56 protein-coding genes (2 of these 56 running past the window's edge) are annotated in these 57671 nt (G+C 39.4%); 22 read left to right on the forward strand and 34 right to left on the reverse strand.

Features of this window, described 5'->3' with window-relative positions:
- Positions 1–268, reverse strand: partial view of a glutathione peroxidase gene (locus AC2117_RS10775; RefSeq protein WP_003651303.1) — the 5' portion only. Its footprint begins 218 nt before the window's first position; only the first 268 of its 486 coding nucleotides appear in the window; its start codon is at positions 266–268; its stop codon lies off the left edge, out of view.
- On the reverse strand, positions 265–684 hold the full coding sequence (gene msrB, locus AC2117_RS10780; RefSeq protein WP_005041267.1) for a peptide-methionine (R)-S-oxide reductase MsrB: 420 nt from the start codon (positions 682–684) through the stop codon (positions 265–267). The genes AC2117_RS10775 and msrB overlap by 4 nt, the downstream gene beginning before the upstream one ends.
- 239 nt (positions 685–923) lie before the next feature.
- Here msrB and AC2117_RS10785 point away from each other — a divergent pair, with 239 nt between their 5' ends.
- The 8 genes from AC2117_RS10785 (at position 924) to AC2117_RS10820 (ending at position 14474) form a co-directional block, all read left to right on the forward strand.
- Complete coding sequence (locus tag AC2117_RS10785; protein ID WP_133973988.1) at positions 924–2354, forward strand: pyridoxal phosphate-dependent aminotransferase; 1431 nt, start codon at positions 924–926, stop codon at positions 2352–2354.
- Positions 2355–2828: 474 nt separating this feature from the next.
- On the forward strand, positions 2829–4136 hold the full coding sequence (locus tag AC2117_RS10790) for a dicarboxylate/amino acid:cation symporter (protein WP_133973990.1): 1308 nt from the start codon (positions 2829–2831) through the stop codon (positions 4134–4136).
- 676 nt (positions 4137–4812) lie between these two features.
- On the forward strand, positions 4813–5880 hold the full coding sequence (locus tag AC2117_RS10795; RefSeq protein WP_133973992.1) for an asparaginase: 1068 nt from the start codon (positions 4813–4815) through the stop codon (positions 5878–5880).
- A gap of 199 nt (positions 5881–6079) precedes the next feature.
- Positions 6080–9643 (forward strand): DNA polymerase III subunit alpha, encoded by a 3564-nt coding sequence (gene dnaE / locus AC2117_RS10800; protein WP_133973994.1) that lies wholly within the window; start codon positions 6080–6082, stop codon positions 9641–9643.
- 14 nt (positions 9644–9657) lie between these two features.
- Positions 9658–10497: an RNA methyltransferase gene (locus AC2117_RS10805; protein ID WP_197730906.1), complete on the forward strand. Its 840-nt coding sequence runs from the start codon at positions 9658–9660 to the stop codon at positions 10495–10497.
- Positions 10490–11305, forward strand: coding sequence for a serine O-acetyltransferase (cysE, locus tag AC2117_RS10810; RefSeq protein WP_133973996.1), 816 nt, complete (start codon positions 10490–10492; stop codon positions 11303–11305). Before AC2117_RS10805 ends, cysE begins: the two co-directional genes overlap by 8 nt.
- A gap of 105 nt (positions 11306–11410) precedes the next feature.
- Positions 11411–12352, forward strand: coding sequence for an ABUW_2363 family tetratricopeptide repeat lipoprotein (locus tag AC2117_RS10815; protein WP_197730907.1), 942 nt, complete (start codon positions 11411–11413; stop codon positions 12350–12352).
- 115 nt (positions 12353–12467) lie between these two features.
- On the forward strand, positions 12468–14474 hold the full coding sequence (locus AC2117_RS10820; protein WP_133973998.1) for an esterase/lipase family protein: 2007 nt from the start codon (positions 12468–12470) through the stop codon (positions 14472–14474).
- A 53-nt stretch (positions 14475–14527) separates the two neighbouring features.
- On the opposite strand, the gene ahpF is transcribed toward AC2117_RS10820, so the two are convergent.
- The 3 genes from ahpF to AC2117_RS10835 all read right to left on the reverse strand — a co-directional run bounded on the left by ahpF (position 14528) and on the right by AC2117_RS10835 (position 17354).
- On the reverse strand, positions 14528–16093 hold the full coding sequence (gene ahpF / locus AC2117_RS10825) for an alkyl hydroperoxide reductase subunit F (RefSeq protein WP_133974000.1): 1566 nt from the start codon (positions 16091–16093) through the stop codon (positions 14528–14530).
- Positions 16094–16272: 179 nt separating this feature from the next.
- Positions 16273–16794: a chromate transporter gene (locus AC2117_RS10830; RefSeq protein ID WP_133974002.1), complete on the reverse strand. Its 522-nt coding sequence runs from the start codon at positions 16792–16794 to the stop codon at positions 16273–16275.
- The gene (locus AC2117_RS10835) at positions 16794–17354 is read right to left on the reverse strand and encodes a chromate transporter (RefSeq protein ID WP_133974004.1); all 561 of its coding nucleotides are present in this window, start codon (positions 17352–17354) and stop codon (positions 16794–16796) included. Before AC2117_RS10835 ends, AC2117_RS10830 begins: the two co-directional genes overlap by 1 nt.
- Before the next feature lie 101 nt (positions 17355–17455).
- Here AC2117_RS10835 and AC2117_RS10840 point away from each other — a divergent pair, with 101 nt between their 5' ends.
- Entirely contained in the window at positions 17456–18358 is a 903-nt protein-coding gene (locus AC2117_RS10840) for a LysR family transcriptional regulator (RefSeq protein WP_133974006.1), read from the forward strand.
- Positions 18359–18416: 58 nt separating this feature from the next.
- Here AC2117_RS10840 and arsH read toward each other — a convergent pair whose 3' ends face one another.
- Genes arsH through AC2117_RS10860 form a run of 4 tightly spaced genes read right to left on the reverse strand, consistent with a single transcriptional unit; the run spans position 18417 to position 20981 of the window.
- On the reverse strand, positions 18417–19130 hold the full coding sequence (gene arsH, locus AC2117_RS10845; RefSeq protein WP_133974009.1) for an arsenical resistance protein ArsH: 714 nt from the start codon (positions 19128–19130) through the stop codon (positions 18417–18419).
- Positions 19117–20163 carry an ACR3 family arsenite efflux transporter gene (arsB, locus tag AC2117_RS10850; protein WP_133974011.1) on the reverse strand — a complete coding sequence of 349 codons (1047 nt, stop codon included), beginning with the start codon at positions 20161–20163 and terminating at the stop codon, positions 19117–19119. The genes arsH and arsB overlap by 14 nt, the downstream gene beginning before the upstream one ends.
- A 10-nt stretch (positions 20164–20173) precedes the next feature.
- On the reverse strand, positions 20174–20647 hold the full coding sequence (locus tag AC2117_RS10855; protein WP_133974013.1) for an arsenate reductase ArsC: 474 nt from the start codon (positions 20645–20647) through the stop codon (positions 20174–20176).
- 4 nt (positions 20648–20651) lie between these two features.
- On the reverse strand, positions 20652–20981 hold the full coding sequence (locus AC2117_RS10860) for a metalloregulator ArsR/SmtB family transcription factor (RefSeq protein ID WP_133974015.1): 330 nt from the start codon (positions 20979–20981) through the stop codon (positions 20652–20654).
- An 84-nt stretch (positions 20982–21065) separates the two neighbouring features.
- On the opposite strand from AC2117_RS10860, the gene arsC reads away from it, so the two are divergent.
- The gene (gene arsC / locus AC2117_RS10865; RefSeq protein WP_133974017.1) at positions 21066–21494 is read left to right on the forward strand and encodes an arsenate reductase (glutaredoxin); all 429 of its coding nucleotides are present in this window, start codon (positions 21066–21068) and stop codon (positions 21492–21494) included.
- A gap of 69 nt (positions 21495–21563) precedes the next feature.
- Here arsC and AC2117_RS10870 read toward each other — a convergent pair whose 3' ends face one another.
- From AC2117_RS10870 to AC2117_RS10880, 3 genes are all read right to left on the reverse strand, one after another.
- Positions 21564–21725 (reverse strand): DUF1427 family protein, encoded by a 162-nt coding sequence (locus AC2117_RS10870; RefSeq protein ID WP_075431371.1) that lies wholly within the window; start codon positions 21723–21725, stop codon positions 21564–21566.
- A 57-nt stretch (positions 21726–21782) separates the two neighbouring features.
- Complete coding sequence (locus AC2117_RS10875) at positions 21783–23657, reverse strand: amidohydrolase (RefSeq protein ID WP_133974019.1); 1875 nt, start codon at positions 23655–23657, stop codon at positions 21783–21785.
- 311 nt (positions 23658–23968) lie between these two features.
- Entirely contained in the window at positions 23969–24655 is a 687-nt protein-coding gene (locus tag AC2117_RS10880) for a hydrolase (protein ID WP_133974021.1), read from the reverse strand.
- Between the two features lie 197 nt (positions 24656–24852).
- Here AC2117_RS10880 and AC2117_RS10885 point away from each other — a divergent pair, with 197 nt between their 5' ends.
- Complete coding sequence (locus tag AC2117_RS10885; RefSeq protein ID WP_133974023.1) at positions 24853–25743, forward strand: LysR family transcriptional regulator; 891 nt, start codon at positions 24853–24855, stop codon at positions 25741–25743.
- Positions 25744–25836: 93 nt separating this feature from the next.
- Here AC2117_RS10885 and tauD read toward each other — a convergent pair whose 3' ends face one another.
- The 4 genes from tauD to tauA are packed head-to-tail and all read right to left on the reverse strand — an operon-like array spanning position 25837 to position 29434.
- Entirely contained in the window at positions 25837–26718 is an 882-nt protein-coding gene (gene tauD, locus AC2117_RS10890; protein ID WP_133974025.1) for a taurine dioxygenase, read from the reverse strand.
- 8 nt (positions 26719–26726) lie between these two features.
- Complete coding sequence (gene tauC, locus AC2117_RS10895) at positions 26727–27596, reverse strand: taurine ABC transporter permease TauC (RefSeq protein WP_133974027.1); 870 nt, start codon at positions 27594–27596, stop codon at positions 26727–26729.
- Positions 27593–28384 carry a taurine ABC transporter ATP-binding protein gene (locus AC2117_RS10900; protein WP_133974029.1) on the reverse strand — a complete coding sequence of 264 codons (792 nt, stop codon included), beginning with the start codon at positions 28382–28384 and terminating at the stop codon, positions 27593–27595. The genes tauC and AC2117_RS10900 overlap by 4 nt, the downstream gene beginning before the upstream one ends.
- Before the next feature lie 9 nt (positions 28385–28393).
- Entirely contained in the window at positions 28394–29434 is a 1041-nt protein-coding gene (gene tauA / locus AC2117_RS10905; RefSeq protein ID WP_133974031.1) for a taurine ABC transporter substrate-binding protein, read from the reverse strand.
- 440 nt (positions 29435–29874) lie between these two features.
- On the opposite strand from tauA, the gene AC2117_RS10910 reads away from it, so the two are divergent.
- Entirely contained in the window at positions 29875–31059 is a 1185-nt protein-coding gene (locus tag AC2117_RS10910) for a hypothetical protein (protein ID WP_075431369.1), read from the forward strand.
- A gap of 59 nt (positions 31060–31118) precedes the next feature.
- Here AC2117_RS10910 and AC2117_RS10915 read toward each other — a convergent pair whose 3' ends face one another.
- The 4 genes from AC2117_RS10915 to AC2117_RS10930 form a co-directional block, all read right to left on the reverse strand.
- Complete coding sequence (locus AC2117_RS10915) at positions 31119–32585, reverse strand: MFS transporter (protein WP_133974033.1); 1467 nt, start codon at positions 32583–32585, stop codon at positions 31119–31121.
- 195 nt (positions 32586–32780) lie between these two features.
- Positions 32781–34172, reverse strand: a complete 1392-nt coding sequence (locus tag AC2117_RS10920) for an LLM class flavin-dependent oxidoreductase (protein WP_133974035.1) — start codon at positions 34170–34172, stop codon at positions 32781–32783.
- A gap of 174 nt (positions 34173–34346) precedes the next feature.
- A complete protein-coding gene (locus tag AC2117_RS10925) occupies positions 34347–35642 on the reverse strand; it encodes an acyl-CoA dehydrogenase family protein (protein ID WP_133974037.1) in 1296 nt (431 codons plus the stop codon).
- A 102-nt stretch (positions 35643–35744) separates the two neighbouring features.
- Positions 35745–36563, reverse strand: coding sequence for a hypothetical protein (locus tag AC2117_RS10930; protein WP_133974039.1), 819 nt, complete (start codon positions 36561–36563; stop codon positions 35745–35747).
- A gap of 649 nt (positions 36564–37212) precedes the next feature.
- Here AC2117_RS10930 and AC2117_RS10940 point away from each other — a divergent pair.
- The 5 genes from AC2117_RS10940 to AC2117_RS10960 all read left to right on the forward strand — a co-directional run bounded on the left by AC2117_RS10940 (position 37213) and on the right by AC2117_RS10960 (position 42353).
- On the forward strand, positions 37213–38658 hold the full coding sequence (locus AC2117_RS10940) for a cytochrome ubiquinol oxidase subunit I (RefSeq protein ID WP_042896633.1): 1446 nt from the start codon (positions 37213–37215) through the stop codon (positions 38656–38658).
- Positions 38651–39658 (forward strand): cytochrome d ubiquinol oxidase subunit II, encoded by a 1008-nt coding sequence (cydB, locus tag AC2117_RS10945; protein WP_133974042.1) that lies wholly within the window; start codon positions 38651–38653, stop codon positions 39656–39658. The genes AC2117_RS10940 and cydB overlap by 8 nt, the downstream gene beginning before the upstream one ends.
- 15 nt (positions 39659–39673) lie before the next feature.
- Positions 39674–39808 (forward strand): hypothetical protein, encoded by a 135-nt coding sequence (locus tag AC2117_RS10950; protein WP_075431368.1) that lies wholly within the window; start codon positions 39674–39676, stop codon positions 39806–39808.
- A gap of 98 nt (positions 39809–39906) precedes the next feature.
- On the forward strand, positions 39907–41325 hold the full coding sequence (locus AC2117_RS10955; RefSeq protein ID WP_042896636.1) for a PLP-dependent aminotransferase family protein: 1419 nt from the start codon (positions 39907–39909) through the stop codon (positions 41323–41325).
- A 101-nt stretch (positions 41326–41426) separates the two neighbouring features.
- The gene (locus AC2117_RS10960) at positions 41427–42353 is read left to right on the forward strand and encodes a LysR family transcriptional regulator (RefSeq protein WP_133974044.1); all 927 of its coding nucleotides are present in this window, start codon (positions 41427–41429) and stop codon (positions 42351–42353) included.
- A 46-nt stretch (positions 42354–42399) separates the two neighbouring features.
- Here the strand turns inward: AC2117_RS10960 and madM are convergent, their stop codons facing one another.
- The 11 genes from madM to AC2117_RS11015 form a co-directional block, all read right to left on the reverse strand.
- Positions 42400–43161, reverse strand: a complete 762-nt coding sequence (gene madM, locus AC2117_RS10965; RefSeq protein WP_133976330.1) for a malonate transporter subunit MadM — start codon at positions 43159–43161, stop codon at positions 42400–42402.
- 45 nt (positions 43162–43206) lie between these two features.
- Positions 43207–43608: a malonate transporter subunit MadL gene (madL, locus tag AC2117_RS10970; RefSeq protein WP_133974046.1), complete on the reverse strand. Its 402-nt coding sequence runs from the start codon at positions 43606–43608 to the stop codon at positions 43207–43209.
- Between the two features lie 50 nt (positions 43609–43658).
- Positions 43659–44585: a malonate decarboxylase subunit epsilon gene (gene mdcH, locus AC2117_RS10975; protein WP_133974048.1), complete on the reverse strand. Its 927-nt coding sequence runs from the start codon at positions 44583–44585 to the stop codon at positions 43659–43661.
- A gap of 12 nt (positions 44586–44597) precedes the next feature.
- A complete protein-coding gene (locus AC2117_RS10980; RefSeq protein ID WP_133974049.1) occupies positions 44598–45206 on the reverse strand; it encodes a malonate decarboxylase holo-ACP synthase in 609 nt (202 codons plus the stop codon).
- Entirely contained in the window at positions 45197–46024 is an 828-nt protein-coding gene (gene mdcE, locus AC2117_RS10985) for a biotin-independent malonate decarboxylase subunit gamma (protein ID WP_133974051.1), read from the reverse strand. Before mdcE ends, AC2117_RS10980 begins: the two co-directional genes overlap by 10 nt.
- Positions 46021–46872: a biotin-independent malonate decarboxylase subunit beta gene (locus tag AC2117_RS10990; protein WP_133974053.1), complete on the reverse strand. Its 852-nt coding sequence runs from the start codon at positions 46870–46872 to the stop codon at positions 46021–46023. Before AC2117_RS10990 ends, mdcE begins: the two co-directional genes overlap by 4 nt.
- On the reverse strand, positions 46865–47164 hold the full coding sequence (locus tag AC2117_RS10995) for a malonate decarboxylase subunit delta (protein WP_133974055.1): 300 nt from the start codon (positions 47162–47164) through the stop codon (positions 46865–46867). Before AC2117_RS10995 ends, AC2117_RS10990 begins: the two co-directional genes overlap by 8 nt.
- A gap of 2 nt (positions 47165–47166) precedes the next feature.
- Positions 47167–48051, reverse strand: a complete 885-nt coding sequence (locus tag AC2117_RS11000) for a triphosphoribosyl-dephospho-CoA synthase (protein ID WP_133974057.1) — start codon at positions 48049–48051, stop codon at positions 47167–47169.
- Positions 48051–49730 carry a malonate decarboxylase subunit alpha gene (mdcA, locus tag AC2117_RS11005; protein WP_133974059.1) on the reverse strand — a complete coding sequence of 560 codons (1680 nt, stop codon included), beginning with the start codon at positions 49728–49730 and terminating at the stop codon, positions 48051–48053. Before mdcA ends, AC2117_RS11000 begins: the two co-directional genes overlap by 1 nt.
- A 163-nt stretch (positions 49731–49893) precedes the next feature.
- Entirely contained in the window at positions 49894–50487 is a 594-nt protein-coding gene (locus AC2117_RS11010) for a GNAT family N-acetyltransferase (protein ID WP_133974061.1), read from the reverse strand.
- 37 nt (positions 50488–50524) lie between these two features.
- Complete coding sequence (locus AC2117_RS11015) at positions 50525–51160, reverse strand: FMN-binding negative transcriptional regulator (RefSeq protein ID WP_133974063.1); 636 nt, start codon at positions 51158–51160, stop codon at positions 50525–50527.
- Between the two features lie 112 nt (positions 51161–51272).
- Between AC2117_RS11015 and AC2117_RS11020 the strand changes: the two genes are divergently transcribed.
- Positions 51273–52742: a PLP-dependent aminotransferase family protein gene (locus tag AC2117_RS11020; RefSeq protein ID WP_133974065.1), complete on the forward strand. Its 1470-nt coding sequence runs from the start codon at positions 51273–51275 to the stop codon at positions 52740–52742.
- 38 nt (positions 52743–52780) lie between these two features.
- Here the strand turns inward: AC2117_RS11020 and AC2117_RS11025 are convergent, their stop codons facing one another.
- Complete coding sequence (locus tag AC2117_RS11025; RefSeq protein WP_133974067.1) at positions 52781–53470, reverse strand: LrgB family protein; 690 nt, start codon at positions 53468–53470, stop codon at positions 52781–52783.
- A 12-nt stretch (positions 53471–53482) separates the two neighbouring features.
- Positions 53483–53914 (reverse strand): CidA/LrgA family protein, encoded by a 432-nt coding sequence (locus AC2117_RS11030; RefSeq protein ID WP_133974069.1) that lies wholly within the window; start codon positions 53912–53914, stop codon positions 53483–53485.
- Positions 53915–54024: 110 nt separating this feature from the next.
- Here AC2117_RS11030 and AC2117_RS11035 point away from each other — a divergent pair, with 110 nt between their 5' ends.
- From AC2117_RS11035 to yghU, 3 genes are all read left to right on the forward strand, one after another.
- On the forward strand, positions 54025–54930 hold the full coding sequence (locus AC2117_RS11035; RefSeq protein WP_133974071.1) for a LysR family transcriptional regulator: 906 nt from the start codon (positions 54025–54027) through the stop codon (positions 54928–54930).
- Positions 54931–55049: 119 nt separating this feature from the next.
- Complete coding sequence (gene yfcF, locus AC2117_RS11040; protein ID WP_133974073.1) at positions 55050–55676, forward strand: glutathione transferase; 627 nt, start codon at positions 55050–55052, stop codon at positions 55674–55676.
- A 34-nt stretch (positions 55677–55710) separates the two neighbouring features.
- The gene (gene yghU / locus AC2117_RS11045; protein ID WP_133974075.1) at positions 55711–56559 is read left to right on the forward strand and encodes a glutathione-dependent disulfide-bond oxidoreductase; all 849 of its coding nucleotides are present in this window, start codon (positions 55711–55713) and stop codon (positions 56557–56559) included.
- Positions 56560–56636: 77 nt separating this feature from the next.
- Here the strand turns inward: yghU and AC2117_RS11050 are convergent, their stop codons facing one another.
- Positions 56637–57044 (reverse strand): DUF2000 domain-containing protein, encoded by a 408-nt coding sequence (locus AC2117_RS11050; protein ID WP_133974077.1) that lies wholly within the window; start codon positions 57042–57044, stop codon positions 56637–56639.
- Positions 57045–57199: 155 nt separating this feature from the next.
- Between AC2117_RS11050 and AC2117_RS11055 the strand changes: the two genes are divergently transcribed.
- Positions 57200–57671: the 5' portion of a LysE family translocator gene (locus tag AC2117_RS11055; protein WP_133974079.1), read on the forward strand. The gene runs 131 nt beyond the window's last position; 472 of the gene's 603 nt are visible here — the first part of the coding sequence; the start codon lies at positions 57200–57202; its stop codon lies off the right edge, out of view.

A 57671-nucleotide genomic window follows, 5' to 3' on the forward strand; every position in this document is an offset into this window, starting at 1 on the left:
ATTTCACCCCATAGTTGCGCTGACAAAAAGTACCGATTTCTTTATTGTTGCCTGGATCTTGCCCCCCAAACTGGTTGCAGGGAAAACCTAAAACTTCCAATCCTTGATCTTTATATTTCTCATAAAGTTTTTCAAGGCCCGCAAATTGTGGTGTAAAGCCACATTTACTTGCGGTATTTACAATTAGTAAAACTTTACCTTTGTAATCAGCTAATTGCTTAACTTCGCCCTCTAACAGTTCAGCTTCAAACTGATAAATATTACTCATGGATAGGTTTCCTCATCATTTTTTTCTTGTGATTTCAGTTGTAATGATGCCGAGTTTACACAATAGCGCAAACCAGTCGGCTGTGGTCCATCTTCAAAAACATGCCCTAAATGGGCTTCGCAATCATGACAAACAATTTCTGTTCTGACCATACCATGCGATAAATCGTCATGTTCTTCAATTGCAGTTGCCTCAATCGGTTTAAAGAAGCTAGGCCAACCACAACCACTGTCATATTTAGTATCTGATGAGAACAATTCTGCGCCGCAGCAACGGCAGACATAGGTACCATGTTGCTTAGTATTCCAGTATTGCCCCGTAAATGCAGGTTCAGTGCCCTTTTGTCGTGTGATCCGATACTCTTCTGGTGATAACTCTCTTTGCCATTCCCGGTCTGTTTTATTGACTTTTCCCATGACATGCACCTTTTATTCTGATGTAAACATTTCTGATGATTGAGTTTTATATTTACGCCATTCATCACAAAAACACTAGTCTCTGAACGTAAAATTTGTTGGAATTTAAACATATAAAGAACAAAAAGCAAAAAGTAAGCAAACTATAAAATAAAAAGCAAGCAAATTTATTACTATTCTTCTTTAAAGCAAGCAAACATAGTGCTATTCTTATTGCGCACAGTTGTATAGGACAAAACATGTCTCAGAAAAAAAGTGTGGTTTTCCAACAATTACTACCAATTATCAAACAATATCAACAATCGGGTTACACCCATGAAAAAATTGTTGAATTGCTAAAAGATCAACACGATCTAAATTTGGTAACAGTTAAAACATTTAAAAGTTATTTATACCGATATGCAAAAGTGAATCCAGTTATGTCTAAAAATACTGCTACCCTCCATTCCATGCCCTCCACTCGAGAAATTAAAAAATCATCAAAACTTGAGCATGTTTGTTATGACATTCGTGGGCCTGTATTGCGAGCCGCCAATGAAATGGAAGAGCAAGGACATAAAATTATCAAATTAAATATTGGCAACCCTGCTCCATTTGGTTTTGAAGCACCACAAGAAATTATTAATGACGTTGCTTTAAACCTGCCAAATGCAATTGGTTATGTTGATTCAAAAGGTATCTTCCCTGCTCGTAAAGCAATTTGTCAGTATTACCAGCAGAAAGGGATTCTAAATATGCATGTCAATGACGTGTATGTTGGTAACGGCGTATCCGAACTGATTGTCATGGCTATGCAAGGTTTGTTAGATGATGGTGACGAAATGCTGATTCCAATGCCAGATTATCCACTTTGGACAGCAGCCGTTAATCTTTCAGGTGGTACAGCAATCCACTATAAATGTGATGAAGAAAATAGCTGGTATCCAGATATTGCTGATATTGAAAGTAAAATTACGCCGAACACACGTGGCATTGTCATTATTAACCCGAACAACCCGACTGGTTCAGTATATCCACGTCATGTGCTTGAACAAATTGTCGCAGTTGCAAAGAAACATGACTTAATTTTATTTGCTGACGAAATTTACGACAAAATTATTTATGACGGCATTGAACATGTTTCAGTGGCTTCATTAGCGGGTGACCAGCTTTGTGTATCTTTTAATGGCTTGTCAAAAGCTTATCGTATTGCAGGTTTCCGTTCAGGCTGGATGGCAATTACTGGGGATAAAAGCCGTGCTGCTGACTATATCGAAGGTTTAGATATGTTGGCATCTATGCGCCTATGTGCAAACGTTCAAGCTCAATATGCGATTCAAACTGCTCTCGGAGGATATCAATCAATTAATGACTTGATTCGTCCGGGTGGCCGTTTATACGAACAGCGTAATATTGCTTGGGAAATGCTAAATGAGATTCCTGGGGTAAGCTGCGTGAAACCAGATGGAGCAATGTACTGTTTCCCTCGCCTAGATCCGAACATCTATCCAATTGAAGATGACGAAAAGTTAATGCTTGATTTGTTACGTGCAGAAAAAGTGTTATTGGTGCAAGGTACAGGCTTTAATTGGCCAACTCCAGATCATTTCCGCGTGGTTTTCTTACCTGCTGAAAATGAATTACGAGAAGCAATTACTCGCTTAGGTCGTTTCTTAGCCAACCGTCGTTAAAAAAAATGCATATCGAAAAAGGCATCTTAAATTGGATGCCTTTTTTGATAATTCTATTTTATTATTTAAAAAAATAATTATCCCAAACGCTACTACCTTCCTATCTATTCAAAAATAACACTTTGAATTTAAATGTTTTTTATTGTAAATTTATTTCTTTTAATCTTTAAATTCACCTTAATAATTCATTTATATATTTTTTACCATTCGTTTAAATTTGTGTTTAATTTCGCATTTTCACCCATCTTCATTATGCAAAAAATGCATGGATCAATATTTTTTTGCATTTCACACTGCATCAAAATCGAGCAACAATCCCCTTCCATAACAACATCACCATATTCGATTCGGTTTAAACAGATACAGATCTAGGAAGATAAAATCGTTAAAACGACCGGACTGAACTAACAAGGAAAGCTTTCAATCATTCAAATCCCATCAAAGGATGATTGAATCAAATGGATAGAGGTTCATATGAAGCAAAAGAAATTGCTCAAGTATATTGTTATTGCTATTTTACTCGGCGTACTGACAGGTTGGATTTGTCACCACTTTTTCAATGAAGGTGAACAACTCAAACAGATCGCTTCTTATTTCAGCATTATTTCAGACATCTTTTTACGCTTAATCAAAATGATTATTGCGCCATTGGTATTTGCCACAATTGTTGCAGGCATTGTATCAATGGGGAAATCAACATCAATTGGAAGTATTACACTTAAGTCAATGACTTGGTTTATTACTGCTTCGTTTGTATCGCTTGCAATCGGTATGGGATTAGCTAACTTCTTCCAACCTGGTGCAGCTTTAGATTTAGCATTACCAACAGCACAGCAAATTAGTAGCTCTTCTCTCCCAACTACTACTGGTTTCACCCTACAATCATTCTTAAGCCATGTTTTCCCACGCAGCATTGCAGAAGCAATGGCCAACAATGACATCCTACAAGTACTCGTTTTTTCAATTTTCTTTGGTTCAGCTCTTGCTTTTGTTAATCAAGGCAACGAAAAAGACTCAGTTATTGTTCGTTTGACTGAAGAACTCAGTAAAATCATGTTCCGCATTACCGATTACGTCATGATGTTCGCCCCTTTTGCAGTATTTGCAGCAATGGCTTCTGCAATTACCGTACAAGGTTTAGGCTTAATCGTTGACTACGGTATTTTAATCGCAGAGTTCTATTTCGGTCTTCTATTACTTTGGATCATTTTATTCTCTGTCGGTGCGATAGTACTGAAAAAAGATATTTTCCGCTTAGGAAAATTAATTCGTGAACCTGTAACGCTTGCTTTTGCTACAGCTTCAAGTGAATCTGCGTACCCAAAAGTAATGGATGCATTAAATAAATTTGGTGTACCTAAAAAAGTGACTAGCTTCGTACTACCTTTAGGTTATTCATTTAACTTAGATGGTTCAATGATGTACACCACTTTTGCAGTACTGTTTATTGCTCAAGCTTACAACATCGATCTGAGCTTCACTCAACAAATCTTAATTCTGTTAACTCTTATGGTGACAAGTAAAGGTATTGCGGGTGTATCACGAGCTTCTATCGTCGTTATTTCAGCAACACTCACCATGTTCAATTTACCTGAAGCAGGTATTCTCTTATTGCTTGGTATCGATCAGTTCCTTGACATGGGTCGTACTGCAACAAACGTAGTAGGTAATAGTATTGCTACAGCAGTTGTTGCCAAGCTTGAAGGTGAGAAAGTAGCTGATACTGAAGAACTACCAGAGCCTGTATTAATTAAATCAACTCAAGAACAAACGACCGCTTAAGTTTCTCTTCTCTCCCACTCTCCCAACTTAAGAGCAATTTTATATGACCTTATAAAATTGCTCTTCTTTTTATTCTAAAATTAAACAATAAAAATTTATCTATATTTTTATATTAAATAATGAGATTTAACTCCTATTAAATTTTCTCAAAACAAACCTTAAAAAGAGAACAAAAACCACCCAAACAGAATTTATATTCTCAAAAATAAACATCAACTGATTAAATTTTAATTCATTTATTAAAACTTAATTATATTAAGCTATTTAAATTATTATTTAGTTTCTCCATCTAAAAATTCATACAATTCCATTTTTTAAAAAATACATCTTATAATCAATATATTATAAATACCAAATAGTAAATAAAGCCCTCATTACACCTATTATTTTTTGATTTTATAATGATAAAAAAATCATTTGTTTTCTTTATATAAAAAAGTAAAAAAATCGAGATAAATTAGAAAAACTTAATAGATTTTTTTATTTATTCATGATATTTATTAACGCTGAATAAAAGCAATGACTAAGTAATTGTTGGTAAAACAAAATGCTATTCAAGGAAGCTTCTTATTCAGCAAGTTACGAATATGTTTTACATGGTCTGTATTTTGCTTAGGAAAAGCAGACATATTCGACAAACTTTTTTTACTTTCGTCACTTCATAAGGATATTTTCGATGTTGACTAAAACTGTTAAATCTTTAGGTTTAGCGATGGGCTTATTGGCCTGCTCTCTCCCACTTTACGCAAAAAACAATGTCGTTGTTGTTGCCACTGGCGGTACTATCGCAGGTGCTGGTGCAAGTTCAGCAAACAGTGCGACTTACACTGCTGCAAAAGTTCCAGTTGATGCTTTAATTAATGCAGTTCCACAAATCAAAGATTTGGCGAATGTAACTGGTATTCAGGCATTACAGGTCGCTTCTGAAAGTATTACTGACAAGGAATTATTACAAATTGCTCGTCAAGTAAATGAGCTGGTAAAAAAACCATCTGTTAATGGTGTTGTGATTACTCACGGTACAGATACTTTAGAAGAAACAGCGTTTTTCTTAAATCTGGTTGTTCACACTGATAAGCCGATTGTTATTGTTGGTTCAATGCGCCCCTCAACTGCTCTTTCAGCAGACGGACCACTTAACCTTTATAGTGCAGTTGCTTTAGCCGCTTCTGATGATGCAAAAAATAAAGGCGTTATGGTTCTTATGAACGACTCTATTTTTGCTGCACGTGATGTAACTAAAGGCATTAACATTCATACAAATGCTTTTGTTAGCCAATGGGGCGCTTTAGGTACATTAGTTGAAGGCAAGCCATACTGGTTCAGACAGTCTGTAAAACGTTTTACAAATGCTTCTGAATTTAATATCGAGAATATTAAAGGCGATGCGCTTCCAACAGTACAGATCGTTTATGGCTCAGGCTCTATGCTTCCAGATGCTTATGAAGCATATGCAAAAGCAGGTGCTAAAGCGATTATCAATGCAGGCACTGGTAACGGTTCGGTACCAAAATATATCGTCCCAACTTTACAAAATCTTCATGACAAGAACGGTATTCAAATTATCCGTTCATCACGTGTTGCACAAGGTTTTGTAGTGCGTGATGCAGAACAACCTGACTCTAAATATGGTTGGGTAGCGGCACATGATTTAAACCCGCAGAAAGCGCGTCTTCTTACTGCATTAGCGCTTACTAAAACGACAGATGCTAAAGAAATTCAACGTATGTTCTGGCAGTACTAAATTTTTCAACCAGCTCAAACCTAGATGTTTGGGCTGGTCACATTTTATAAAAATAATGTCTTTTATATTAAATCTGTACAATAGATGTTCAACTCGTTCTTCTTAAATAATAAAATCCTTAACAGTTTGCCAAAATATTAACCATTTCCTTTTAACTTTGCGTGTTAAACTATGCTGTAGTCGCATTAAGGATTGGTTTATGCAGTTTGTTCATCTAGGTATTTATACAGAATTTTCGATTACAGAGTCGATAGTTCGCATACCTGACTTGGTCAATGCTGCGGTTAAGGACCAAATGCCTGCGTTGGCATTAACGGACCTCTCTAACCTCCATGCGGCAGTAAAATTTTATAATTCTTGTTTAAAAAAAGGAATTAAGCCGCTTTTAGGTAGCACAATTCGCCTTGATGATGCTCAACATCGCGCAACTTTACTTGCAATGAGTGAGGTTGGGTGGAAAAGTCTCACCGAAATCGTTTCACGCGGTTTTATTGAAGGACAACAGCTCAGTATTCCATGTGTACAAAAAGAATGGGTACTTGAACAGCATCAGGATATTATCGTTTTACTTGGCCAGCATAGTGATGTTGGCCAGATGCTTTGCTCATCTAACCCTCAAAAAGCTGCACCTCTTTTAGAAGCATGGCTCGAAAAGTTTGGTAACCGTGTTTATCTTGCTTTAACACGTACTGACCGTCCCGGTGAAGAAGACTTTATTCAAGAAGCTGCAAAACTTGCTGCAAAATATAATGTGGGCGTAGTTGCACATAATGATGTGCACTTTGTAGAAAAAGAAGATTTCGAGGCACACGAAGCACGTGTTTGTATCGCTGATGGTTATGTACTAGCAGATAATCGCCGTCCACGGACGTATAGCCCTGAGCAGCACTTTAAAACCTCAGATGAAATGATCGAGTTGTTTTCTGATATTCCTAGTGCTATCGAGAACACCTATCATATTGCCAAACGCTGCAACGTTAAACTACAACTCGGCACTTACTTTTTACCTGACTATCCAATTCCAGATGGTTTTACCATCGATACTTATTTTGAACATTTATCTAAAGTAGGTTTGGAAGAACGCTTAAATTATCTTTATCCCGTTGAAAAACGTGGCGAAGATTGGGCAGAGATTCGTAAGCCTTACGATGAACGAATTGATTATGAAGTCGGTATTATCCTAAAAATGGGTTTCCCTGGATACTTCCTCATCGTCATGGACTTTATTCAATGGGCAAAAAACAATGGTGTTCCTGTGGGGCCAGGCCGTGGTTCAGGTGCAGGTTCATTAGTCGCATATAGCTTAAAAATTACAGACCTTGATCCACTTCGTTACGATCTACTCTTCGAACGTTTCTTGAACCCAGAACGTGTGTCGATGCCTGACTTTGACGTCGATTTCTGTATTGCTGGACGTGACCGCGTCATTGATTACGTATCGCGTACTTATGGTCGCGAAGCCGTTTCACAAATTGCAACTTTCGGAACCATGGCAGCAAAAGGTGCAATCCGTGACGTTGCGCGTGTATTAGGTAAATCTTACGGTTTAGCTGACCGTATTTCAAAAATGGTGCCTACCAAACCGCTTGGTGTGGACTTAGCCACCGCTATTGATATGGAACCCCAGCTTAAAGATATTGTGACTAACCCATCTAACCCAGATAACGACGATGCAAGCGAAATCTGGGAAATGGCATTAAAATTAGAAGGTGTAACCCGAAATACGGGTAAACATGCCGGAGGTGTAGTCATTGCACCTGGTAAAATTACCGATTTCTCGGCTGTACTTTGTGATGCAGATGGAACGAACCGTGTTGCTCAATATGATAAAGACGATGTAGAAGCAGCAGGTCTAGTCAAATTCGACTTCTTGGGCTTACGTAACTTAACTGTTATTGAAGACGCGATCCAAAATATTAATAAAAACCGCGACAGTAATGATCAGCTCAATATCTTGCATGTTCCTCTAGACGACGCTAAAGCATATTCTGTCTTTGCCGATGCAAATACGACAGCGGTATTCCAGTTTGAATCCGTCGGCATGAAACGGATGCTTAAAGAAGCGCGTCCAAGTAAATTCGAAGAAATTATTGCGTTCGTATCATTGTATCGTCCAGGTCCAATGGACCTTATTCCTGACTTTATTCACCGTATGCATGGTGGAGATTTTGAATATCTTCATCCCCTTCTTGAAGGTGTATTAGAGCCGACATACGGGATTATGGTTTATCAGGAACAGGTTATGCAGGCTGCACAGATCTGTGCAGGTTACACGTTAGGCGGCGCAGACTTATTACGCCGTGCAATGGGTAAAAAGAAACCTGAGGAAATGGTTAAGCAACGCCAAATTTTCCTAGAAGGTGCTGCTGAAAAAGGTATTGATGCAAGCACAGCCAACCATATCTTTGACTATATGGAAAAGTTTGCAGGCTATGGTTTTAACAAATCCCACGCCGCTGCTTATGCGCTGGTTGCTTACCATACAGCATGGTTGAAAGCGCATTACCCTGCTGAATTTATGGCAGCGGTAATGACATCGGAAATGCAAAACACAGATAGTGTTGTGTTCTTGATTGATGACTGTCGAAATAATAATCTTGAGGTCTTACCACCATCGGTCAATATGTCGACTTATCACTTCCATGCAAGTAATGATAAAACGATTGTTTACGGTTTAGGTGCAATTAAAGGCGTCGGCGAACAAGCAATGCAGTCAGTTATTGACTCTCGTCGACAACTTGGTCCTTATACAGATCTATTCGATTTTTGCCATCGTATTGATTTGAAAAAAATCAATAAACGTACTCTTGAAGCTTTAATTCGCGCGGGTGCACTCGACTGCTTAGGAATTGAACGTGCAAGCTTAATGGCACAATTGCCTGAAGCTGTTCAAGCTGCCGAACAAGCTCGAAGTAACCGTGAAAGCGGTATTATGGATTTATTTGGTGAAGTTGAAGAAGTTCAGCGTAAACCAGCTAAGCCTGTAAAACCGTGGAGCGATGAAGTTCGTCTAAAAGGCGAAAAAGATACCCTTGGTTTATATCTAACCGGCCATCCAATTGATGTTTACCGACAAGAACTCAAAGCTTTTGTTCCTGTAAAACTAAATGAAATTACAGCTACACGTCGTGGCGTTACTACAGTTTATGCAGGTTTGGTTATTGATGTCGCAAACTTCCCTAACCGAGTTGTTATTGTACTTGATGATGGTACAGGACGTATTGAAGTCAGCTGTAATCATGAGCGCTTCCAACGTTTTAAAGATATCGTTCAAGTGGAACGTGTTGTAGTTTTCGAAGGCGAAATCTATGAACGAGAAGGCTTTGAACGTCCAATGGGACGTTTGACCAAAGCTTTCACCTTAAATGAAATAAGACAAAAACGAGCTAACAGTATTCAAATCAAATTAACAGAAGAGTTCATGCAGCCCACATTGGCAAAAGATCTACAAAACATGATCTTGCCATTTTGCAATGTAGATATGCATCAACATATCGCTCTACAGTTACAGATTGATCAACCCTATGCTCAAGCTGAACTTCAGTTTGGTCCGCAATGGAAAGTCGCTCCTCTAGATGAATTACTTGCTAAACTCAGAGATTATTTTGGTAAAGATAATATTTATATTGAATATCAAGTAAAGTCGAAAGCAGCTAAAGCAGTAGACCCTGTTCGTCCACATGCTGTTGCCTCTCCTCCTGCGGGTATGTCTATGGACGATGCATTGGATTTATACCAAAGCGAAGTTTCTCAATATTCGTAATTTCTGGAAATCTTATGAATTCGTTTGACCACACCACCGTGTCAAAACAATTAGCACAAGTGCGTATTGTCATGGTAAATACGACTTTGCCTGCTAATATTGGCAGTGCTTTACGTGCCATGAAAACAATGGGACTCATTAAATTAGTTCTTGTAGCACCCAAAACATATCCTCATCCAGATATACAAGCGCTTGCTGCTGGTGCCCAAGATTTATTTGAGCACCTTGAGATTGTAGACACCTTAGAAGATGCGATTAAAGATTGCCATTTGGTTTTTGGAACAAGTGCGCGTAGTCGCACCATTCCTTGGCCTTTACTTGATGTGCGACCTGCGGCTAAAGAAGCTATTAAAGCAACCGCTCAAGGACAACAAATTGCGATTGTTTTTGGTCGTGAAGATCGTGGTTTAACTAACGAAGAATTAGCACTGGCAAATTACCATTTAACCATCCCTGTAAATCCAGACTATGGTGTATTAAATGTTGCTCAAGCGATTCAAGTCGTATGTTATGAGCTTCGCATGTCTGCTCTGGAACAAGACCAAGTCGACCAGAATGTAGATGAAATGCCATTGGTGCAAGGCCAAAGCATGCAATGGGATGAACCTTTGGTTACTCAGCAACAAATGGAAGAGTTTTATCCTCATCTAGAAAAAATGCTGACTGAAATTGAATTTTTAGATCCAGAAAATCCACGTTTATTGCCTTTACGCTTGCGTCGTCTGTTTGGTCGTATACAATTAGATCGTATGGAATATCATTTACTTCGCGGTATTTTTAGTCGTGTGCAAGCTTTAACAAGTGGTAAATGGAAAAAAGCATTATCTGACAAGGAGGATCAACCCAATGCTTAAGCAGCTTAAAGAAGATATAAAGGCTGTATTTGCGCGTGATCCTGCTGCCCGCAATACACTTGAAGTTCTTACGACTTACCCAGGTATTCATGCAATTATGATGCATCGTGTTGCACATGAATTATGGCAAAAAGATTGTAAAGGTGCAGCTCGCCTACTTTCTTCATTTAGCCGTTTTGCCACAGGAATCGAAATTCATCCGGGTGCTAAAATCGGTAAGCGTTTTTTTATTGATCATGGCATGGGAGTTGTGATTGGTGAAACTGCTGAAATTGGTGATGATGTTACGCTTTATCATGGTGTTACCTTAGGTGGAACAACATGGAAGACAGGCAAACGCCATCCAACTTTAGAAGATGGTGTTGTCGTTGGTGCTGGTGCAAAAATTTTAGGGCCATTTACAGTTGGTAAGGGAGCTAAAGTCGGTTCAAATGCCGTGGTGACTAAAGCTGTTCCTGCTGGTGTAACTGCTGTAGGAAATCCTGCTCGCTATATTTATAAAGATGCCGAAAAAAATAACGATAAAGATGAAGCACGTCGTCGTGATTATGCACAAAGTATTGGTTTTGCCCCATATGCGACAACTGCTGATCAGTCAGACCCTATTTTAGAAGGTATGCGCGTTTTGCTTGATCGTATTCAGAACAATGAAACGCGTATGAATAATTTATGCCAGCGTTTATCAGAGCTAGACCCTAGCTTCAAAAAAGAAAATCAAGATGAACAACCTTTTAGTGATGAAGAGCTAAAAATTCTTGAAGAAGTGCGTCGTGAATGTGGCGCACAAAACAAGATATCAAAAACGTAATATTCTTGATTCATAATGTAACACGCTTACTCTTGCATGTCGGTTTAGCTTTTCCTAGACTTACCACTACCAAATCTGACTTTACTAAAATGAACGGAAGATCCTATGAATTTTAAGCCTTTGGCATATATCATCCTTGCGACCTCAAGTTTAACAGCTTGTACAATGGCACCTGTAAAACAACAAAAAATTGAGCCTTTTGTTTTCAAGGAACCAGAGCTTACTCCTCCTTTTTATGCATTAAATCCTTTTAACTATGATCAGCCTCCGGCATTTGAAGTTGCATTAAAAGACGCTGCTGCACAGCCAGTAACGAAAATGGTAGTTAATCGTCAAGATGACCCAACTAAACAACTTACTCTCGACACCAATAAACTGATTGTTCCGACTGTAAATAACACACAGCGCTCAATGAAATACGCAGTTTTAGCTGGCGAGAATGAAATTGACGTGACTACTATTGATGACTTCTTACAGTTAGTAGAAGGCAAAGCTCGTCACTATCCACCACGCTTTACTGACCGCCAAGAACGTAAAGGCTTTGAAAGTAAACTTAAAGAAGTAACACAGCAACTCGATACACTTGCTGCAAACGAAAATGCATCATTTGATATTTTGCTTCGCGCTTTTAAAGCAAGTGTTCTTGCACGTAACCTTGATTTAGGAACTGTTCACACTACTAAATCTTTAGAATATGCTCAAAGACTTTTAAAAATTAGCCCAGATGATGCGGAAACAAACTTCTGGTTCGGTTTTGGCTTATCTGAAGGTGGTGGCCAACGTGAAGCAATTCCATATTTAGATAAAGCAATTAAAGGTAATGTTCAAGAAGCATATCTAGCTGCTGCAAATAACTATATTGCGATGGAGCAAAAGAAAAATGCGATCCAGACGCTTAAAAATTATAAAGTTAAATATCCAGATGAATCGGAAATTGCTGATCGTTTAATTCAAGAGATTGAAAAGCAAGGTCGTTGGAATGTATGGCAAGTTTTAACTAACCCTGCAATGTCTCCCGCTACTTCTACTGCAACATCAAAAAAATAAGCTTAATTAGATAAAAAGGGCTGTTTTGACAGCCCTTTTTTTTATTTGATCATTTGAAAAATACTTTAAAATTTGTATGATCTACCTACCATTGAGCCACTATATTTTGACCATAATGTTTCCAATAAAAAGAAGCAAAACACTATTGACGGTCATACTACTCGGTTCAATTCTGAGTGGTTGTCAGGTCGTTAATGTTAAACAGCAAGCTTTGAATGTAACTATTGCAAATGAACGTAATAGTATTCTTACGCAAGATAAACTCAGCGAAGCAAGTCTGAATGTTTTATCGATGTCTGGTCAGGAAGCTAAAGTTTGTACAGACACCCCTGACAACTGTGTAAATCAACTCAAAAAATTACCTCAAATTTTAGATGAACAGTTCTTATCAGCTGCAAGTGAAATGTATCTGGCAAAAGCAATGACTTTGTCAGATTCTTCGGATTGCAAAATGAGTAGATTTGCTAAACATAAGTCTGAAGAAGAAAAAACAAATATTCAAAATAAATATGATGATTGCTTAGACCAGCAATTAAATTTACTAGATAAAAGTATTCGTTATAGCTATGCCTATCTATTTGCAACGAAGCGTCAGCCCACTGACCGTATTTTTGATAATAGACAAGTTCAGATTCGAGACTTCTATAATCAGGCAATTGCCAAAATGGTCGGTGTTTATGATTTGAGACACCCTCAAAAAAATGGTGTCGAGCCCCAAATTCATATTGGTAAAAGTGTTTATTCAATTGACTTTGAATTTCATAGACAGTTAACGGGACAAAAATTAGAAAAATTAATTTCAAGTTATAACTTAAATTTTTCAGGGTTAAGAACGATTAACCGTCGTGATGGTTTTGGGTCTGAATTTGTCGCTGTTTTTCCGAGTTCAGGAAGCGAAGATATTAATGAATATATTTTAGACCCACTTAAATACAATTATAAAAATGGTGTTAATCCAAATATTCATCATGCACGTTATTTGGCTGCGACTATTGTAGCTGAACCAAAACATGCAACCACTGTTGAAGAAATTATTAATAATCCTGAATTCGTAATTCGGGTTTATGATCCATATCGGACCGATAATATTAGTGTAGCAGGTAAACAATATCCTCTAGCGGCCAACTTTTCCGCGCCTTACGGCCTATGGTTAGCCGAAAATAATTTAGGTGTAGCGGCTTATTTAAGTCTGATTGATCGTGATCAGCATTTGACCATGCCACATCTATACATGCTTGAACCTTATAATCCAAATAAGAAAATTATTGTGTTAGTCCATGGGCTCGCAAGTAGTCCTGAGGCATGGATTGCTTTGACCAATGATGTTATGGGTGATACGATTTTAAGAGATAATTATCAAGTTTGGCAAGTTTTCTATTCGACCAATATGCCGATTCTAGAAAGCCGTTTCCAAACTTATGCCCTACTTAAGCAAGCTTTTGGTTCTTTGAACCCTAATGATCCTGCTACACATGATGCCGTACTTGTTGGACATAGCATGGGAGGTATTATCAGCCGATTATTAGTAAGTGATGGCGATATTACCAAGCCTGCTTTAGAGTTAATGACGATTCGTCAGCAAAACCGTTTTAAGAAACATCCAATGGTTACTGAACGATTGCAAATGCATTCAATTAATAATTTTGATCGTGCAATTTTCTTGGCTTCTCCTCATCGAGGTACAGATTATGCAGATCGCTGGTTTACATTAGCTGCGCGTAAAGTTATTCGTCTACCGGGCGCATTTTTGTCAGCCGTAGCGACTTCGCTCACCACTGAAAATTTAGATGTTAAAGATTTCTTAAGTAATATTGATAATGGTTTGATTCAAAATGGTCCAAGTGATTTGAGTCATCAGTCCAAATTTATGGAACTCACGGAAAATATTAATCCACATCAAGGTTTGGTTTTTCACTCAATTATGGGAAATATTACCAAGAGCGATGATCCAAATGTAATTACGGATGGAATTGTTCCTTATAAGAGTGCTCACTTAGAGGGAGCCAAATCTGAGAAGGTTCTTCCAGGTGGTCACTCAATACAACTTACACCGCAAGCCGTTTTAGAACTGCGTCGTATTTTACGAGAGCATTTAGTCGAACATGGTTTATATAAACCATAAAAATAAAAAAAGCCAAAGGTGATCCTTTGGCTTTTTGCATTTGGGATGGATTTTTATTGTCCAGAACGGATGATGTAATCAAAGGCAGAGAGTGATGCTTTCGCGCCTTCACCTGTGGCAATAATGATTTGCTTGTACGGAACTGTCGTACAGTCACCCGCAGCAAACACACCTTTCACATTGGTTTCGTTGCGGTCATTCACCATGATCTCGCCACGATTGGTTAACTCAAGCTCACTGTCTTTCAAGAAGTCAGTATTTGGTAACAAACCAATCTGTACAAAGATACCTGCAAGCTCTACCACATGCTCTTGATCAGTCGCACGATCTTTATATTTAAGACCTGTCACTTGTGATCCGTCACCCAACACTTCTGTGCTTAATGCATTCATAATCACAGTTGTATTTGGCAAGCTATGCAGTTTGTTTTGCAACACTTGGTCAGCACGAAGTTTGGTGTCAAATTCAACCAAAGTGACATGCTCAACAATCCCTGCAAGGTCAATTGCAGCTTCTACACCTGAGTTACCACCACCAATCACCGCAACACGTTTGCCTTTGAACAAAGGGCCATCACAGTGTGGGCAATACGCTACACCACGGGTACGGTATTCTTGTTCACCCGGTACGTTCATTTCTCTCCAACGCGCACCTGTTGAAAGGATCACTGTTTTCGATTCAAGTTTTGCACCATTTTCAAGTTCAACTTCAACCAGACCATTTGTAGTCTGGTCTGCACCTGTAATTTTACTCACACGTTGCAGGTTCATGATATCGACATCGTATTCACGAACATGGGCTTCCATTTCGGCAGCAAACTTAGGACCTTGAGTCTTTTGCACAGACGTGAAGTTTTCAATGTCCATGGTATCCATGACCTGACCACCGAAGCGTTCAGCCACAATACCTGTGTTGATGCCTTTACGTGCCGCATAGATTGCAGCCGTTGCCCCTGCAGGTCCACCACCAATCACCAATACATCAAAGGCATCTTTGGCATTAAGCGCTGCTGCATTTTTTTCAGCAGAGTTGGTGTCGAGTTTCGCCACGATTTCTTCAAGGGTCATACGGCCTTGACCAATGTGTTCGTTGTCTTGGAACACCATTGGAACCGCCATGATTTTGCGTTGTTCCACTTCGTCTTGGAAGAATGAACCATCAATCATGGTTGCGGTTGTGTTCGGGTTATAAATGGCAATCAGGTTAAGCGCCTGCACCACATCCGGACAGTTATGACAGCTTAGCGATACAAATACATCAAAGTCAGCTTTCAGGTTTAAACCTTTAATCTGGTTCAGCACTTCATCAGAAACTTTAGGCGCATAGCCAGACACCTGTAACAGTGCCAAGATCAAAGACGTAAACTCATGACCCATTGGTAAGCCGGCAAAGAACACACGAGGTTGTTCGCCTGCTTTAGCCACACCAAAGCTTGGACGACGTGTATTGTTGCCATCAAAACGTGCAGTGACCTTGTCAGAAAGTTCAGCAATTTCGGTAACCAGCTCTTTAATTTGAGCAGCTTTATCTGATTCATCCAAAGCAGCAACTAATTCGATTGGACTTTCTAAACGTTCTAAGTAAGCTTTTAATTGAGTTTTAATGTTTTGATCTAACATCTGTTTTTACTCCAATGCATCCAAATTCTTTCAATAGATGCATAGTACGTCAAAACATAAAATAGGTAAAACAGTATGTTTTTATAGATTTGATCGGTTTTTTAGATTTAATTATTATTCACTTCAATCAAAAAAAGCCAACCTGAACTCATCCAGCGCAGGTCGGCAAACTGGTTAAACTAGAGTAACACCACGCCAAATACAGCCCCAGCAATCAGGACATGTAAGGGATGAACCTTTTTAATTAAAGATAATAAAGTTGCAACGACGACCATAATGACAAGTAAAGTATTTATTGCAGCCGCCTCAGAAATAATCCACGCACTGGCAAGCACAGTTCCCACAGTGACAGGTTGTAAAGCAAGCTGTAAAACACGACGCCATTTCTTATCTTTAAATTTTGACCAACCTCTCATTACAAATACAGTAATAATTGATGAAGGTAAAAATTTAGCGGTTGATGTCACAAGTAACCCCGATAACCCTGCTACATGCCATCCCACAAGTGGCACAATCATCATATTAGGTCCTGGAGCTGCCTGAGCCATAGCAAACAGTGCACTGAACTCTTGAGCTGTCATCCAGTGATGGATATCAACAACTTGTCGCTGCATTTCCGGCAAAATCGTATTTCCACCGCCAAAAGCAATAAGTGATAACTGAGTAAAAATGATAGCTAATGTAAGTAAAACTGCACCCATTACACACGTCTCCAAATAATGGTCGAGTAAATCGCCAGTAAAACCAGCATGGTGATGAGCAAAGAGATTTTCAAAAATGCAATACTGATGATAGCCGCTACGACAACGCACATCGCTAAAGGATTACGCAATAATGGCTTTAACATTTTTAGGCCTGTAGCAACTAAAAGCCCCGCCGCCGCCGCCGCCAACCCTTCGAAAAGGTGCTTTACCATTAAATTGTCTTGGAATTGTTCATACACATAATGCAAAAGAACAACGATAATAGTCGGAGCCAGAATAAGACCAATTAAGGCACTAACTGCCCCACGGATACCTCGAAACTCCATACCCATCGCAACCGACAAATTAATGATATTCCCGCCCGGAAGGAACTGACACAGACCAAGTAACTCGGTGAATTTCTCAGGACTTAGCCATTGCCGCTGTTCCACAATAACTTTACGAGCCAGAGGTAATACCCCGCCAAATCCAATTAAACCTAGTGTCAAAAAACCCAAAAAAAGTTCGGTGCAACTAGGTACGCTCTCCTTCTGCACTGCAATTTCCACATGGTTCATTTTCGTTACTTTTCACTTTATTTGACTCAGATAGAATGCTACTTTTATGATATATCTACAAATGCTTTTATTTCTCCGAACCATACTCAAAAGGTATTCCTATGCTCGATTTGCACAAACTACATGCTTTTGTTGTTGTGGTTGAAGAAAGGAATATAACTCATGCAGCAAATCGATTATTTATTCAACAACCTCCTCTTACCCGATTATTAAAAAAATTAGAACAAGAACTAGGAGTACAACTTTTAATTCGTCAGCCACGTGGCATTGAGCCTACCGAAGCCGGAACTGTATTATTTAAAGAAGCGAAATTACTATTAGAACACGCCAAACATATTCCACAAATTGTACAAAATGTTAGTCAAGGTAAAACAGGACAACTCAATATTGGCCTTACCAGTTCCGCAGGTTTACATCCACTCATTTCACTTTTATTACGTTCTTATCGAGAAATGTATCCTGCTGTACAAACTAAACTTGAAGAAGCAGGTAGTCAAAAGCAATTAGATTGGTTGTTATCTGAGAAACTTGATGTGGCTTTTTTGCGTACACCAGTAAGCCGAGATGTTGGTTTAAAAAACATACATATACTTGATGAGCCTATGATTATGGCTTTACCCTTAGGCCATCCACTTGCTCAGAAAGATAAAATTCTTTTAAGTGATTTGTCTGATGAAAATTTTGTTTTATACCGACGCTCATCTGGGCAAGGTTTATATGACAATATTTTATATACCTGTTATCAAGCTGGTTTTAGTCCGCATATTATTCAAGAGGCTCCTCGCCCTACTGCGACCTTAAACCTTGTTGCCGCCGGAATTGGAATCAGTATTGTACCTGCGTCTATGCATAACTTTTGGAATAACGAAATTGTTTATCGTGAATTTGATGATATTGTTAAACCTAAAGCGCCAATTTATTTAATTACCAGAGAAAATGAAAACTCTGCAAAAGTTTCAAACTTTATTGAACTACTACAAAAACTATTACCCACAATGACTTGAGTTTAAAAGCTAGGCAATAAAAAGTGCTCCAAGTGGCGCACTTCTTTCATAAAACAGTTTATTTTTGATTGACTCGTTTTGACAGCTCTTCTGCCGATTCCTTGCGTTCAGAATAACGATCTGTCAGGTATTGTTTTTGTCCACGTGTTAATAAAGTGAACTTATAGAGTTCCTCCATTACATCGACAATTCGATCGTAATACGAAGAAGGCTTCATACTTCCATCTTCTTCAAACTCTAAAAAAGCTTTAGCAACTGAAGACTGATTTGGGATGGTAATCATACGCATCCAACGCCCTAAAATGCGCATTTGATTCACAGCATTGAAAGATTGAGAACCTCCACTGACTTGCATAACGGCTAAGGTTTTACCTTGTGTTGCACGAATTGCTCCACCAGCTAAGGGAATCCAATCAATCTGAGCTTTTAAAATCGAACTCATTGCACCATGACGTTCTGGTGAACACCACACCATACCTTCTGCCCAAGTCAAAAGCTCATGCAACTCTTGCACTTTGGGATGATCTGTTTCTGCATCTTCTGGTAAAGGTAAACCTTTAGGATGAAAGATTTTGACCTCGGCGCCTAAATATTCAAGAATTCGGCCTGCTGTCAACACAGCAAAACGACTGTAAGAACGCTCACGATTAGAACCGTACATTAATAAAATTCGTGGTGGATGTTCAAGTTGCTGTGCTTGCACTTGTTCAAAAGTAGGCTTATCTAAAAGATTTAACGCTACATTTGATAAATCATTGTTAAGACTGTTCATGTGAGAAATACTTTTTCTTGAGCCAAAGAGAAACAGAAACGAGTGAAATTAAAACCGGAACCTCAACTAATGGTCCTATCACTGTGGTGAATGCTACAGGTGATGCTAAACCGAAAGTAGCAATCGCAACCGCTAAAGCTAGCTCAAAGTTGTTGCCAGCCGCGGTAAATGAAATGGCAGTAGTACGTGGATAGTTATTCCCCATACGTTTACTCATAAAGAAGCTAATGAAGAACATCACCACAAAGTAAATCGTCAACGGAATGGCGATCAGTAGCACATCTAAAGGTAAGCTCACCACATCACCACCTTTAAGACTAAACATAGCCACAATGGTAAATAGTAATGCAAGCAAACTAATCGGACTGATTTTTGGTAAGAATTTAGTTTGATACCAATCTAACCCTTTTGCTTTCACTAAAATGAATCGCGTGAGGAAACCCATTAAAAATGGAATGCCTAAATAAACCAATACAGCATGGGTAATGGTCCAGAAATTCACATCAATGACTTGACCCGCCACACCAAAATACGGCGGCAAGAAAGTTAAGAAAAGCCATGCATAAGTACTAAAGAATAAAATTTGGAAAATACTGTTAAAAGCAACTAAAGCAGCAACATATTGGTTATCCCCACATGCCAAACCGTTCCATACCAATACCATTGCAATGCAGCGTGCCAAGCCTATCAAGATTAGACCTGTCATATATTCCGGATAGTTATGTAGAAAAATAATCGCTAAAGCAAACATCAAAATTGGCGCAATTAACCAGTTTTGTACTAAAGACAAAGCCAACGTTTTTTTATCTTTAAATACTTCCGGTAAAGCTGCGTAATCTACCTTTGCCAAAGGTGGATACATCATTAAAATTAAACCAATTGCAATCGGAATATTAACGTTATCTACACTGAGTTGATTCAAAGAAACCGAGGCTTGAGGAAAGAAAACACCTATTGCCACCCCTAAACCCATGGCAATAAAAATCCATAGCGTTAGGTTCCGGTCTAAAAAAGAAAGCTTTTGCTTAGTCATCTCGGCTCTCTTACTCAATATGAGAGATTTTATTAATCTCAGCAATCAAATGTGAACGGTTTAAGTTCGCAACATCTAATGCAAACAATGCATCTAAACGACGGTTGATATGATCTACAGTTTCTTGGAATGCTTTTAATTTTTCTTCTTTTGGCAAGTCTAAATGAGATGGATCACTTAAGCCCCAGTGTGCTTTGATTGCACCACCTAAATAAAGTGGGCATGCTTCTTGTGCAGCAGAGTCGCAGACTGTAATCACAACATTTGGCTGAAATTGCTCGCAGTCATCAATGGTTTTGCTCCATAAACCTTCTGTTGAAAGACCTAAATTTTCAAGCGTTTCAAGAGTTAAAGGATGCACCTGACCTGATGGTTTACTGCCTGCGCTATACGCTTTCCAACCTTCTGGTGCACGGCTATTAAATAACACTTCTGACAAAATACTACGGCAACTGTTTCCAGTACATAAAAATAAGAATTTCATGGTGTTACTCACAATAGGTGGAAATAGAAGAAAACTGTGAAGATTGGTGTTTCATCGAATCTTCATCTTGGTTTCCTATAATTTTCAAAACTTCAACGGCCCAACTTGGTAAATTTGGGTTAACGCTGTAATACACCCATTGCCCTTGTCTTGAGTCAAGTAAAATGCCATGAGTACGTAATAGCGCTAAATGTCGGGAAATTTTTGGTTGGCTTAAATCAAGTTGCTCGGTCAGTTCACAAACACATATGTTTTGTTTGCTTAAAACCAATTTAAGAATGCTTAACCGAGTAGGGTCCGAAAGACATTTAAAAAAATCGACTTGAGTGATCATGTCAGCAACATTTCATATTCGTTATTGCAAATATACGGATATCCATATATAAATGCAATATCTTAATTCGGCGATAAATTTGTCATGACTGAGCTAGTGAAGATTTACCATAACCCTGCTTGCGGCACCTCACGTAATACGCTGGCACTTATTCGTCATGCTGGGATTGAACCCATTGTTATTGAATATTTACAGACACCTCCTAGTAAAGATGAGCTTACTCAACTCATTTCACAAGCTGGATTAACCGTTCGTGATGCAATTCGTAAAAATGTTGATCCATATAAAGATTTAGATTTGGAACAAGACCGCTGGACAGATGAACAGCTAATTGATTTTATGGTCCAGTACCCAATTTTAATTAATCGTCCGTTTGTGGTGACTTCAAAAGGTACACGTCTGTGCCGCCCTTCTGAAATTGTCCTTGATATTTTAGATTCAGAAAACTTAGACTATTTTGCGAAAGAAGATGGTGAAGTGATTATTAATGAACAAGGGCAACGAGTAAAATAATCTAAGATTCTCATAAATAAAAAGCTAAATGGCGCAATACCATTTAGCTTTTTTGTTGAATGAAAGCGGTTAAAAATAGGACTTAATAAGAGGAAGGAGTTGTTCTCCTATGACCATACCTAATAAACCGACTAATGCTACAAGAGGTGGAGCTGGTGACTTAACATTTAAAACGTAATATAAGACACCAACGAGCAGCCCTACAGCCAAAGATAATAAGTACATTTTCATGCTACATACCTTAGGGAATCAAGCCATTTAAAGAGGCAAATTCCCACACTGTTTTATTTAAAATGCGAAACAAGAACACCCTAGTGCGCCCCAGAAAGATTTTTTATCTTTATCATTTACGGGAACATCAAGCATCCATGAATGGCTATGTCCATGCATGCCACAACTGCTAGCACATGCACATAGCGCACTTTCTGACTGTAGAGTCTGATTTGAAGGTGCATTACGGTTTTCAGATAATCGCCATTGACCACCAAAACGTTTTACAGGCGACCATGTTGGCAAGGCTGGCGGTAAAGGCGGATCATCTTGCTTAAACTCAGCACCTGCATAAACGACTTTTCCACCAAGTACAGTCAGTACAGATTCAATCCATTGGATATCGTCTGCTTCAACTTTGAAATAGTCATCAGAGAGTACAACCAGATCAGCAAGTTCGCCTGCTGTTAATGAACCTTTGACTTCTTTTTCACCTGAAAACCATGCAGAACCTTTAGTCCAGAGTTTCAGTGCTGTCTGGCGGTCTAATAAATCTTTTTCATCATATAGCGGCAAACCACCAACAGTTTTACCTGTACTTAGCCAATATAAACAGACCCAAGGATTATAAGATGCAACACGTGTCGCATCTGTTCCTGCACCGACTGGCACACCGAGTTCCAACATTTTTTTAACTGGTGGCGTATTTTTGGCTGCATCGGCACCATAGCGCTTTACAAAAATTTCGCCCTGATAAGCCATTCGGTGTTGAATTGCAATTCCCCCGCCCAATGCACCAATACGCTCAATATTACGTTCTGATACCGTTTCGGCATGGTCAATAATAAATCGGGTCGCAAATGGCTGTTTAGCATTTACTCGCTCAAAAACATTGAGTAACCGGTTAATGCTTTCATCATAGGTTGCATGAATACGAAAAGGCCATTTCTTTTCAGCCAAATGCTCAACAATGGCTTCGAGTTCACCTTCCATCTTTTCTGGTAAATCTGGACGTGGCTCATAGAAATCTTCGAAGTCACCCGCCGACCAAGTCAGGTTCTCACCCGCTCCATTCATTCTAAATAGTTCATCACCATCGCCCGGAAATGTCATTTCTGTCCAACGGCGATAATCATCAAGCTCTTCACCTGCTTTTTGAGCAAATAAGTTATATGCAATTCGCACCGTCATTTGGTTTTGATCGTGTAATTGCTTAATAACATCATAATCTTCGGGATAGTTTTGCCCACCACCTCCCGCATCAATTGCAGAGGTAATGCCCAAACGATTGAGTTCACGCATAAAATGACGAGTTGAATTGACTTGTTCTTCAACTGGTAATTTCGGAGCCTTACCTAAGGTTGAATACAAAATCATGGCCGATGGTGTTGCAAGTAGCAAACCCGTGGGTTCGCCTTTTGCATCACGCTCGATTCTGCCACCCGGTGGATCTGGTGTGTCTTTATTAAAACCTAGTACATTCAGAGCAGCGCGGTTCAACATGGCACTGGCGTATAGATGTAAAACAAAAACTGGCGTATCTGGTGCAGCTTTGTTGATTTCTTCTAAAGTCGGTAAACGCTTTTCGGCAAACTGGAATTCAGTCCAACCACCCACTACCCGCACCCATTGCGGCGCTGGAGTATTATCTGCTTGTTCTTTGAGTAAGCGTAGTGCATCCGCTACAGATGGCACACCTTCCCAACGCAGCTCCATATTGTAGTTCAAACCACCACGAATAATATGCAGATGGCTGTCATTTAAACCTGGGATGACCCGACGTCCATTTAAGTCTACAACTTTGGTGGTCGCTGTTGCCAGCTTCATGATTTCATCATTTGTACCTGTCCGTACTACTTTACCTTCTGCGATAGCAATTGCTTGTACTTCTGGGTTCTGAGGGTCTAGTGTTGTGATTTTACCGTTTTTGAATATGAGGTTTATTTCGGTCATTCTGAACTCCATTCTTGTGAATTATCGTTCTAAAAAATAAAGGTATAACAACATATCTATTTCATTATTCTTTTCAATTTTACACGACGGAGTCTGACCGTTTTACATCCAATAAAAGTAGCTAATTCTGTTACTTTTCTTTCGGAAAAAGTAACCAAAACCATTGCCATCTGCAAAACTCGTTCAATTACAATCTTTTTCAGATTTTGTCCTGCCTCGAACAGTTGCAGATGGCTTTTCCACTTATCAAATATAGTCAAAAATCGAATAAATCAACTTAAATATCAAAATACCCTTAACTCAACTATTGCTTATTTTGCAGGAACGGGTGCAAGTACTTCATGTTTTGATGTTGTACGTTCAGGTGCCTTATGAACCATTGTATAGGCATAATCAACGCCCATACCATAAGCACCAGAATGCTCACGTACAATTGCCATGACTGCATCATAAGTATCACGGTGTGCCCAATCACGCTGCCACTCAAGCAACACTTGCTGCCAAGTTACAGGAACAACGCCTGCTTGAATCATGCGCTGCATAGAATAATCGTGCGCTTCTTTCGAGGTGCCACCTGAGGCATCAGCTACCATATAAATTTCATAATCGCCTTCGAGCATGGCACCAAAAGCAAAGGTGTTATTACACACTTCAGTCCATAAACCTGAAACAATCACTTTCTTACGATTATTTTTTGCAAGTGAATCACGTACTTTTTGGTCATCCCATGAATTCATTGAAGTACGTTCTAAAAGTGGCGCATCTGGAAATACGTCTAAAAGCTCTGGATAGGTATGACCAGAGAAGCTTTCTGTTTCAACAGTGGTAATGGTGAAAGGAATATTGAATGTTTTAGCTGCCTTTGCGAGACCTACCGTATTATTTTTTAATACTTGACGATCTATCGACTGTACCCCGAAAGCCATTTGTGGTTGGTGATCAATAAAAATAATCTGACAATTCGTTGGTGAAAGTTGTTCTAAAAGTGATTTATTCATGGGTAAACTCCATTATTCCTTATGTGTAATGCATTTAAATTGCTTACTGGTCATTATAAAAACAGATAAAAATGTAAAGGCATAGACACTAAATCAGCACGAATCTGTATCCTGTGCGAATACAATTAAAACAATGATTGCTTTTTAATTTTTATAGTTTAATCATTGATATATATTTTTTTAACTTTCGCTTATCCATGGATCGATTAGACTGTATTTCCACTTTTGTAAGTGTCGTAGAACATGGTAATTTTAGTAGTGCAGCCAGAGCTCTCGATATCTCTCGCGACTTGGTTGCCAAACGTGTTTGCTATCTTGAAAATGACCTAAAAACCACACTTTTAAACCGAACAACAAGACAGATGAACTTAACATCTTGTGGAGAAAAGTTCTATCAACACAGCAAAGTCATTTTAAGTGAGTTTGAATGGGCTGCCTATGAAATTAGCTACAATCAGCAGTACCCTGAAGGTGAACTCAAGCTCAATACGCCCATGTCTTTTAGCAATATTTTTCTTCAAAATATCATTTCAGACTTTATTGAGAAATATCCCAGTATTAAAATCGATTTATTCATGACAGATCAGCTACTAGACATGAATAATAATAAATTTGATTTAACAATTCGTGTAGATGGCTCTCCTCCAAATTTGGCAAATAGTAAAATATTAAATACCTATCAACGTTACTTATACGCAACACCTGAGTATTTTAATCAGCATGGATTACCCGCCTCTTTAGAGGAACTCAAAGATCATAAATTTTTAATTTATTATCAAGATAGCCGTCATAAAAAATTGGTTTTTGAAAAAGACCAAAAAGAAGTGTCTTTTAATTGTTTCCCTGTGATGACCTGTAATAATGGTGAATTATTATTAGATATGTGTCTAAAAGATCACGGCATCGTCTTTCTTCCCGAGTTTATTGCAGACCATTACTACAAAGAAGGTAAATTACAGAAATGTTTGGAGGACTACACCAGTCAGCCACTTCATTTATATGTGACATGGCCCAACCGTAAAATTTTGTCGAAGAAAGTAAAACTATTTATCGATTTTTTAACACATCAAATCGTTCCTATAAAATAAGTGGTCTGGGCCTTTTCCATAAGAATTGGCCCACTTTTTTTAGTTGGTTTGAGTAATTTCAATCTTCTTATTTTTAAATAAATTTTGCTCTGCTTAAACTCCAGCAAGCTCTGACTGTTGTTCCTTTTTATAAAATGGCACATCACCGTTAATGGTGGCACGGTGCATAATGCGGTGTGCATCACCATAATCAAATAATGCCTTATGTTGGGTGCAGCGGTTATCCCAGATTGCGACATCACCCTCTTGCCATTTCCAACGCAAATGGAACTTTTCTTGTGTGGCATGTTCAAACAAGAAGTTAAGCAACTGCTCGCTTTCCTGTTCAGGTAATTCATTAATCTGAGTGGTAAAACCTTCACTCACAAATAGCAGCGGTTGGCCTGTGACTGGATGAGTACGCACAACTGGATGGACCACTGGTGGATTACGCTTAAAGGCTTGTAGCAGTTTTTCACGCTCTTCGTCATTATTTGCAAAACGTTCGAGTGGAAAAGATTTACGAATATCATGTGTCGCAGTCAAACCTTGTAATTTTTCTTGTAGCTCTAACGTAAGCCCTTTAAAAGCTGCCGTGTTACTTGACCAGAAAGTATCGCCACCTACAGGTGGAATTTTAATGGCTTGCAATACACAACCTAATGGTGGTGTATTGCTAAAAGTGACGTCTGTATGCCAAAGCTCATTATCACGCAGGTCCTGCTTCCAACTATCCAGAACCATCACTTCAGGCACATCTTCAATAGAAGGATAAATCGGGTGCACATGTAAGGTGCCAAAACTTCGTGCCAAATCTGCTTGAGCCTGAGGTGCTAATTTTTGCTTTCGAAAAAAGATGACTTGATGATCAAGCAAAGCCTGTTGGATTTGCTGTGTTGTATTTTCATCCAAGACATTCAAATCAATATCATGAATAATTGCGCCAATGGTAGGCTTGATCACTTCAATATTTAAGTTCGCTATTACTGTATTCATCTTCTTTACTACAACTGCTGACCATACCAAGGAGAAAACTGCTTTTGTAACCAACGTAAAAACAGCTCAAAACTAACTGCGACAATCGCAATCACAATAATGCCCAGAATCACCGTATCAGTAATTAAGAACTGTGCTGCCGATTGCACCATAAAACCAATACCACGGTCTGCTGCAACCAACTCTGCTGCAACTAATGTGGACCAGCCCACCCCAAGACCAATACGAATACCGGTAATAATATGAGGTAAAGCCGTTGGTAAAATGACATGCCAAAATACTTGTGTCTGACTCGCTCCTAGCGACAGTGCAGCACGTTCACGATTAAGCTGATGACTTAACACGCCATGCGCACTACTAATAATGACAGGCGCCAAAATCGAGAAGAAAATCAAAAGTACTTTAGTGGTTTCACCAATACCAAACCAAATCACGAGTAATGGCAAATAAGCTAACGGTGGGATTGGACGCAATAACTCAACCAAAGGATCTAAAACTGCACGTACCCATTTGTTCAGCCCCATCCACAAACCTAAGGGAACACCAATCACCACAGCAGCAATCAAAGCTAAAAATACACGAGAGATGCTGGCTGCTAAGTGTTGCCACAAGGTTGCCTTCATAAAGCCTTCTTGGCTTACCGATATAAATTTTTGCCATACTGCCTGTGGACTCGGTAAAAACAGTTCAGGTACTACATGCAAAGCAGTAATCAGAAACCAAAAAGCGACAACACTTGCGACACTAATAATGCTCACAGCCAAAGTGCGATGTTTTTCTAAAAATGTCGATAGAAATGAAGCATTTTCTGTTTGCACATCTGGCTTAAGTTTTAGCCCTGCTTTGTCATATTCATAGACGTTATCTTTAGTACTCATGTGGTTAACGCCTCCTCGGTTTGTTTTTGTGCTCTTAAGCTTTCAAATAACTGTTCTCTAAGCTGAATGAATTGAAGATCCGACTTGATTGAACGAATAGACTCACCCTGACGATATCGCTTCGCAAAATCGAGATGTAGAGTTTCTACAATTTTTCCTGGATGCGCTGTCATCAGAACTAACTGATTACTCAGCAATAATGCTTCTTCAATGTCATGAGTAATTAAAAAGAAACTTTTATTTTGCTGAATCCACAAATCAAGCACTAACTGCTGCATGTTTTCACGAGTAAAAGCATCTAATGCGGCAAAAGGTTCATCGAGTAAAATAAACGGCGCGTGACTGATCAAAGCTCTAGCAATACCCACACGTTGTTTCATACCACCGGAAAGCTCCCAAATATTGGCTTTTTCAACGTGACTTAAACCCACAATTTTCAAAATTGCGTTCACTTGCGCTTCGATATCTGCACGCTTTAAACCTTTTAACTGCAAAGCGAAGCCAACATTATCTGCAACATTCAGCCAAGGAAGTAATGCATGATCCTGAAACACGACTGCGCGGGTTACATCTGGTCCATTTACCACTTCATGATTTACAAGCACATCACCTGAACTCGGCTTTTGAAAACCTGCCAAAATATTGAGTAGCGTTGTTTTGCCGCAACCCGACTCACCTAAAATGACGGTTAAAGAACCTTCTTCAATTTTGAGGTTAATGTCTTGTAAAACTGGCTTTTGCTGTTTAGGAAAAGTCAGATGAATATGTTTGGCTTCTAGTACACTCATGACAACTCCTTAAGGCTGCAAAAATGAAGAATTCACATTGCCTTTATAATCGGCTTTAAGTTGATCGACCTTGCCCTGACCTTTTAAGAACTTCGCTGTATCAAAAATATTTTGCGCGAATTCACCATCTAACGTTTGTTTTTGCTGAGCGTGGTCAAGGTAAATATTTCCACTTAATAAAAGCGGGATATCTTTTGGATCAGAACCTGTTAACTGAGCAATTTTTTCAACGTTATCGGCATTTTTAACGTATGCAGTTGGGTCTTGATTATATTTTTCGAGTTGCTCAAGTGTGGTTTTAACAAACGACTTTAAGAAATCAGGATTTTTCTCTGCAAAGTCTTTACGCACAACCCATAAATCATAGGTTGGAGCGCCCCATTCACCCACTTGTTTAGAATCGATTAATACCGTGCCTGACGCTTTCGCTTTACTTAAAGCAGGTTCCCACACATAAGCTGCATCAATATCTCCACGCTCCCACGCTGCTGCAATTTCAGGTGGACGCAAGTTAATAATCTTTACTTTATCTTCTGGAATGTTCCAATGTTTAAGCGCAGATAAAAGGCTGTAATGCGTAGTTGAAACAAAAGGTACAGCAATAGTTTTGCCAATTAAATCTTGAGGGCTTTTAATGCCTGATTTATTACTTACTACCAATGCTTCAGAGGCACCAAGTTTTGAAGTAATTAAGAATACTTCAATCGGTAAATCACGGCTTGCTGCCGCTGCAAGTGGACTAGAACCAATATTACCAAGCACGACATCACCAGAAGCCAATGCGTTAACAACATCTGAGCCCGCATCAAATTTTTTCCATTGAATGGTACGTTGACTATGCTTTTCATATTCCCCATTTGCTTGTGCGACCTTACTTGGGTCAACTCCAGTTTGATAAGCAATGATGACTGGTTTGCTGTCACCAACTGAGGCACTTGTATTATTGTCTTTTTTATTTTGCCATACGATAAATGCAACAATTGCGACTACCACAATTGCCGTAATAATTAACGGTTTGGTCTTTGTGCTCATAATTTTATGATCTTTCAATAATATAAGCTCATGGTATGCAGCAGGCTTTATAATGAAAAATAAAAAAATCTGAGTTGCTTATCTATTTTTGATAAATAACTTTTCCTTATAAGTTTTTATCTTTTGGTAAAAAGAAAACTTCAAGCAATCTTGTAGGTTAGAGGTAAAATTAAAGTACTTATATATCAATAATTAAAAACGATATTCAAAAAAACATGATTAGAAAAACCTGACATAGACCTTCTAATTATTTTATCCTACTCATTTCATCATTTTTATTTTTGCTTCTCGTATCTAGAGTTTTGCATCTAATTAATTTTCATTATTTTATACAATGATATGATTTTATTATCTTTTTATCATAGAACCTCAGCAAATATTGAGATTTGATCAATATTTTTTCTAGTTTATATATGACACAAATTTAATTTTTTATTGATAAAAGGAGAAACAGGCTTTTGCTTAAACATCATAAAATTATCCAGAAAACTTTTATTGCCAGTGCACTTATAGGTTGCAGTCTTTCAAGCCAAGCGGCACTTACTTTTGGCAATGCTGAAGAAGGTCAACTCAAAGTGAGTGGCACAATTCGGGCAAAATACATTTATGATTTTGATTCAGATCCCACGACTAGCAAATTTTCTTTTAATGACGCGGTGCTCTGGCTAGACTATAACTCTCCCAAATGGATTGGCCGTCTAGATTATCGGCTTTATGAATATTATGGCCGTTTAGGCGATGCCAATTGGCTCACAGACGCATGGGTGGGTTATAAAATTAATGACAACAGTAAAATTATTGCTGGCTTAAACCCCGTCCCTTTTGGCTTGGGTCGCTTTTGGGGAAATACTTATTATTTAGGCATTGCTAATAGTGCAGGTTGGGAAGATGTGCACAACCTTGGGGTGAAATATGATTTCAATGATGGAACCAATGAAGCACAACTTGCCTTTTATCCTACCGATGGCGGCAACTATAGAGGCAAAAGCAAAGACTCGAGTCGATTTAGTATCAACCCTGTCAACGCTGATGATTCTGTACCGCAAGGCACAAATACCCAAGAAAAGAACTCAATTGTTGTTCGCGGTGCGCATACATTTAAAAATATAGCTGGGCAAGAAGACTTCTCCAGCCAACTTGGTGCCTCTGCTTGGTATTCAACCATTGAAAATAAACGCTCAGGCCAAGATGGCGATCGCCAAGTCTATTCAATTTTTAACAACACCACTTATAAACAATGGAACTTACAGCTTTTGGCAGGTTATCAAGACATTGATAATGCTGACTCTCAATACAAAGATCATCTTACTTTAGGTGGTTTTGATTACTCATTTAACTCAGCAACCAAAGGCCAGATATATTCAGCCGAAGTGAGCTATCTATTTCCTCAACAATTTGGCCCCATTACATCGGTGCGCCCTTATCTAAATTATAGTGCTTATAAAAAAGAGCAAGACGGCTTTAAAGACTCAACCCGTTTTATCCCCGGCATTGCGTTTAACTATCAAAAACTGACGGTACAAGCCGAGTTGCTAATTGGCAAACATGACCCTTATTTAGGGGATAGTGAGGGCCTAGCGGCTGGCGGAACTAACGATAAATGGAATAAAAAAGCGTTTGTGATCTTTGCTTATTATTTCTAATTCAAAACAAAGGCCAATACATGTTGGCCTTTGTTTTTATCTAAAAAATTTAGGTTTAACTAATCAATTACTGGTGAATTATTGAGTGGAAGGTCTGGGTTATTTTCGTCAATGACATCTACATCTTGTGCAGTTGGCTCAAACTTAATAAGTAGTCCAATCACAATTAAAGGAATAAAAGCAAACACAGAAATAATCAGATATACATCTGTTTTGTAGCCTGCCATCCAGATCGGCAAAACAAACAAAGCAATTGCCTGAGCCACTCCAGTTACAGCACGGTTAAACCCAACGCCAACACCACGAATCGAAGCAGGATAAGCCATTGTTGGATAGACCATCATTTGTGCCCCTGGTCCGAAACCTTCAGCAAAAAGCCATAAACCGAGCATGCCAATGGCAGTGTAGAGTAAAAAGCTATTGCCCGGCTCACCAATTAATGCCAATGCAATAAGGGCAATAAATTGGAGTAAAAAGCCTGTGAGCAACACATGACGAGATTTAAATCTACTGGCAACAAATACCCCCAACAACCCGCCTGTAAATGCAAACAGTAAATTTAGCCCGAGTGTTGTGGTAATGGTCGTCAAAACATCAGTATGGAAAAAACGAGTCAAAATGGACGGTAAAAAGAAAGCAATGGTGGTGTACTGAAATGCCACCGAAATATGAATCACAATTGCCACAATCGTTCTTGGCAAATAGGTTTTATTAAATAAAACAGCAAAGCCTTCGCGTTGTTTTGTTTCAGCCTTTCTTTCTACTTTTTCAACTGTTGCTACAGCGTTAATTGCATAGGATTCTTGCAGAACTTTAGCTGCCCCTTTTAAATCACCCTGATTAGCCAGCCAAATTGGTGATTCAGTTAAATATTTACCACGAATAAAAATAATGAGTAACGCGGGCACCGCTCCAAAAATTAAAGAAGCTCGCCATAACCAGTTGCTATGCTCTGGTGGTAAAAGAAAGTAAAGCGCCAAAACTAATCCAAAGCAGACAGAAGATGCGGCGTACCACATTGGGCACCAAGCGGCTAAACGGGCTGCCTTGTTGCTACTTCCGTTAAACTTAGAAAACTCAGATAAATAAGACATCGCTACAGGTAAATCGACCCCAACACTAATACCCATAATAAATCTGGCTAAAATGAGTACCCACACATTTGGTGCAAAGCCTGCCACAATGGCCGCAATAACAAACAGCACCATGTCAGCCATAAACACTCGATAACGACCGATTTTATCGGTTAGCCAACCGCCAATTAAATTACCGACAATGGTTCCACAGACAATTGCCGAAGCAACTACACCTGTCATGACAGGACTTAAAGAAAACTCTGATATGACCTGCTCAATACCGAAAGAGAGCGTCGTCAAATCATAAGCATCGATAAATACACCAATCAGTGCCAACCAAATGACTTTATTAGATTTACCCTTCCCCGCAAATTTGGAGATTAATTGTGATACATCATCGGGAGATTTAATTTCATGGCGATGCGCATGATTTAGTTCTTGTACGCTCACTTAATAATTCCTGAATTTTAATAACAGAAACAAAATAATGATTATTCACATAATAGAAAAACAAATTAATCTGATGTTTTAATCTGAATTATAGAATTATCTTTTCATCATTAACTCAGCAATAAAACCGATATAAAAACAAATAAAATAAAAGCCAGTATTTAACCAGCTTTCACTTAAATAAAATTTAAGATATTAACTTGCCTCAGCAAGCTTTAATTCTTTTAGATTTCGACATTTTGCACCGCGGTGATTTTCTGGTAAATATGGTCCTGCACCAAATAATTTTTCTCTTAACGTTCCCTCTACATATGAAGTTTGATATACCCCGCGTTTTTGCAACTCTGGGACAATAAACTCTACAACATCTGCAAAGGTCTGATGAGCCAAAATATAGGCAAGATTAAAGCCATCGACATCAGTATCTTCAACCCACTGCTGTAAAGCATCGGAAACTGTTTCTGCTGAACCCACCAATACTGGTCCGTTCCCACCTAGACTATTCCAGTTTGCGATTTCCTCAATAGTCCAGACTCGCTCAGGGTCCGCATTCACATAAGAGTCTAGTAAAGATTGAATCGCGTTGGTTTGAATATATTCCACTTTATCTGTCGGTTGGTATTGTGAAAAATCAACTCCTGACCAACCCGAGAGCAAAGTTAAAGCGCCATCATAGCTTCCATAGCTTTGATATTCTTTAAACTTAGCTTGAGCTTTTGCATCGGTTTCATCTGTCACAATCGACAAGAGCGCGTAAATTTTAACTGAGTAAGGATCGCGTCCTTCTTGAGCCAGTTTTTGGCGAATGCCTTGTACAATCTTTTTAGTCGCAATTTTAGAAGGTGCTGCAATAAACACACATTCGGCATTTTGGCTAGCAAACTTCTGGCCACGAGATGATGCACCTGCTTGATATAATACAGGTGTACGCTGTGGTGAAGGTTCACAAATATGGATGCCTGGTACAGTAAAATACTTACCTTCGTGCTGAATTGGATGCACTTTTTTATGGTCAGCAAAGATACCTCTTTCACGGTCACGCAGTACCGAACCCTCTTCCCAAGAACCTTCCCAAAGTTTATAGAGCACTTCTAAATATTCATCGGCAATGTCATAACGGTTGTCATGATTGACCTGAGTTTTTAAGCCTAAGTTTTTTGAACCACTTTCTAAATAAGACGTCACGATATTCCAGCCAACTCGTCCTTTGGTCAAATGATCTAGGGTACTAATACGTCTAGCAAAAGGATAAGGATGTTCAAAGGAAATTGATGTGGTCACACCAAAGCCCAAGTGCTTCGTTACAGCCGCCATAGCAGGAACTATCTGTAATGGATCATTGACTGGAACTTGCACTGCACCTGTTAAGGCATGCTCAGCACTTTGATGGTAAACGTCATAAATGCCAAGCACATCTGCAATAAAAATACCGTCAAAAAAACCACGTTCCAAAATTTGTGCTAAATCTGTCCAATATTCTAAATCTTTATATTCAACAGATCGATCTTGAGGATGTCGCCATAATCCGGGAGATTGATGTGCAATACAATTCATTTCAAAAGCATTAAAACTAATCTTCTTAGTCATAAAATATCAGCCAGCATTTTAATTACTTTTATACTAAAGCAATTTTTATCTATTCTTTATAATATAAACCCCAAACAAAATATGATTTTATTCTAATACATTTTTATAATTTATTTTAATACTACAAATAATATTAAGCTGCCCTAAAGACAGCTTAATATATAAACTTAAAACTTACTCTTTAATAACTTCACCAATTCTCCATTGATAAGGTGGTAATGTTCCATTCACGCTAAAGTCACCCACAATCCGATTTTTAAATACTCTTGGGTTATGGGAGGCTAAAGTGCGTACATTTCGCCAATATCGGTCTAAGCTCAAATCTTTATCTGTCGCTGAGGCACCTAATGCATCAAATAGAATTGTCGATGCGTTTAAAATTAAATCGGTAATGACGGTTTGAGACTGTGCACTTTCAAGCTCAGCAAGCGCATTTTGTTCTTCTTCAAGCTGCTCATTATTTTGAAATGCTGCCAAGTAAGCACGTTGTAAACTTTGCGCAACTTTTTCAACAATCGCCCCTGCGCTATATGCTGCTCCACGAATTTGCCCAACTACTTGTAAAATTTGCGGGTCCTGTTTTACAAATTGAGCATTCGCATGAGTATAGTTGCGGGTACGTTTAGCCACAGCTTGAGAAACATCATAAGTCGCAGCACGCCCTAAACCAGTAATGATTGCGAGTTGCACCAGTTGGTAATAAGCGGCTGAATATTTAAAGCGGTCATCATCGGGTAAAATTTCGGCCTCGTCGACTTGTACATCATGAAAATATGCCGTACCGCTTGCAGTGAGTTGCTGACCAAAGCCATTCCAGTCATCTACAATTTCGACACCTTCAGCTTCACGGCGCACAACGACTGAGCCAGATTCACCGTTTAAATCAGTTACCCCAACATCAACCCAATCTGCATATAGACTACCTGTAGTGTAGTATTTTTGACCTTTAACGCGAATTTTTCCGTCAGCATCCCGATATAAACGAGTTTCGAACTGATCAATTGACTCTTTTCCACCTTCAGACCATGCACTGCCAACTGTTTCGCCTTGTGCAATTCGACTGAGCCAGCGCTGTTGAAACGCTTTATTCTTGGTGACCAGCACGTCTTCAGTGAAACCAAAATGCACTCGCAAAGCTTGCGGTAAATTTGAGTCTGCTTCTGCCAACTCAACTAATAATGCGAACAACTCAGGAATAGTTGCCTCAAAGCCCCCATGTGCTTTAGGAAGTCGTAATCTTGTAAAACCAATATCTTTGAGCCACTGAAGTTGTTCATATGGCAAAATATGCTGTTGCTCACGGACCAAGGCACCTTCTTTAATACGCGCGAAGGTCGGTCTAAAGTGTTGAGCTAATTCATCATAACGTTCAGAAGGCCCTTGTCCCCAAACTCGCGAGATTTGGGACGCTTGACTAAGTGCAGCATGTGTCAATGAACCGAGATGATATTCAAAATTTAAATTTGTCATTTATGGAAAACCACTATTGCTTTGCTTTACCATAAAATATTTATTTCACATGAAAACGATTATTTTTATATAACAGTATTCATTCTTTATATAAGCAATAAGCTAAGATATCTTTTTGAGCTTTACGCTCTGTTGGCTTTGCAAGAGTGTTTGCATGTATTCTGAATAGACAGATAACTTCTCAAAAATATGCTCTGAATAAAACATATCATCAATTAAATGGGTCATTTGAGGCGTAGTGAAGGTATCGCATAAACCTACAAGTTGTGCATTCATTTGTGCAAATTGGCTACACAGTTGCACATAAGTATCATCTTTATTTTTGAATAATAATTGACGCATATCTAACCCATTTAAGTCTTTTAAATCAGTGTTTTTTACCGACCTGATCCAATAAATCTTTATCTTTAGAAATTGTTCGAGTTGCTTTAAAGCGTCTAGATCAACTTCTAAATGTGTGATTAAAAAAATTGTAGAGATATCACTTCGGCATAGTGCCTTTATTAAGCTTAAATAAACAAAATCAACATCATCTAGCTCGGTCAACTCTAAATCTAAATATATTTTTAGACTCTCAAGAATCTCATCTACCTTAAACAAGACTTTCTTTTCGGCTTGATAATATTTATTGAGAATAGTAAGTACAGGCTCGGTAGCGGGCGTCGTATAAATAGCAGCCTTATTGAGATTTGCAAAAATAAAAGGTGAAAATAGATAAGCCAAACTGCTTTGCTGTGCCTGAATATACGATTGAATTAAATATACAGTATGAGATTTAGAAAAATCTCTTAATACCTTTGCTCTTAATAAAGTTGCTTCAAGGTTAACGTATGTCTGCTCTAATTGAGTGGATATTGATATTGGAATAGACTGATTTTTAATAATTTTATTTAAAATATTTAGTTGAGAAGTAATAAACATTTTTTAACATCCAAGCTATTTTAGAAGAGCTACACTTAAAACAAGGTCTTTCATCATCCACGTAATAATCAGACCTCAAACAAAACAACAAGGAAATAGAAAAGAAGAAATTTATCATGTGCTTATATGTAAACACAAAATCGCATTCATGTTGTTTTTGAAGGCTGATTTTAGTCATCCGTAAATCTTGTTCATTTTTATTTTGAACTTTAGATGAAGGGATACATAGCTACAGATAATTGAAAAAAAACTATAGCACCCATAATAAGTGCTCCAGACTGTTATAGTTTTATAAAAAATTTCTGTATCTACATATACAAAAGCTGCCAGTGCATGATTAAGAAAACTTCTTAAGGTGGGTAGTTTTCATGAAACGTACGTATGTGTACCAACAGATATTTCATCAATGTTTCAATGCAACATGCTTTTTTACAAATGCAACATCAAGCCTAAACTTTATTAACAGATTAAAAACAATCAATCGTTCTATTCTCTTGAAATATCAAGCAATTACACTGCTTTATACATTTGGCATTTTACTTGCTAAGAATATTTATCACAGCTACAAGTTTTATCGTCCAAATGTTTTTTCACCTGAAATTAAGCATTTAACACAATCATCATTAGCTAGTTCACAGGGGGAAATTTTATGAGCCTCGGTCTAACCGCTTTAGAATTAGCACGAATACAATTTGCCTTCACAGTATCCTTTCATATTATTTTTCCGGCCACCTCCATTGGTCTTGCCTGCTTTTTAGCTGTTCTGGAATGGAAATGGTTAAGAACTCAAAATCCGATTTATAAAGATCTCTTTAAATATTGGATTAAGATCTTTGCGGTTGCATTTGGTATGGGAGTGGTCTCGGGCGTTGTTATGAGCTACCAGTTCGGTACCAACTGGAGTGAATTTTCACGGGTCGCAGGAAGTATTACCGGCCCTTTACTTACCTATGAAGTCTTAAGTGCTTTCTTTTTAGAAGCTGGCTTTTTAGGCATCATGTTGTTTGGTTGGGGGCGCGTCGGTCCTCGAGCCCACTTTTTTGCAACACTGATGGTTGCAATTGGTACCTGTATTTCCATGTTCTGGATTTTATCGTCCAATAGCTGGATGCAGACGCCTCAAGGCTTTGCCATCGAAAATGGCATTATTGTGCCAAAAGACTGGTTTGCTATCGTTTTTAATCCATCCTTCCCTTACCGCTTTGCTCATATGGGCGCCGCAGCCTTTTTAGTTTCGTCTTTGTTAGTCGTAGGAACATCTGCTTGGCATTTAGTCAAAGGCCGTCGTGATGAATTAGTTAAAAAATCGTTTTCGATGGGCCTCTGGATGGTACTTGTGACTTCATGTTTACAAGTCGTTATTGGTGACAATCATGGTTTAAATACTCGTGAGCATCAACCCGCTAAACTGGCAGCGATGGAGGGTCATTGGGAAACAAACCATAATGAACCGATGCCACTACTGTTATTTGCAATTCCAGATATGAAAGAAGAACGTAACCACTTTGAAGTGGGTGTTCCATATTTAGGTAGTTTAATTTTAACTCACAGTTTAGATGGCCAAGTCACAGGTTTAAAAGAATTCGCACCTGAAGATCGTCCGAATTCAACCATTATTTTCTGGAGTTTCCGTGTAATGGTGGGCCTTGGTGTACTCATGGTCACGCTATCTTTAATTGCTCTTTGGTTACGTAAACGCGGTAAGTTATATGAAACTTCTTGGTTCCATAAATTTGCACTGCTCATGGGGCCAGCGGGTTATGTCGCAATGCTCGCAGGCTGGATTACCACTGAAGTTGGCCGTCAACCTTGGGTTGTATATGGAATTATGAGAACAAAAGATGGGCTTTCTCATACCGTTTCTGCAGATCAGGTTGGCCTGAGTCTCTTTATTTTTGTGGTGGTCTACACCATCGTTTTTGGTAGTGGTATCTACTACACCTTAAAACTCATTAATAAAGGCCCTGTATTTATCGATACGCCAAATATTGAAACTGGTGGTGTTGGACACTTTAAAACACCAATGCGTCCACTCAGTGCTGTCGAGGAAAATATTGACGATAAACAAAATTCTGGGGAGAACCGTCATGATTGATCTTTCTTTAATATGGGTCGGTATTATCGGTTTAGGTGTCCTGATTTATGTGGTCATGGATGGCTTTGATTTAGGGATCGGAATTATGTTCCCCTTCATCAAAAGCAGTCAGGAGCGTGACGTAATGATGAATACCGTGGCTCCTGTCTGGGATGGTAACGAAACATGGATGGTACTGGGTGGTGCTGGTCTTTATGCTGCATTCCCACTGGTTTACTCAACGGTTTTATCGGCACTGTATCTACCTATTATTTTTATGGTAATTGCCTTAATTTTCCGTGGAGTCGCATTTGAATTCCGCTTTAAAGCTCATCGCACCAAATACCTTTGGGACTTAGCTTTTATTTGGGGTTCAGTGTTAACTAGCTTCCTTCAAGGCATCATCTTGGGTGCCTATATTCAAGGCATTAAAACCACCAATGGTATTTTTTCTGGCGGATCACTTGATTGGTTAACACCATTTACCTTCTTTACTGGTATTGGTGTAGTTGCCATGTATGCCACTTTAGGATGTGGATGGCTTATTTTAAAAACCGAAAAAGGCTTGCAGCAACGTATGTATGAGCTTATGCCAAAGCTGATTATTGCACTGCTCATTATTTTTGGTGGAGTGAGTCTATATACACCATTAACTCATCCTGAAATCGCAGATCGCTGGTTCTCTTTACCGAATCTGTTCTATTTTAGCCCTGTACCTATTTTGGTTTTATTGTTTGTTGGCCTGATTTTATCGGCGTGTAAAAAGCAGCAACATGACCTTAAACCATTTATATATACGCTAGCCCTCGTTTTCCTTGCATTTACAGGCTTTGTGATTAGTTTATGGCCCTATATTATTCCGCCCTCAGTCACCATCTGGCAAGCTGCAGCCCCGCATTCAAGTCAAATGTTTGCTTTGGTCGGTGCACTCATTCTTATCCCAATTATTATTGCTTACACTATTGTGTCTTACTGGGTATTCCGAGACAAAGTTCGTGTAGGCGATGAAGGCTATCATTAAAGTTAGGAGGGTTTTATGAAAAATTTATCTTCTAAACTGACTCAAACCCAATGGTTTATTCTGCTATGGTTAGGTGGTTTTTTAGCACTAGCTGTTATTGCCGGTTTGTTTAAAGTGATATTGATTTATGCAGCCCCTTATCTGAAGTAAAATTATTTTTATAAGCAAATGCCGTTTGTAGAATCTACAAACGGCATTTATTATTGATTCAGTGCATCTTTCATTTTGTCATTTTTTGCAGCCCATACATGTATAAATCAGAACAACTTGCCCATAGCATTCGCCAACTCATTGAGAGCGGCACTTTAAATGCACACGAGAAGTTACCTTCTTTAAGAGATCAGGTGCAACGCTCTGGTTTTAGTTTAATGACGGTAATGAATGCTTACCAAGAACTTGAATCACAGGGTTTGATCTATTCCAAAGAAAAATCGGGATACTTCGTTGCCGAGCTCATTACGCTTAAACCTTTAGAGCAATATTCTGTTGTTTCACTCAACTCAAAAATTGAAATTAATTCTTTAGTTTTTAAATATCTTAAATCAATTCAAAATGAATCTGTCATACCGTTTGGCTCTGCCTTTCCTGACAGTCAGCTTTTATATGCGCCTAAACTTATTCAAATTATGGGGCAGCTTGCCCGTCAGAAACAAAGTTACGACCAAACTACAAGCCTACCACCCGGCAATTTAGCTTTACGAAAACTCATTGCTCAACGCTACTGTATGCAGGGGATTCAGACCGACCCAGATGACATTGTCATTACATCTGGCGGACTAGATGCCCTCAATCTTTCCTTACAAGCGGTTGCTCAACCGGGTGACTATATTTTATTACAACAAAACGTATTTTATGGCGCTTGGCAGGCAGCAGAACGTTTAGGGTTAAAAGTTATTACGATTCCTGAGCATCCTCAACATGGTTTTGATCTAGAGGCTTTTGAACAAGTTATTAATAGTTATCCAATTAAAGTCTGTTGGTTGATGTTAAACAGCCATAATCCAATCGGGTTTACGGTGAGCGACGATATTAAATATAAAATTGCTAAGCTACTTCATGAGCACCAAATTTATTTAATTGAAGATGACGTTTATGAAGAGCTGTTTTATGGCGGACAAAAGCCTCTTTCAATGAAGTATTTTGATCAGCAAAATCTGGTCCTTCACTGCTCTTCATTTTCTAAAACGTTAGGTGCAGGTTTTCGGGTCGGTTGGGTCTATGCAGGTAAATTTTCTGATCATATTCAGCATTTACAACTCATGAGTACCATTTCAGTAAATGCACTCATTCAAAATGCCTTAGTCGAGTTTTTGTCTCATCATCATTATGAAAAGCACTTACGTACTCTCAGACTTTCACTTGAGCGTTATAAAAAGCAGTTTTATCACTATTTAAAGCAACATCTGCCATCCTCTTGCGAAGTTTATTACCATCCAAGTGGTTATTTTCTTTGGGTTAAGCTACCGAATAGTTTAGATAGTATGCAAATTTATGAAGAGTTAATTCAACAAAACATTGGGGTGGCTCCAAGTCCACTGTTTAGTGTTTTACCCGCACAGCAGCATTATTTAAGAATCAACTGCTCTTTTGAATGGACACCCAAAATTCAAAGTGCATTAGAACAAATCATTAAAACAATTCAACAGCGGGTTGAAGCTGTTTCTTAAATAATGTACTTCGACCTAAGCCCAATTTTATAGTGAATGTTTTGTGGTAACTTTAGAGCTTAAATCTATATTTTTAAAGGAAACAGGTTCAAGGGATTAATATGGAAATTGATGAAGAACTCACCCTTAAAAAGATACAGATTTTTTTAGCATTTATGCGCTGTGGCAATTTGTCTAAAACCGCGACAGAAATGGAGCTTAGTAATGTCAGTGTTCACAAAGCACTGCACTCTTTAGAAAGCGCTTTACGCTGCCCGCTTTTTAAAAATGAAGGACGTAATCTCATTCCTTTAAAAAGTGCCTATGTTTTTGAAGAACGGGCGCAAAAAATCATACAGGACATTTTTATTACCGTTAATAAAACCAGAGAAGCCGCAGGTTTTGCAGCTAAGGTTTTACATTTAGGTTCACTTTATTCTTTAACTGTAAATACGATTCCAAATGTAATTAGCGGGCTTAAGCTCAGACGCAGTGAACTTGATATTCAACTGTTACTCAGCTCAAATCAGGACTTGGTTAAAAAACTTAAAGCAACGGAACTTGATGCGATTATTGTGGCTTTAAATGAAACCACTCAAGATGATGACTTTGAAATTTTACCTATGTTTTCAGATGATATTTTTCTGGCCGTCAATAAAGATTCAAAATATGCAGAGTTTAAAGAAATTGATTTAAGCCTATTAAAAGAAGAGACATTCCTCACTTTAACCAAAGGCTTTGCGACCCATAACGATAGCGATATTATTTTTAAAAAAGCAGGCTTCTCGCCTAAAGTTGCCTTGCAAGTGAACGATATTTTTACTCTCATTAGTATGGTCAGTTCAGGCGTTGGTTTTGCCCTTTTACCGGGTCGTATTTCTGCGGTTTATGAAAGCTCAGTTAAGCTCATTCCGCTAAAACAGCAATATCATATGCAACAAGAAATCGGTTTGGTTTTTTTAAAAAGTAAGGAACGAGATCCTAATTTACTCGCACTGATTGCAGAGTGTCGTATGTTTGCTTCGAATTTTCATAAAATGAATAAATAGCAACTCATTAAATTTAATAAGTTGCTACCATTTTAGACTCACTTCATTATCCAAAAATTGCATTAACCGTTATAAAAAATAAGGATGGTCCAAGTAAGCAACCAAGTCCTGTGTAGAAGGTTGCAACTAAAGCACCATAAGGAACAAGTCTTACATCTGTTCCAGCTAAACCGGCTGCCGTACCGCTTGTTGTTCCCGCTAAACCGCCAAATACCATCGCTGAACGCGGACTTTTTAGATACATGAATTTAGCAAGAAGTGGTGTGCCGACCATAAAGAAAACAGACTTGATTAATCCAATCGCAATAGAAAGCGCGATTACATCTGAGCTAGCACCAATCGCGGTTCCTGTAATTGGACCAACAATATAAGTCATTGCACCTGCACCAATCGTCGTCATTGAGATTGGATCTCGATATCCCATCACCCATGCCACCATCACACCGATGGCAAAAGGCACTACACAACCAAGCACTAATGCGATTAGACCAATTTTTCCTGCTTTCTTCACTTCTTTCACATCGACTTCAAAGGCTGTTGAAGCAATAGCCAGATCCCGAATCATGGCTCCACCTAGCAATGCAAATCCAGAAAATATAGCGATATCAGAAACACCTTTGGTTCCTTGCGTATAGACCCCTGCAAAGTAAGCGACAACTAAACCTAAAGTAATCGCGATTGCAGAGCTTTGTAGTTTCCCCTTCGTCAAATATTTTGAGAGTAAATGGGAAACAAACATCATTAAACCCGTTACGGCAAGAGCAGTCACTAATGCATTTTTTGATAACACAGCAATTATAGCGTCCATCATTTAAATCCTTTTTTGATTGAACTTTTTATAGTTTATGTTTGCTTAGGCTATTTTTTCCTTAGCTTCTATCGTCCATTCATAGGTTTCATAGTCGCCACTAATTCGATTTAAGTAGCGAATGACTAAAACCGTGCCAATTAAAGAGGCAATAGAAACGATCAGTCCTAACATTCCTCCAGATAGCGCAGCAACAACATTTTGTCCTGCCGACATCGCCACCACGATCGGAATATACATTCCTGACCAATATAAAACGCCAAATTGAGTGATTTGTGGCAAATAGCCTTTTCTTGCCAATAATTCTTTAGATAAAATTAAAAGAATCATTGAAATAGCAACGCCTCCTACATTGGCTTTTACACCTAATAGCATGCCTAAAGTATTACCAAAATAATCACCTAATAAATGACAGATCGCTAATATTGCTGTTCCATATATAATCATTGTAAATCCCTCATATCCTTGGGTTATTACTAAACTTTTAATCCATATTGCTATAAAGAACCACTATTTTGCATTGCAATCTGAATGCTGTCTAAACGTGTTCCTTGAAATGACAACACAGTTCCTTCTTTAAATATCCGACGTGCGAGTGCAGTGAGAACCGTTCCCGGCAAAGCTTCTATCTGTAGTCTTACACCACGCTCCCATGCAGCTTGCAGGGTGCTTTCCCAATCTACCGTTCGACTCATGTTAAAAGCCAAGTCATCAGCAATTTGTTCTGACTTACTCAGCGTACGAGCGGTTGTACCACTTAAATAACGAATTTTAGGCTGCTTTAAAGTGACTCCCTCCATAGACGCTGCAAGTTGCTCTGCTTGCCGACCTAATAATTCACAATGCGATGGCACGGATACATCTAATTTTTTTGCCACCACGCCTTGCTGTTTTGCCAAAATAGCAACTTGTTGCATGGCATCATGACTTCCTGAAATAACAATCTGGTTATGTGCATTAATATTTGCGACATAAATTTCTGGTGTTGTTTCATAAATCTGTTTTACCCATGTTTCGACAGCTGCAAGGTCTGCACCAATTAACGCGGTCATACCATAACCTGCTGGATATGCGTTTTGCATGAGTTCACCTCGATAGGCAACTAAACGAATAGCATCTTCATAGGTTAAAACTCCTGCTACAACCGCAGCCGACCATGCGCCAATCGATAGACCCGCTACATAATCTGGTTTTAAGTTTTCAGCAGTTAATATAGCTGAACTCACCACGCCTGAAATGAGCAAACAAAGCTGTACGGCTCTTGTCGATTGCAACGCAGCCGAACTATCTAGCATCAAAACATCTTCTTTGAGTACATCCGATGCACGCTCAAGATATTCATTTACCAGAGCAGTTTGTGGTAGGTCGTGCAACATGTTGCTTCGTTGCACACCTTGTCCCGGATATACCCAAATTGAAGCCATGATATCTGTTCCCTAATTCCATGGGTTTTCTACTAAAACAGCACCTTCAGCACGTTTTAATAGAACTTTTCCGCTATTCCTAGCCCACTCTTTTAAAGCCAAACCACCCTGCGGTAGTTGTAGCTGTATATCTACACTTAGCCCCGCTTGCTGAAAAGTTTCGAGTAGCTCAATCGCCTGCTTTTTGGCAAAAGGTTGTTCAGCTCGAATCAACAAATCTATGTCACTTTGCTGAGTGACTGTTTGAATACCAGTTGCCAGCTCAAACCCAAAACTTCCTGTATATCCCCAACACTCTGAAAATTTTTTCATAATGCTAGAAATGGTCTGCAAACGTTCTGCCAAATGCTCAAACTGCTGTGTATTCACGTGAGTCAGTGCTTCTGGTTTAAGTTGTTTGGTAATAGCAGATCGTGGCATTTGCGTGGCATATCGTTGATGACGTAATTGTCCTCTTATACCCACAGCAACCTGATCTGCCGAGGTAATTGCCCGCCGAACCACAACAGGATCGCCTCGTAGTAACACCTCTTTCACCCAAAGCGGAGCATCATCGGTCAAGTAATCTACCGTCATGCCCCACAACAAATCATGGGCTTCGAGAACAAGTTTCATGACCATTGCTCGTGCAATAATTCACGAACTTTTTTAGACATCTGACGGTTTTGACCGTGGAGTCTTTGTTCCAGTCCTGTAGATTGCTCAGCATTAATATCTTTAAATGCTTGTGCAATGGCTTGCTTCGCTAATGAAAGATCATCGTTTGTTGGCTGTTCAGGGTTTTCAACAGATAACAGTTCCGATAACAATCCAAGTGTTGCATAACTTTCGATGTCATAAGCCATTGGAGGAATGCTTGCAGCTAATTGTTCTAACTCATCAACCGACCGTTGGGTAACGCGTGCAGCCGATTCTTTACCCATTGCATGAACCATAACACCTGAATCTTTTAACGCAATAATACGATTGGCTTGGTAACCATGAGCCAGAAAAGCGCCAGACATTGACTTACCCACCAATAAACTGACAATAGGATGACCTGCCAATCTGGCTCTGGCATAGCTGTCTACCGCACCCGCTAACGCTTGATGAATACCTAATAATTCTTCACGGCGACCATAAGCCTGACTTGGGACATCAACCAGACATAAAATGCCACGTTTAGTTTCAGCATGTGCATCGGCTTGAATCACCTCATCAACTGCTTTCGCCAAGCTCCAACCTTCCAGTAGTCCAACTTCACCTTGTCTCGCTCGCGGGAATAGATTATTGCTGTCTTGAACAACGGCAATTACACGTACTGCTTGCTGATCAATCTGTCCATCTGCCACCCAAACAGAAGCTGGAAAACCTTCAACTGTCTTAAAGCCCTGCGTAAGTGCTTTAAACCAATGTGCACCTCGCGTAGAGGCTTTTAATGTATCAACGGCGATATTCATGCTTGCTCTCCTTGATACAAAACCTGAACCTGTGCGGGAGTGATTTGCTCGGCAGTATCGACTTGTTGTAGCTGTGCTAAATAGAATGAGTAATTTGAACTACGATGCTGATCAGGTACGCCTTGTTCTAAATAATCGATGACTTGTTGACGAATTTTCTGGCGATCATCATCAATATAAGCATCTGCTAAACCACTAGCAAAACGTTGATTTCCGCCAGTTACGCTCCAAATAAACGGACGATCTTTAGCGTTATATTCTTGTACGCCAGCTTCTTGTTCAATCACTTGCGGGCCATTTAGTCCTAAACGTCCTTCTTGCGTCATTACAATGTAGCTACATAGCGCAGCCGCAATCGACATTCCACCAAAACACCCTACACTGCCTGCAACCACAGCAATAACAGGTTGATATTGACGTAGGTTCACAATTGCAGCCTGAATTTCAGCAATTGCAGCTAAACCTAGATTTGCTTCTTGTAAGCGAACACCACCTGTCTCTAAGAGTAAAATTGCAGCCGTTGGAATACCGTTAAGATTGTCTTCAACCGCAAGCTCTAAGGCACCCGCAATTTTGGCACCCCCAACTTCGCCTAAGCTTCCACCCTGAAATAGGCCTTCAATTGAAATTAAAATCACTGGGCGTTCTTGGATTAACCCTTTTGCAATCACCACGCCATCATCTGCTTGAGGCACAATATTTTGCTTAACCAACCAAGGCGACATGACACGTGCAAATGGGTCGAGTAACTCTCTAAATGTCCCTTCATCCAACAATGCCTTGGCACGCTCTCTTGCACTGAGTTCAATAAAATCTTGTTTATTTAATAAACTTTGAATATCAGTCATGAGCGACCTCCTCCAAGGCTTGTTCCAGACGTAAGCGAACAACACCGGGGGTTGCACCAAAGTCATGAATATCAATATTGACGGCTGGTGGTATTTGCGCTGTAAAAATTCGTTCAAAAAGATTTTTCCAACGCGCCCCACTACCATCTACCGAAGTCACCACCTGAATAGTGGTTTTTCCTGTTTCGCCGGGTTCCATCAAAATTTCTAGATCGCCCGAGCCAACACACCCTACCAGTGCTTTTTTTATCGGTGGCTCTGTCGCCACAAATTCAAAATAAAGTGTTTCCATAATCAAAATCCCTCTTTATTTTTTGAAGATGACTGCTCAACACGATCTATGAACAAGGTGGCTGCCAACAAATCGGCTGCTCCGCCCGCGGAAGCTTTCATCCTAAGTAGATCAATCTCTAAAAAATGCAAAGCACGTCGGCCTTCCAAGCTTGAGCTACCGCCTAAATCGAGTACTTGCTGAGCACCTTGTTGCATACGCTTTAAACCATTTGTTCCAGAACGATAAAGCACGCAGGTATCGGTCAAGTCAGTCATCATTGCAAGCAAAGCATCTAGACGAGCGAACTCTTCTTTCATGGGTTTACGGCGACTTTGATGAAGCTGTTTTAAACCAAAATTCACAATGGTTGGGAAGCCTTGTTGTGCCTGTTCTTTTGCGCCATGAATGCCTAACTTTTTTTGTACCTGCTGACCATGACTCAAAGCTAGCTTGGGAATAAAACGGTCATCTAACTGAGCAATCTGACCTGCTAACTGACATAGCTCAACGGCTGATAAATATTGTTGATTCGTGCGTGCCAATGCTGCTGCCGTGACCATTAAACCCAAGGCCCAAATTGCACCTCGGTGTGTATTAACCCCAGCTGTTGCCAACATCATGACCTTTTCACCTTGGCGTCCAATTTCTCCAATCTCTTCACGCAAGGCCTGACATATTTTTCCGTGACACATGGCTGCTTGGGCCATCGCTTCAAACATCGGGCCTAAACTTTTCGCAGAACGCTCCATTAATTCCAAAGTTAGGTCATCATGTGCGCCACTGCCACGACGGTCGACCAAGGCGGGCTTTGGTGTCAGATTAACTTCATCAATTAAAGCCTCGACCGCCATGTCTGCCAAAAACTGACTATGGCTGAGTGTTTGATATTGAACTTGTGCCATCATTACCAACTCCTGAATTTTGCAGGTGGTTGATATAAACCATCTGACCATGTCACCAAGTCGGCAATATTTTTTGCAGCTAAAAGCTCACGTGTTGCATCGGTACGGCGAATGCCTAAATCTTCTGGGAACACCACTAAACCTTCACGTCTTAAACGTGCTGTGGTTTTAGGGTCTTGGCTTAAACCAATACTAGTCACTCCTGCCACTGCAGCAATCATGGCTTGGCGTTCTTCTTGGCTACTTGCTTTATATAAATAAGCAATGCCTTCTTCGGTCAGTAAATGGGTGACATCATCGCCATAAATCATGATCGGTGCTAAAGGCAGACCTGCCGTTTTTGCAACATCAATCGCATCAAGACGATCCACAAAAGTCGGCTTACCGCCCTCTTGGAAGGTTTCCACCATTTGCACAACCAGTTTTTTACCACGAGCCAAATAGGTTTCTGTTTCATTGGCACCTTGCACACGCATATCTAACCATGCAGGTGTAGCATGACGACGACCACGCGGATCATGCCCCATGTTCGGTGCGCCACCAAAACCAGCTAAACGGCCTTTGGTTACAGTCGACGAATGCCCCATACCATCAACTTGTAAAGTGGCACCAATAAATAAATCAACCGCGTACTGACCTGCGAGCTGACACATCATCCGGTTAGAACGTAGCGCCCCATCACGACCTGTAAAGAAAACATCTGGACGAGCGGCAACATATTTTTCCATACCGAGCTCTGTACCAAAGCAATGCACACTTTCCACCCAACCTGTCTCAATAGCTGGAATTAAGGTTGGATGCGGATTAAGAGTCCAGTTTCGGCAGATTTTTCCTTTTAAACCTAAAGACTCACCATAGGTCGGTAAAATTAACTCAATAGCCGCAGTGTTAAAACCAATCCCATGGTTTAACGATTGCACATTATGCTTTTCATAAATTCCGCGAATTGCCATCATGGCCATAAGCACATGAACAGGTTTGATATGTTTTGGGTCGCGAGTAAATAACGGTTCAATATAAAAAGGCTGGTCTGCGACCACCACATAATCAACCCAAGAGGCAGGAATATCGACACGTGGTAAATCAGTTACGTCATCGACCAGTTCATTGACCTGCACAATCACAATACCGTCACTAAAAGCTGCAGGTTCAATGAGTGCAGGAGAATCTTCGGTACTTGGGCCTGTGTAGATATTACCTTGGCGGTCTGCCATAAACCCAGCTGATAGCACCACATTTGGAATGAGATCGACCACAAGACGTGAATACAGTTCGATGTAGGTGTGGATAGCGCCAATCTCTAGCAGGCCATCTTCAATTAACTGACTAATACGCAAACTTTGAGGGCCAGCAAAAGAAAAATCGAGCTTACGTGCAATGCCTTTTTCAAACAAATCAAGATGTTCTGAACGTCCAACGCTCGGCATGATCATATGTAAATCATGTAGAACATCTGGATTGGTTTGTGCCAAAGAGCGAGATAAGAAATCTGCTTGTTTTTGATTATTCCCTTCGAGTACGACTCTGTCACCCGGTGTAATCAGGGTTTCTAAGACTTTAATAATGTCTTGAGTTGGAATAACAACACCATCGACATATTGGCTTGCCATTTCCAGTTTGAGCTGTTTGGCATGACGCCGCTTTGTCCATAACCGTTCTTTATTCTGAACTGATCCTTCCATGTGCTTACCTATAGATCCCAGTTTTGTTCTGGACCTATAAAACCGCTTTATGGAACTTTGATCAATCAACCTACCTGAGCCGTTATTAACCTGAAGTTAATGGTTGAAATAAAGAACAGCTATTGCTGAAAGAGTTTTCGGACTTTTAACTTAAGACTTATGTCTAACGTGGCTTGCTCAGTAACCATTCTAGGTTTTGACGAACCGCGGGCCACTCATGTTTCAAAATGCTATAAACATGGGTGTCCCGCAAAATATCATCTTTCACAATTTGATGGCTTCTAAGTACCCCATCCAACTTTGCACCTAAACGTGCAATTGCAGCTTGGCTTTGGACATTTAAAGAAGAAGTACGTAACTCAACCGCAATGCAGTTTAAAGACTCAAATGCATGAGATAGCAATAATTTTTTACATTCAGTATTTACTGGCGTGCGATGTGCAGATTTACGATACCAAGTCGAACCAATCTCTACACGTCGATGAGCCTGTTCAATATGCATAAGACTGGTCATTCCCAAAGCACGACTTTTTTTACGGTCTTCGATATAAAAAGGCAGCATACTTCCTTCTGTTTGCAAGGAAAGTCGTCTTTCAACCTCATCCGCCATTTCTTGTGGTGAAGGAATACGTGTATACCAAAGATTCCACAACTCCCCATCACGAACTGCCTCAATCAATGAGTCAACATGCGTTAAGTCTAGTGGTTTTAAAATGACATGTTCGCCCATTAACTCAACAGGTTTAATCCACGGCATGTTTATCTCCAAAATAAGCGCTAAATATAAATATTCTTTATCTTTTCGTCTCGGCAACACCAAACATTGCATCAGCCATTTCTTGATGCCCTGTCTCTGCCAGACCATGAGCCGCACCTAAAACATCTTTATAATCTTTGTTTTGGCTTAGCTTTGATTTACCTTGCAGTTGTTTTATTTCAATTTCAAGACCAACAATCGCTTTTAACATGGGTTCAAGATAATCTTTTGGCGCATCTGACATTTTCCAAGGTTCGGGTTGAGATGCTTCATGTGTACGTGTTAAACGAGCCACCACGCCACGAACATAACGTTCATCATCTCGAATCGTCACTTTGCCATAAACATGTACCACTCTGTAGTTCCACGTTGGCACTTGTTTATGATGTTCGTGTTTGGATGGATACCAGTTTGGAGAAATATAAGCATTTTCAGCTTGAAATACGACAAGGACTTCATCTCCATTTTGAAGGTCCTGCCAAACTGGATTATTCCGAGAAACATGAGCATGTAATACACCTAACTCCCCTTCGTTAGGCTGTAACTCAAACGGAAGATGATTTGCATCCAGACCATTACAGCCATGGCTAAAAAGAATACCAAAAGGGTTTTTCAAGATAAGATCATGTAATACATCTCGTTGAGGTTCTACAAACTCAGCAGGAACATACATCGTAAAAATCCTTAATAAATGATGAGGTTTTGATAATTTCTGTTGTAAATTCTCTGGTTTATGTGGATTATTAAAAAGTACCACTTTATATTTTTTTAAGTAGACCAGAATTATGGCAAGAATAGCCAAAGCTGTTGACCTTCCATTAATTGCAAAGATTGATAAAACCCAAGGGCAAATCAGTGCTCAGCTTACTCAAGGCCTGCGTGAAGCTGTACAAAATGGTGATTTGCAGCCTGGTGACCCTTTGCCTTCTTCTCGTGAACTGGCTCAGACATTAAATGTTGCGCGTGGTACAGTAATTGAGGCCTATGATCAGCTTTTAGCAGAAGGCGTTTTTGAATCTCGCACGCGCGCGGGTACTTATGTTTCACATGCTTTAACAAAATCGACTCAAAATAAATCCTTAGCTCAAAGCGCTATGTCACTTACTGCATCAGCTCTTTCCTACGCCAACGTCGTTAAAGAGTTCAAACCTCTACCACATCGGCCATTTGCTGTGTCCGTTCCTGTAGGACGCACTCAGCCTAATGATGTGTGGAGAAAATTTGGCAATCGCTTTCGCGCACGTGGTGCTGGTTCTCCTGCAGGTTATGATGAACCTCAAGGTATATTTTCATTGAGAGTTGCCATAGCAGATTATGTTCGTCGGTCACGTTCTGTCCACTGTGAACCTGAACAAATCGTGATTACAACAGGTATTCAACAAGCACTTTATATTTGTAGCCAGATTTTATTTGAAACTCATGATCAGGTCTGGGTAGAAGATCCGGCATATCGTGGCACAACTGCCATTCTTGAACATACTGTACAAAACATTGAAATGGTTCGTGTTCCTGTGGATGAAGAAGGTATTGATGTAGAAGCTGGTATCAAACTTGCAAAACAAGCACGCGCTGCCTTTGTAACCCCTTCCCATCAATATCCACTTGGCATGCCAATGAGTCTGGCAAGACGTACTGCTTTATTAGATTGGGCCAAACAGCAAAATGCATGGGTCATTGAAGACGACTATGACAGTGAGCTTCGCTATAACGGCCAACCGTTTCCATCATTACAAGGTATGGCCCCCGATCAAGTCATCTATCTGGGCACATTTAGTAAAGTATTATTTCCGTCTCTAAGGCTCGGGTATGCAGTTCTTCCAAAACAACTTGTAGCTCCGTTTTGTGGACTGAAAGTTTTAATAGACCGCCATTCACCAACCGCAGATCAGCACGTTTTAGCAGCATTTATTCAAGAAGGATATTTAGAGCGTCATATTCGACGTATCCGCAATGTTTATGCGGAAAACCGTCTACAACTTATTGAAATGATAGAAAAGCATATGCCGAAACAACTTGCATGGTTACAACCGGGTGATCAAGGCATGCATATGGTGTTGTGGCTTGCCGAACATATTAAGGATGTTGAGGTCGCCACCTCAGCATTAAATGCCGGCATTGCGATTAAAGCAGTTTCACCCACATTTTCAAAAGAACGGCAGCGTTCGGGTCTGGTCATTGGTCTTGGAGATTTTGATCTTGCGCTTATGGAGCAAGCTATAAAAAAACTGGCTGACATTATTCAACAGTACAGTTAGCTGTCCTGCCGTTAAGCATCAACCTTTCAATTCGAACCTTAGAGTAATAACCATAAATGAATTGCGAATGGACCAACTAACACCATCAAAATGCCAGCAATCACCATGGTTAAACTGGCGATCACACCTTCTTCACTATTGCGCTGCTGAGCTCTAACTGTACCAAAACCGTGGGCTGCGTTCCCAAAGGCAGCTCCATTTGCAACACTGGAACGAATTTTGGTAATGGCTAAAATCGCATCGCCACAAATCATTCCGACCAAACCAGTAATAACGGTAAATAATGAAACCAATGCGGCTGAACCATGAATATCTTCGGCTAAAATCATGGCAAAAGGCGTTGAAATCGAACGAGCCATTAAACTGTTAGTCACTTCAGGACTAAAATGAAACCACTGTGCCATTTCATAGGCGGACATTACGCCAACACTCATTCCTACTACAATTGCAATTGATAATACCCCTAAGTTTTTACGGATTGTCTCGCGATAACGATAAATCGGAACAGCAAATGCAACTGTTGCAGGTCCTAATAAATTAACAATCCATTGGGTATCTTCTGCATAAGTTTGGTATGAAACTCCAAAAATTGTCATCAAAACAATGGTAATGACAGGCACACTAATCGCTGGCGAAAGCCATAATTTAGGATGTTTTTGATAGATTCGCTTTGCCACAACATAGGCTGCCAACGTCCATATAAGACAAACAATTGACCAGATATTCATGTCGTCGTGCTCTTAGATATGCTTATGTTGAAGACGTTTTCGAGCCTGTAAATAAGCCTTCAAACGGTTGTAACAGTGAATGGTTAAACATGTACTCAACATGACTGAAATAGTGCCTATTGCAATGCTCAATACAATTTGCCAGCCTTCCGTCATAAACAAGGTTTTGTATTGCACAACGGCAACCACAACAGGAATAAAAAATAGAAGTAATTCGCCCAATACTACAGTGGCGCCAGTTGCGACCTGTTCTATTTTGATAATTTTCAGAAATAGACACAGAAGCAAGAAAAACATTCCCAAAATACCTGCGGAAATGGGAACGCCCAACTTATGGTGAAAAATAAAACCAACCCACCAAAAAACAGCCAAAATCAAAATTTGCTTAATTAACTCTAAAAGTGAGGGTTGTCTGGGTGTTCCAGAAACAGATTCAGTACTCATTTTGCGAAATTAAATGGTTAGTTACATGATTATGCTATCTCGATTGAGACTGCTAAATATGAATTATTCATGTTAAAATTATTCCAAAATCGAATAATCTATTCTTTATTATGCTTTCTCTAAAATCGTTACAATGCTTTGTTACCCTAGTAAAAACGAAAAGTTTTACCCGTACCGCTGAAGAGTTATGCCTAACCCAGCCCACTATTACTAAAATTTTACAGCAGCTTGAAGAACAACTTCAGGTTGCATTACTGATCAAGCCCGATCATGGCAGAAAAAGGCAAATTGAGTTAACTGCAATTGGAGAACGTATTTATCAACATGCGATTGAACTTCTTCAGGCAGAACAAAATATCTTTCTTGAAATTGAAAACTATCAACAACTCAAAACAGGTACTTTAAAACTTGGCGTTCCGCCTTTAGGTTCACAGCTCTTAACGACAGCCCTATTTGATTTTCATCAGCAATGGCCTGACATAGAACTTTCTTTTTTAGAGGTGGGTTCAAGAGCTATTGAACAGGCGCTGTTAAATAATGAGCTTGATGTGGGTGTACTGTTGCAGCCCTTTGATGAACAAATTTTCAATAGCATTGAGTTATGTAATTACCCATTAATGGTACTTTTACGGCGCGATGCAATTTGGGCTTCACGTAAAAAATTAAATCTAGAAGAATTACAACACCAATCGTTTTTAATGTTTCCAGAAAATTTCTCTTTAAATAGTATTATTCTTGATGCCTGTAAACAGCACAGTTTCTATCCGACCATTGCCTGCCGAACGAGTCAATGGAATTTATTGGCAGATATGGTTTTGCAACGTATGGGAATTGCTCTCTTGCCCCAATACTATACCGATATGCTCGACCCCACTCTATTTGCCGCAGTTCCCCTCGAAAAACCAAACATTCAATGGCATTTAGCTATGGCATGGAAGAAGAATCTTCCTATCTCACCAGCAGTACAAGCTTGGCTCAGCATTGTTCATAAACATTTTCAGCACATTAAACCGTGACCTCAAACACTGAAATAGTATGATTCAAAACCGATAAAGCTTTGCCACAAAAAAATTACCCAATCTCTGATAAGCTCACTTAGACTAATTCACTCTGTTTTATGACATGGACAATAACAATGAATAATGAACTTTTTAAGCTCTACACAGATTCACAATTTCTAAGTCCCTATGCTTTTACAGTTTTTGTAGGACTACATGAAAAAGAAATTCCATTTGAAATAGCAACCATCAACTTGGCACAACAAGGCCAATTTGAAAAATCCTATATAGAAAAATCATTAACAGCCAAAGTGCCTGTGCTTGAACATAATGATTTTGCTTTATCAGAATCATCTGCCATTTTGGAATATCTTGAAGAGTTATATCCAGCTACACCAATTTATCCAACAGATATTCAGGCACGTGCAAGAGCTCGACAAATTCAAGCATGGCTCAGATCAGATTTGGTTGCTTTAAGAACTGAACGCCCAACCGATGTTATTTTTATTCAGCCTACCTCAGCAGCACTTTCAGAAGAAGGTCAAAAGGCAGCCGAGAAACTTTTCTTTGTTGCAGAAAAACTTCTAGCACCTGATGCCGAATTTCTGTTTGGTTCATGGAGTATTGCGGATGCTGAACTTGCGCTTATGTTGCAACGTCTCATTCAAAATGGTGATGCTGTACCAGAACGACTAAAAAATTATGCACTGCAACAATGGCAACGCCCGAGCGTTCAAAAATGGCTTGCTTTGCGACATAACTAAACCCCTATATTCCAACCAAACATGAGATAAAAAAATGAGTGATTCAAGCTATATTCCTCCACAAGTTTGGCAATGGACTGGAGAAAAAACCGATTTAAATCAGCCAACTTCAGGTCCTCGCTACGAACACACACTCCCTGTCGGAAAACACCCGCTTCAACTCTATTCTTTAGCAACACCTAATGGTCAAAAAGTCACTATTTTACTTGAAGAGCTTTTAGCATTAGGACATCAAGATGCTGAATACGATGCTTGGCTCATTAAGATTGGTGAAGGCCAACAGTTTGGCAGTGGTTTTGTAGAAATTAATCCCAACTCTAAAATTCCAGCATTGGTTGACCATAGTCAAAACCCGCCAATAAGAGTGTTTGAGTCTGGCTCAATTTTGCTTTATTTAGCTGAAAAGTTTAAAGCTTTCATTCCGACCGATATTGCTGCACGGACTGAATGTCTTAATTGGTTATTTTGGCAAATGGGTAGTGCACCCTACTTAGGTGGCGGTTTTGGACATTTTTATGCCTATGCACCTGTCAAAATTGAATATGCGGTTAACCGCTTTGCTCTGGAAACAAAACGCTTACTTGATGTGTTAGATCAGCATCTAGCAAAGCATGAATATTTGGCAGGTTCTGAATATACCATCGCCGACATTGCTGCTTTCCCTTGGTATGGTGGACTTGTTAAAAACTGGGTCTATAACGGCGCGGAGTTTTTGGGTGTTGATGAATATAAACACGTAAACCGTTGGGCAGATGCAATTTTGGCACGCCCTGCTGTTCAGCGTGGTCGTATGGTCAACCGAACTTTTGGCGATTTAGAAACACAGTTACATGAACGTCATGATGCCAGTGATTTCGAGACCAAAACGCAAGATAAAGTTTAATCGTTATTTTTAAAATAAAACCCACTTTTGCTCAAATAGTGGGTTTTATTAATCTTCAATATTAAAAATTATTTAACCTATTGATGTAATGAAAGTCCTTTAATTGCCTTATCAACAGCTTTTTTAGGTCCTCTTAATGCTACCCCGACCAAATTTAATTGATTTGCATCGTCGGCCAAAAAAGCCGCTCGATTATCCTCATCATTTCCTGTAGAAAACATGGCATGTACATATGGAATAATCGTTAGATCTTGCTCAATTCCTTTACGATGCGCTTTTTGTAGTCCGGATAAATCACCTTCAAATACCAACATTGGCTGCCCGAGCATGTTGCCATACTCATAACCATTTGCATCGATATAAGGTTTACCCAACATTTCAGGTACAGCCGAGGCAATCCCTGTTGCCAAAAAAGCCACCACATTTAATCTTTGCCAAGTCGCAAGATCATTATGCACAATCAACGCAATTTTTGTGTCAAACATACAGCTCTATCCAGAATCAGTTATCTCAAGTCCCTCATCATGCCTAATCCAGATTTTTCTCGTCTTGTACGTTTGTGCAAGCGCAATCACAAACGTACAAGACCCTAAATTTACGAGTCAGTATGCTGAGTTGTTTTTGATTCAGTAGATGCGTTATGGAAATCTTTCTTTATACCTTAAGTGTGATGTATAGCCCCGGCCCAGTAAATTTCATGGGTTTGAATGCGGGACTTACAGGACAGTTCAAAAAAACGATTTATTTTTTTATGGGTGTCGGCTGTGCAATGCTGATGTTATTCATGATTTTTGGATACGCAGGTGCGGCTATCATTCCACAAAAAGCCCTGCACTATATTGCCTTGCTCGGCGCATGTTATACATTTTATCTTGCGTTTCAGATGTTAAAGGCAGATATCGATATTAATAATGAAGCCACTGAAATTCAGACACTTTCTTTCTGGAATGGCTTTTGGATACAAACTTTAAATCCAAAAGGGATTTTGGTTATTTTGCCAGTAACCACGATCATGTACCCAACAGCACACATCACTGGTATTCAAATCTTCTTAGTATCGTTGCTCATTTCGATTGGTGCAGCGGGTGCGCCCTGTCTTTACTCTTGGGCAG

This window comes from Acinetobacter calcoaceticus (genome assembly GCF_900520355.1).
Taxonomy (GTDB): domain Bacteria; phylum Pseudomonadota; class Gammaproteobacteria; order Pseudomonadales; family Moraxellaceae; genus Acinetobacter; species Acinetobacter calcoaceticus_C.

Coding starts and splice junctions, on each gene's coding strand:
- AC2117_RS10990 (WP_133974053.1), bottom strand. CDS start 46,872: ATGACTGATATTCAAAGTTTATTAAATAAACAAGATTTTATTGAACTC.
- AC2117_RS10960 (WP_133974044.1), top strand. CDS start 41,427: ATGGAAATTGATGAAGAACTCACCCTTAAAAAGATACAGATTTTTTTA.
- cydB (WP_133974042.1), top strand. CDS start 38,651: ATGATTGATCTTTCTTTAATATGGGTCGGTATTATCGGTTTAGGTGTC.
- AC2117_RS10785 (WP_133973988.1), top strand. CDS start 924: ATGTCTCAGAAAAAAAGTGTGGTTTTCCAACAATTACTACCAATTATC.
- yghU (WP_133974075.1), top strand. CDS start 55,711: ATGAGTGATTCAAGCTATATTCCTCCACAAGTTTGGCAATGGACTGGA.
- AC2117_RS10860 (WP_133974015.1), bottom strand. CDS start 20,981: ATGATCACTCAAGTCGATTTTTTTAAATGTCTTTCGGACCCTACTCGG.
- AC2117_RS10880 (WP_133974021.1), bottom strand. CDS start 24,655: ATGAATAAATCACTTTTAGAACAACTTTCACCAACGAATTGTCAGATT.
- AC2117_RS10875 (WP_133974019.1), bottom strand. CDS start 23,657: ATGACCGAAATAAACCTCATATTCAAAAACGGTAAAATCACAACACTA.
- AC2117_RS10900 (WP_133974029.1), bottom strand. CDS start 28,384: ATGAGTGTACTAGAAGCCAAACATATTCATCTGACTTTTCCTAAACAG.
- AC2117_RS10920 (WP_133974035.1), bottom strand. CDS start 34,172: ATGACTAAGAAGATTAGTTTTAATGCTTTTGAAATGAATTGTATTGCA.
- msrB (WP_005041267.1), bottom strand. CDS start 684: ATGGGAAAAGTCAATAAAACAGACCGGGAATGGCAAAGAGAGTTATCA.
- tauD (WP_133974025.1), bottom strand. CDS start 26,718: ATGAATACAGTAATAGCGAACTTAAATATTGAAGTGATCAAGCCTACC.
- AC2117_RS11020 (WP_133974065.1), top strand. CDS start 51,273: ATGGCAAGAATAGCCAAAGCTGTTGACCTTCCATTAATTGCAAAGATT.
- AC2117_RS10955 (WP_042896636.1), top strand. CDS start 39,907: ATGTATAAATCAGAACAACTTGCCCATAGCATTCGCCAACTCATTGAG.
- tauC (WP_133974027.1), bottom strand. CDS start 27,596: ATGAGTACTAAAGATAACGTCTATGAATATGACAAAGCAGGGCTAAAA.
- cysE (WP_133973996.1), top strand. CDS start 10,490: ATGCTTAAGCAGCTTAAAGAAGATATAAAGGCTGTATTTGCGCGTGAT.
- AC2117_RS10840 (WP_133974006.1), top strand. CDS start 17,456: ATGCTCGATTTGCACAAACTACATGCTTTTGTTGTTGTGGTTGAAGAA.
- AC2117_RS10870 (WP_075431371.1), bottom strand. CDS start 21,725: ATGAAAATGTACTTATTATCTTTGGCTGTAGGGCTGCTCGTTGGTGTC.
- AC2117_RS11025 (WP_133974067.1), bottom strand. CDS start 53,470: ATGAATATCTGGTCAATTGTTTGTCTTATATGGACGTTGGCAGCCTAT.
- AC2117_RS10950 (WP_075431368.1), top strand. CDS start 39,674: ATGAAAAATTTATCTTCTAAACTGACTCAAACCCAATGGTTTATTCTG.
- AC2117_RS10815 (WP_197730907.1), top strand. CDS start 11,411: ATGAATTTTAAGCCTTTGGCATATATCATCCTTGCGACCTCAAGTTTA.
- arsH (WP_133974009.1), bottom strand. CDS start 19,130: ATGAACAGTCTTAACAATGATTTATCAAATGTAGCGTTAAATCTTTTA.
- mdcH (WP_133974048.1), bottom strand. CDS start 44,585: ATGGCTTCAATTTGGGTATATCCGGGACAAGGTGTGCAACGAAGCAAC.
- AC2117_RS10835 (WP_133974004.1), bottom strand. CDS start 17,354: ATGAACCATGTGGAAATTGCAGTGCAGAAGGAGAGCGTACCTAGTTGC.
- AC2117_RS10790 (WP_133973990.1), top strand. CDS start 2,829: ATGAAGCAAAAGAAATTGCTCAAGTATATTGTTATTGCTATTTTACTC.
- AC2117_RS10995 (WP_133974055.1), bottom strand. CDS start 47,164: ATGGAAACACTTTATTTTGAATTTGTGGCGACAGAGCCACCGATAAAA.
- mdcE (WP_133974051.1), bottom strand. CDS start 46,024: ATGAATATCGCCGTTGATACATTAAAAGCCTCTACGCGAGGTGCACAT.
- AC2117_RS10980 (WP_133974049.1), bottom strand. CDS start 45,206: ATGGTCATGAAACTTGTTCTCGAAGCCCATGATTTGTTGTGGGGCATG.
- mdcA (WP_133974059.1), bottom strand. CDS start 49,730: ATGGAAGGATCAGTTCAGAATAAAGAACGGTTATGGACAAAGCGGCGT.
- AC2117_RS11015 (WP_133974063.1), bottom strand. CDS start 51,160: ATGTATGTTCCTGCTGAGTTTGTAGAACCTCAACGAGATGTATTACAT.
- madM (WP_133976330.1), bottom strand. CDS start 43,161: ATGGACGCTATAATTGCTGTGTTATCAAAAAATGCATTAGTGACTGCT.
- madL (WP_133974046.1), bottom strand. CDS start 43,608: ATGATTATATATGGAACAGCAATATTAGCGATCTGTCATTTATTAGGT.
- AC2117_RS11035 (WP_133974071.1), top strand. CDS start 54,025: ATGCTTTCTCTAAAATCGTTACAATGCTTTGTTACCCTAGTAAAAACG.
- AC2117_RS11030 (WP_133974069.1), bottom strand. CDS start 53,914: ATGAGTACTGAATCTGTTTCTGGAACACCCAGACAACCCTCACTTTTA.
- AC2117_RS10885 (WP_133974023.1), top strand. CDS start 24,853: ATGGATCGATTAGACTGTATTTCCACTTTTGTAAGTGTCGTAGAACAT.
- AC2117_RS10795 (WP_133973992.1), top strand. CDS start 4,813: ATGTTGACTAAAACTGTTAAATCTTTAGGTTTAGCGATGGGCTTATTG.
- AC2117_RS11010 (WP_133974061.1), bottom strand. CDS start 50,487: ATGCCGTGGATTAAACCTGTTGAGTTAATGGGCGAACATGTCATTTTA.
- dnaE (WP_133973994.1), top strand. CDS start 6,080: ATGCAGTTTGTTCATCTAGGTATTTATACAGAATTTTCGATTACAGAG.
- AC2117_RS10830 (WP_133974002.1), bottom strand. CDS start 16,794: ATGGGTGCAGTTTTACTTACATTAGCTATCATTTTTACTCAGTTATCA.
- AC2117_RS10805 (WP_197730906.1), top strand. CDS start 9,658: ATGAATTCGTTTGACCACACCACCGTGTCAAAACAATTAGCACAAGTG.
- arsB (WP_133974011.1), bottom strand. CDS start 20,163: ATGACTAAGCAAAAGCTTTCTTTTTTAGACCGGAACCTAACGCTATGG.
- ahpF (WP_133974000.1), bottom strand. CDS start 16,093: ATGTTAGATCAAAACATTAAAACTCAATTAAAAGCTTACTTAGAACGT.
- AC2117_RS10940 (WP_042896633.1), top strand. CDS start 37,213: ATGAGCCTCGGTCTAACCGCTTTAGAATTAGCACGAATACAATTTGCC.
- AC2117_RS10855 (WP_133974013.1), bottom strand. CDS start 20,647: ATGAAATTCTTATTTTTATGTACTGGAAACAGTTGCCGTAGTATTTTG.
- yfcF (WP_133974073.1), top strand. CDS start 55,050: ATGAATAATGAACTTTTTAAGCTCTACACAGATTCACAATTTCTAAGT.
- AC2117_RS10820 (WP_133973998.1), top strand. CDS start 12,468: ATGTTTCCAATAAAAAGAAGCAAAACACTATTGACGGTCATACTACTC.
- arsC (WP_133974017.1), top strand. CDS start 21,066: ATGACTGAGCTAGTGAAGATTTACCATAACCCTGCTTGCGGCACCTCA.
- AC2117_RS11050 (WP_133974077.1), bottom strand. CDS start 57,044: ATGTTTGACACAAAAATTGCGTTGATTGTGCATAATGATCTTGCGACT.
- AC2117_RS10925 (WP_133974037.1), bottom strand. CDS start 35,642: ATGACAAATTTAAATTTTGAATATCATCTCGGTTCATTGACACATGCT.
- AC2117_RS11000 (WP_133974057.1), bottom strand. CDS start 48,051: ATGATGGCACAAGTTCAATATCAAACACTCAGCCATAGTCAGTTTTTG.
- AC2117_RS10930 (WP_133974039.1), bottom strand. CDS start 36,563: ATGTTTATTACTTCTCAACTAAATATTTTAAATAAAATTATTAAAAAT.